Source organism: Pedobacter sp. Leaf170 (genome assembly GCF_920984665.1).
Classification (GTDB): Bacteria; Bacteroidota; Bacteroidia; order Sphingobacteriales; family Sphingobacteriaceae; genus Pedobacter.
The window spans coordinates 1-57,671 of record NZ_CAKLBP010000008.1 but is presented as its reverse complement, the minus strand read 5'-3'; the positions used below and the strand labels follow the sequence as shown (position 1 = coordinate 57,671).

Sequence of the window (57,671 nt, the reverse complement as noted above, 5' to 3'; positions counted from 1 at the left end):
AGGATGTTGTGATTTTAGATGTTCGCTCTAATTACGAGCATAATCTTGGCAAGTTTAAAAATGCTATAACGCTTGATATTGAAAATTTTCGCGATTTTCCGGAGCAGATTAATCAACTTGCAAAGTATAAGGACAAGAAAATTTTAACTTACTGCACCGGCGGCATAAAATGCGAAAAAGCATCTGCTTTACTTTTACATCATGGTTTTGAAGATGTTTATCAGCTTCATGGTGGCATTATAAAATATGGCAAAGAAGCTGGCGGTAAAGATTTTGAAGGTAAATGTTATGTTTTTGATAATCGCATTGCGGTTGATGTTAATAATGTAAACCCAACTGTGGTTTCTGTTTGCTATAATTGCGGTAAAACAACACCAAAAATGATTAACTGCGCAAACCCGGAATGTAATGAGCACATTACGCAGTGCGATGATTGTGGTAACGAACTGCAAGGCTGTTGCTCTAAGGCGTGTACCACTAATCCACGTAAACGTCCGTACGACGGTACCGGATACTATGTAAAAGTTCCTCAACCCGTTTATAAAAACGCTTAGTTAATTTGCCTACATCACGAAGTATAAGATTTTAATTTTTTGATTGCAATTTGATATAGATTTGATTACCAATCAATTTCTTATATATTTTTGTTTCTTTGTGTATTATGCTTTACCGTCTTTAAATGCAAAAATTCTTCCGTTGTTTACTAATCGTTCTCTTATCAGCTTTAAGCCTTAAAGCAGCTGACATAAAAAGCATTGGTGTGCCCTACATTCAGAATTTTTCGAAGGCAACATACGCATCAGGCAATCAGAATTGGAGCATATCAAAAGATAAAAACGGAGTAATGTATTTCGGTAATACCGAAGGCTTACTTAATTACGACGGAAAGTATTGGGAGCAATACAGAATGCCAAATGGGCAAATTGTAAGGTCGGTTGCAGCAGATGGCAATGGAAGAATTTACACAGGCTGTTTCGGTGATTTTGGTTATTGGTCGTACCAGAAAAATAAACTCATCTACACTTCCTTAACACATCTTATACCAAAGGCAGAAAAATTGAGTGATGAAATCTGGAAAATTCACATTTTTGGCAAAAAAGTAGTTTTTCAATCATTTAAAGCAATATATTCTTTAGAAAATGGCAAAATCAGTGTTCTAAAAAACAAGGGTAATTTTTTGTTTTCCTACAAAATTGGTGAACGCTTTTTTGTAGAGGATAAGGGTTTATATGAGCTGAAAAATGGGAAACTAGAGTTTATTGCGGGCAGTGATTTAATTTGCAAAACCGGTGTACTTTCTATTTTACCATTTAAAGGCAATTCACTGTTAATTGGCACAGGTAAAAATGGCCTGTTTATTTACGATGGAAAATCTTTTTCAGCCTTTAATACCCCTGCAAATTCATTTTTATCGGCCTTCCAATTAAATAATGGTGTTAAAATTTTAGGTAAATACTATGCTTACGGTACAATTTTAAACGGAATTATCATTATTGACGAAAATGGTAACATCATTCAAAGAATAAATAAATCAAGCGGCTTACAAAATAATACCGTTTTAAGTTTATATGTTGATAACGAACAGAACCTTTGGGCTGGTTTAGATAATGGAATAGACCGGATAGAATTAAATTCGCCTCTCTATTTCTACCTGGATAAAACTGGTATTTTTGGCACCGTTTACTCTAGCGTAATTTTTAATAATAAAATTTACTTAGGAACAAATCAAGGTTTGTTTTACAGTGATTGGCGTAATGGAGAGCAGTTTTCGAATTTAAATTTTAAATTAATACCGAACTCCCAAGGCCAGGTTTGGGAATTAACTGTTATAGACAACCAATTATTGTGCGGCCACAACAATGGAACATTTAACGTTGTTGGCGATAAAATAGAAACCTTAACAAATTACAGCGGTGGCTGGACAATAAAGAAGCTTAACAGCAATCCAAACTTATTAATTCAAGGTACATACACTGGGCTTTTGCTTTTCAATAAAAATACAGCCGGCAAATGGCAATTTTATAAGAAAATCGCAAATTTCAATATTCCTTCCAGATATGTAGAGCAAGACCATAAAGGCGAAATATGGGTTAGCCATGCTTATAAAGGCTTGTATAAATTAAAATTAAGTGCAGATTACAGCGCCGTAATATCTAATAAATATTATGATGAAAAAAGTGGATTGCCTACCAATTATAACCTGAATTTATTTAATCTAGAAAATCAGATTGTTTTTGCAAGTGATAAAGGATTCTATACTTACGATAATATTAGCGACAAATTTTCTAAGTATAATGTTTTGAATAAGGCACTTGGTTCATTTGCAGCATCAAACAAAATTATTAACGCAGGCGCCAAAAAATATTGGTTTATAAACCATGGTAAAACGGCTTTGGCTAATTTTAGCGAGGCTGGTAAAATCTCCATCGACTCGAATAGATTTAGTGTATTAGATGGCAGAATGGTGCAGTATTATGAAAATATTAGCAAAATAAGTGAGTCTATTTATTTAATAAGTGTTGATGATGGCTTCGTTTTTTACAATGCAAATCAAAAAATTGATTTGGCGAACGCCAAAATTCTGCAAAAGGTTTTGATTAGAAGAATTGAAGATATTACAGATAAATATGCCATTATAAGTGAAAATGGCAATGATGGAAATGCTATAGAAATCAAAAATAGCAGGAACAATGTTCGGATTTCGTTCTCGCTTCCATATTTCAGAGCCGCCAAAATTAAGTTTCAGTATTATCTAGAGGGATACTCTAAAGACTGGTCTGATTGGAGCAGCGCTACTCAAAAAGATTTCACCAATTTAAGTAGTGGCACATACACTTTCAAAGTAAGGGCTAAAATTGATGATTCTTTAGTTAGTGATACTACAACTTTCGAATTTACAGTGCTACGCCCCTGGTATTTGAGTAATTTAGCCATTTTCTTTTACTTCGTGATTTTTGTTTCGGCATTAATAATGGGAAAAAAGATTTACGAAACCAAGCTTAAAAAGGATAGTCAGAAAATTACGGATAAGCTACAAGCCGAGCAGGAAGAAGTTTTAAAACTTGAAGCTGAAGCCAATGAAAGGCAAATTCATAAACTTCAAACAGAGAAACTGCAAGCCGAACTTGCCTCTAAAAATCGTGAATTAGCCAATTCGGCAATGACATTGGTTTATAAAAATGAGCTTCTTCAAAAATTAAGCGATGAACTTCTAAAACTTAAAGACGAAAACGGGAAGAAACTTGGCGACGACCAACTACGCAAAATTCAGAAGGTAATAAACGATGGAATGACCGATGAGCGGGACTGGCATCTATTCGAAAATAGCTTTAACGAAGCACACGAAAGTTTCTTTAAAAAGTTAAAAGCACAACATCCTGATTTGGTACCAAACGATTTAAAATTGTGTGCTTATTTACGTATGAATATGAGCAGTAAAGAAATGTCTTCACTTTTGAATATTACACTAAGAGGTATAGAAATCAGAAGGTATAGATTACGTAAAAAATTGAACGTTCCACACGATAAAAATCTTACTGAATTTTTAATGGAGCTTTAGTAATGAAATTTTTGCGTGTAACATGCTCTTATTGCTTCATATTAAAGCATTAAAGATGTGACTAATTCACTACATCATTACCTCTCAAATCATCACAACAACAAATTATATATCAACTGTGTATAATTTACACTACGTTTTACATTAGCAATAATATTATTGGCATTCAAGATAGTTTTTTAGCATTTTATTATTTGCTAATAAATCTATAATTTAAGATGCATAGCTGCTGATGTACTAATGTTGTAGTAATATGTTTGGGCATGTAAAAGATCTAAGACATCTTTGTTCCAAATTTTTCAACCAAATTATAAAGCATGAAAAGAATCTTTACAAAATTTTCTGTTCTGTCTCTATTTTTTTTACTTACAACTAATCTAACATTTGCGCAAAACCTAACCGTTAAAGGGACGGTAATGGACGGCGGCGATAAGTCGACAATTCCAAGCGTTAGCATTTTAGTTAAGGGTACACAAATAGCTACACAAACAGACGCATCAGGGGCATATAGCATTAGTGCTCCGCCGAATTCTACTTTAATTTTTACATTTATTGGTTACGGTACACAAGAAATTCCAGTAAATGGACGTACAACTTTAAATGTTGTGTTATCATCAGCAAACCAAGAATTAGAACAGGTTGTTGTAGTTGGTTACGGTACACAAAAGCGTAAAGACTTAACCGGTTCAATTTCTAGTGTTAACGGAGATGAATTAGCCAAAATGCCGGCTGTAAATCCGTTGGCTTCACTACAAGGTAAGGTGGCAGGTTTAACAGTTGTAAATTCCGGAGGTCCTGGTGCTCAACCTGTAATCCGTATAAGAGGTATTAGCAGTACTAATAGTGCATCTCCTTTGTATGTTGTAGATGGCTTATTGCAAGATAATATTGATTACTTAAATCCAGCGGACATCGAATCAATTGATTTATTGAGAGACGCATCATCTGCGGCAATTTACGGTTTAAGAGGTGCAAATGGTGTAATTGCTGTAACAACAAAAAGAGCGGCACGTGGCCAAACCAGGATTAATTTTAATTCAAACATTGGCGTTCAAAAAGTTATCGATAAAATTGATGTAACTGATGCCGAGGGATTTAAAAAACTATACTCTACCCAATTGACTAACATTGGAGCGGCACCATTTGATTTTTCAAACTATACCGCAAATACCGATTGGCAGAATGAAATTCTTCGCACTGCGATGATAAATACAAATAGCTTGAGTTTTAGCAATAGCGGAGAGAAATCAACAACGTTAGTTAATTTAAGTTATAACAATCAGGAAGGTGTTGTTAAATACAGTAGTTATGAAAAATATGTTCTACGCTTAAGTGAGGAAATTAAGGTAACCAATAAATTTAAAATTGGTGGAGAGATTACTGGTTTCTTGGCTAAACCAAATGGCACCGGTGTAAGTTTAAATAATGCAATTTGGGCAGCGCCCATTGTGCCAATCCAACTAAATGAAAATACTTACTATTCTATGCCATCGTTTCAAAGAGCGCAAGTGGGAAATCCAATTTCGGCTATTATGCGATCAGATAGAACATCTATTAATAAGGTTTTCCGTTTTAATGGTAGCATATTTGCAGAATTAACATTTTTGAAAGACTTCAAAATTAAATCTACCTTTTATGGCGATTTTGGTTTTAATCATTCAAGAGGATACTCAAGACCTCCATTTTTCGTTGCAAACATCGGCGAAAATGGCGCACAAACTACAATTGTTAGAGACGATCAATTCCGCTCAACAGTTAGCCAAAATCAATCAGAAACACATAGATATCAACAAGATCATACCTTAACTTACGAGAAATCATTAGAGGGTGGGCATAGAATTACCGCATTAGCCGGTTTTACATCGTTGCGTTTTGCAGGCTCAAATGTAGGCGGTAGTAGAACAGACAGTACATTAGTTGTTCCGGGAGATCCGGATTTATGGTATTTAGGTATCGTAAACGCAAATAATATATTGGCAAATAGTGGCGGTGGTAGCGAAGAAACAAACGTTGGTGCATTTGCCAGAGTAAGCTATAGTTTCAAAGATAAATATTTATTCAACGGAACCATTAGAAGAGATGGAAGCTCACGTTTTTCACCACAAAACAGATGGGGAACTTTTGGAAGTGTAGGTTTAGGCTGGGTAGCCAGCGAAGAAGCATTTTTTAAATCTAACATAAAAGGAATTGATTATTTAAAATTGCGTGCTTCGTGGGGTCGTCTTGGCAATTCTAACGGTGTTTCGCCTAATCTTTATCAACAAGGTTTATCAAATGGTTCAACAGCTGTTTTCGGTGAAAATGTTTACACGGCAATACAAAATTCTTACATTCCTGATCCAAATTTAAGATTTGAAATTGTACAGGGTTTAGATTTAGGGCTTGATTTAAAAGCCTTTAATAATCGTTTTAACGCCGAAATTAATCTATATAACAAAACAACTGATGGTATTTTAACCAGTTTCCCTCTACTTGCAGGTCAGTTACCTTACTTTACCAACTTAGGTAAAATTAATAACCGTGGTATTGAGGTAAGCTTAGGATGGAGCGATAAAATCGGAGATTTCATCTACAACCTTTCCGGAAATTTCAGTTACAATAAAAATAAAGTAGAATCTTTAGGTAATACAACCGAATTTCAGATTACTGGAAACAGTGGTGTAAACTTAACCAATTCTGGGCAATCTATTGGTTATTTTTATGGATACAAGCAAATCGGAATTTATCAAACTGCCAAAGAAATGTTAAACCAGGCACAATTTTCTAATTCTCAGCTTGGAGATATTGCTTATCAGGATACAAACGGCGATGGTGTGATTACTGCTGCCGATAGAACCTATTTAGGAACTCCATTCCCTCCATACAGTTATGGAATGAGTTTATCTTTAGGCTATAAAGGCTTTGATGCACTTATCGAAGGACAAGGTGTGGCAGGAAATAAAATCTACACTGAACGTCGTACCGCAAATTTTGCTACTCTTAATTACGAAAGCAACAGGTTAAATGCGTGGACTGGTCCTGGAACTTCAAATGTTGAACCAATTTTGGATAATACAAGAGGTAATAACTTTTTATTCAGTTCTTACTTTTTAGAGCCTGGAGATTATTTCAGACTTCGTACTGTACAATTAGGTTATACATTTGCACCAACAATGCTGAGCAAAATAGGTGCTCAGAAACTTAGAATTTATTTAAGTGGCCAAAATATCCAAACGTGGACAAAAGCAACAGGATACACCCCAGAAGCCCAAATCGGAAGTATTTTAGGTGGCGGTGCAGATAACGGAGTTTATCCGGTTCCTGCTATTTATTCGTTCGGATTGAATGTTACTTTCTAACTAAATTAAAGGCTTAAAAGATGAAAATATTCAATAATTATAAAAGAAACATTGCACTTGGCATATTGGCCATTGTTGCAGCTTCGACAAATTCGGGTTGTCAAAAATTTTTAGATACCCAAAGGCAAGGTGAATATACTGCCGATGATTACCCTTATCCGCAGGGTGGAACGCCTTATGATACTTTTTTGTTCTCTGCATATAGTGCACTAAGAGCATACAATTACATATCGGATGGTTTCATGGTTGCAACTAGCATCAGAAGTGATGATGCTGATAAAGGCAGTACGCCTACAGATGGCGGTGCCGATGTAATCGCAATGGATAACTTCCCTGCTTTAACCAACGGAAGGGTTAACACGTTATGGACAGAATATTACACCATGATTAATAGATGTAATACCATTATCGACCAAATTTATAATAACCCGGATATTATAGCTAATGACCAGCAAAAAATTCAGGCTGAAGCAGAGGCTAGATTTCTACGTGGATATTCATATTTCTTCCTCGTTAGAGCCTATGGCAGAGTTCCAAAAATTGATAAAGTTTTGGATGTAACTTCAAACATAGCTCAGAGTAGCCCGGAAGTAATTTATGCTTTGGTAGAATCCGACATGCAATTTGCAGCGGCAAATTTACCCTTGAGCTGGCCAAGTAAATTCATCGGTCGCCCTACGAAAGGTTCGGCAAATGGCATTTTAGCCAAAGCTTATCTTTACCAAAAAAAATGGGGTATGGCGATGTCTGCAGCCAGTCAGGTTATGAATTCAGGGCAATACGATTTAAGCGTATCTTATAATGACATCTTCAGCGAAAAAGGTGAAAATAGTAGAGAATCCGTATTTGAAATTCAAGCAACTGCGAGTGCAACAGTCCAAACTGCCAATGGTGTACAATATGCAAGTATTCAGGGCACAAGAGGAAATACTACCGAATGGAACAGAGGTTGGGGCTGGAACTCACCAAGTGCCGCTCTGGAAGCAGCTTATGAGGCCAACGACCCTAGAAAAGCCAGAACAATCCTTTACAGCAGTATTGCAGGTAAAGATAACTTTACTTTATATGGTCAAAAAGCGCCGCTTTATCCAAGCGAAGTGCCAAATTTAAAATACAACCATAAAGTTTTAGTGAATCCAACTTACATTGCTGCATATAATAACCGTGGTGGTTGGTGGATGAATGTTAGAATTCTTCGCTATGCGGATATCGTTTTAATGTTTGCAGAAGCTGCAAACGAAGTTGGTGGAGCAGCAAATACAACTTTAGCCCTAGATGCATTGAATAGCATTAGAACAAGAGCAAGAATTGGCGCACCGGCAGGCACATTGCCAAACATAACTACAACTGATCAAAATGCATTGAGAAATGCAATCAGACAAGAAAGAAGGATTGAATTAGCTATGGAACATGAGCGCTTTTTTGATATTGTACGTTGGGGAATTGATGCTGAAGCGATGCAAGCCGCAGGCAAAACAAGTTATAATCCTAATAGAGATAGATTGTTACCCATACCGCAACAGCAAATTGATTTAAGTAAAGGTGTATTAACTCAAAATAACGGTTACTAATTTATATAAAAATGAAAAGATCAAAAATATATAAGTTGAGATATTTATTGGCTTTTATACCAGTTCTCTCCTTATTTTCATCTTGTGAGAAAGATGGAAATCCAAATAATTTACCTGAATTAGATCCCAATGATTATGCTGGCACGGTTGGAGGCTTCAAAACATCAGATGAAATACTTAAAGATAATTTAGTTGCATATTTTAGTTTTGATGATACCTACAATGAAAAACTAACAAATACAGCACCAACTTCTAAAACCGGAGATTCGTTTGTGGACGGTTTTAAAGGTAAAGCATTGAATTTAAATGCAGGTTACCTTTATTACGCCACTCAATTTGCTGCCTTTAAGCAAGAAGCTTTTAAAAGCTTTACCATTAGCCAATGGATACAAATATCAAACAATGGATCCAAAAGAACGATGTTAACACAGTTTGCTCGTCCCGGTATTTTTGATGGAAATTTAGACATTAGGTTAAACACAAACAGTTATCCGGCAAGCAACATTGATGTACTTAAAGTTGGCCCAAGATTCTCAACAATCGGTGGTGGTTCTCAAGATAATCTGAACGCAACTAAAACACCAAAAATTGGACCCGGAAATTGGGTTCATTTAGTTTTAAGTTATAATGGCTTAACAGGAAGATTCAATATTTTAACCAATGGTGAAAACATCGGCAGCTATTCTGATAGAGGAACTGGAAATAACTTATTTAAATCGAACGAGCCAAATGAATTAATTATTGGGGCAAATTATAACCTCATTCCTGGTAAATCTGTAAGCACAAATACAGAATATGGCTTAATGACTGGCAAGATAGATGAAGTAAAAATCTATAATGCTTTTATGCCTGACGCAGTTGTTAAAGCAATGTATGATTTAACCGTTGCCGGAAAATAATTTACAGATAATCTTTTTTAATGGGAATCTAAAAAAATAGATTCCCATTTTTTCTAAGATATGTAGATTTGTTAAGTATTTATTCCTGTATGCTATACAAGTTAAACATGGTTGCTAAACTTTGTTTACAACCGTACCGGGAACGATTGCATTTAACAACATTTTTATTACATAACCATTTCACATCACTACATCATTACCTCTCAAAAGCATTTTTCTACATCACAAAAACACTTCGTGTACTTTTTACACTTGTGTAGCTTTAATTTATCAGTTTCCATTTTAAAAACTGTGTTTTTAGCCTGTTTTCGTATTTGGTATTCATTTTTGAGATAGTATTCTTTTCATGTTGATGTACTAATGTTGAGGTAGAAACACTTGCACAAGCAAAAAAACAACCTCACATTTATCTTAACAATTAAACTAAATTTTAATAAAGCATGAAAAGAATCTTTACAAGAATTTCTGTTCTGGCCGTATTTTGTTTACTCGCAATTAACGTAGCATTTGCGCAAAACATTACTGTAAAAGGTATAGTGAGAGATGGAGGTGATAAAACCACCATCCCTAGCGTAAGCGTATTAGTTAAAGGGACAACAATTGGTACACAAACAGATGCATCGGGAGCGTATAGCATTAGCGCACCAGCAAACGCAACATTAGTATTCCAATACTTAGGTTACACCTCACAAGAAGTTGCTGTTGGTAACCGTACTACAGTAAATGTAGAATTACAATCATCATCACAGCAATTAGAGCAGGTAGTTGTTGTTGGTTATGGTACTCAAAGAAAAGTAGATGTTACCGGTTCAGTAGCGACCGTAAAAGGAGAGGAAATCTCTAAACAAGCATCAGTAAACCCAATTAGTGCATTACAAGGTAAAGTTGCCGGTGTAAACATCACCAATTCTGGTGCACCTGGTTCATCTCCAAAAATCACAATTCGTGGTACGGGTACTATTTATGGTAACACCGGTGTTTTATACGTAGTAGATGGAGTTTGGTATGATGATGTTACTTTCTTAAACCCTAGCGACATTGAAAGTACAAGTATTTTAAAAGATGCATCGTCACAATCGATTTATGGTATCAGAGCGGCGAATGGAGTTGTTTTAATCACTACAAACAGAGGTAAAAAAGGCGAAGCAACTATTAGCTATAATGGTTCTGTAGGTTTTAAAGCTGTAACTAACCAGGTCGAAATGGCAAATGCATCTGAGTATGCAACGCTTATCAACGAATTATCAGCAATTAATGGTGCTAACCCGTTATTTTCTAATCCGGCATCATTCGGTACTGGAACAAACTGGTATAATCAGGTTTTAAGAAACGCATTACAAACCAATCATCAGATTTCGGTTAATGGTGGCGCAGAAAAAACAACTTACAATTTCTCTTTAGGTTATACCAAAGAAGATGGTATTGTTAAAACAGAAGGATGGGAACGTTACACCGCTAAATTATCAAACGACTTCCAAATCTTAAAGCCATTAAAAGTTGGTTATACAGTATCTGGTACAGCAATAAGCTCAAGAGATAAAGATGATGGCATTTTTCGCCAGCTTTATGCAGCAGGCCCGGTAGTTCCGGTTTATTATGCTGATGGTAGTTATGGTGATGCGAATGATTTTAGCTTAGGTGGTGGTAACAACTTCAATCCACAAGTTACAATCGATTATTTTAATCAAATATCAAGAAACTATCGTATTACAGGTAATGTTTATGCAGAATTAAACTTCGCTAAAAACTTCACATTTAGAACAAGTGCAGGTGGTGATTTTGGTCAGAACGAGGTTAGAGGTTACACACCTTTATACGCTGCAACTCAGGGTCAACGTACTACACAAAGTACATTAAGAGTTAACAGAAACGAAACCAGAAACTGGATTTTAGAAAATACATTAACCTACAAAAACACTTTTGGCGAGCATAATTTAACGGTTTTAGCTGGACAAACCGCTCAAAGAAGAAAATCTTTCTTTACAAATGCAACTGCATTTGATGTGCCTTACACCAGTGATGGTGATTTATATCTATCATTAGGAACTGCAGCAACGCGTACTATTGTTGATGGTGGTAGCTTAGGTACTTCTGCATCATATTTCGGACGTGTTAATTATTCATTTAAAGATCGTTATTTATTAAACGCTACTTTACGTGCTGATGCTGCCTCGCAATTTTATGGCGGTGGAGACCTTTGGGGTTATTTCCCTTCAATTGGTGCGGGTTGGGTTCTAAGTAGTGAAGACTTCATGAAAGACCAAAAGGTTTTCAATTACTTAAAATTAAAAGGTTCTTGGGGTAAAGTTGGTAACGCAGGTGTACCAGTAAATCCAACTACTTTAACGGTTAGCCAAGGCGGAAGTTTAGTAGCCTTTTACAATGGTGTAGGTTACACAGGTGCAAGTATCGATATGATTGTTCCTACCTTCTTAAACTGGGAAAGAACTGTTGGTACTGATATTGGTTTAGAAGCTAGATTTTTGGATAACCGTTTAAGCATCGAAACTGGTGTTTACAACAAGAAAACGCAACAGGCAATCTTCGGTATTCCGGTATTTTCATCTCTTGGTACATCATCAGGAAGATTAATTGGAAACCAGGCAGATATCCAAAACCGTGGTTTCGAGTTTTTAGGAACTTGGTCTGATAAAACTGCTGGTGGTTTGAGGTATTCAGTTAGCGGTAACATTGGTATCAATAACAACAAAATTTTATCTGTTGTAACTGGTAAAAACCCAATTTATGATGGTGGAGCTGGTATCGCAAATGGTGCTCTAGCAACATACACTGTAGAAGGTGGACCAATTGGTGCATTTTACGGTTATGATGTAGCAGGAATTTTCCAGACTACTGCAGAAGCTTCTTCTTCAGCTCAACCACTTGCTAAACCAGGAGATTTTAAATATGTTGACCAAAATGGTGATGGTATTATCGATGGAAAAGACCGCGTTGTTTTAGGTAATCCAAACCCTAAATTTAATTACGGAATAAGTACAAGCTTTGATTATAAAAACTTCGATTTCTCATTCGATGTTCAAGGTGTAGCTGGTGTTGATGTTTACAACGCAAACTTAGCTTACCGTTTCGGTAACGAGAACTTTAGCAAAGATTTCTATGATAACAGATGGCGTGGTGCTGGTACATCTAATACCTACCCTTCTGTAAGTATTGGTTCTACAGCTAATGCAGCTCCAAACTCATTCTATGTTGAAGATGGTTCATACATCCGTTTAAGAAATGTACAATTAGGTTATTCATTACCTTCTTCATTAATGAATAAATGGAAAACACAAAGAGTTAGATTTTTCGTTGATGCTCAAAACGCAATTAACTTATTTGGCTACAGAGGATTTACACCAGAAATTGGTGGTAACCCAGGTAGTTCAGGTATAGATGCAAGTGTTTACCCACTATCTGCAACTTATAGATTAGGTCTTCAAGTTACTTTCTAATTAATAAAGCGATGAAATTAAATTATAAAAATACTTATATACAAAAAATTGGAGTGATTGCAATTTGCTCTAGTCTTTTTGCTTTGCCTGCATGTAAAAAAAGCTTTTTAGATGTAGAACCGCAGGCACAACAACCAGCAGTATCTTTCTGGAAAACTCAGGAAGATGCCACTAAAGGGGTTAATGCTATTTATGCTAACCTTAGAAGCTGGGAAAACACCGCTTTTCCGGCCTTGGCTGTAGAGAGCATTGGTGGCGATGACGCTGAAAAAGGTAGCTCTGCAAATGATGCCAGTTATTTAAACAGTTTTGATAATTATACGGTAACATCTACTGAAGGCCAATTATTAGGCTTTTGGACTGGTCAGTATAAAAACATCAACTATTGTAACCAGGTTTTAGATAACGTTCCAAACATTTCGATGGATGCGAACTTAAAATCACGTTATTTAGCTGAAGCAAAATTTGTTCGTGCTTATTCTTATTTCAGATTAGTAAGAGCATTTGGCGATGTGCCATTGCGTTTAAACGTTGCAAAAGATGTTAGTGAATATAACATTCCAAGAACACCTAAGGCACAAATTTATGCAGCTATCGAAAAAGATTTAGCTGATGCTGCTGCTGCATTACCTCAAGCGTATGCTTCTGCAGATATTGGTCGTGCTACAAAAGGTGCTGCAATGGCTTTAAATGCTAAAGTTGCAATGTATCAAGGCAAATGGGATCAGGTTTTAAGCCTAACAAATTCAGTAATGGGTATGGGTTACAATTTAGTTCCGAATTTTGAGCAAGGTTTCCGTTTAAACAACGAAAACAGCGTAGAGTCTGTATTTGAAATTCAATGCGAAATTATTCCTTCAATTGCAGGTTCTGCAACTTCACAGTATAGCCAAGTGCAAGGTGTTAGGGGTTCTGTTGGGGGTTGGGGTTTTAACGTTCCAACAGCTACTTTAGCAGCTGCCTTTGAAACTGGTGACCCAAGAAGAGATGCAACAATCATTTTTAGAGGCGAAACTACTCCACAAGGTGATGCGATTGCGGCAACTGGCGATAATCCAATGTACAACCAGAAATCTTATGTTCCGTTTAACTTAATCATTACCGGTTTTAACGAAGGTGCCCAGCAAAATGTTAGGGTAATCCGCTTTGCTGATGTATTATTAATGAATGCTGAAGCAGCTAATGAAACTAATAATGCAGCCTTAGCCAGAACATCTTTAAACCGTGTACGTGCAAGAGCAAGAAATGGCGCTGCAGGTATTCTTCCTGATGTAACTACTTCTGATAAGGAAACATTACGCCAGGCAATTTGGAAAGAAAGACAAGTAGAATTGGCAATGGAATCTGATCGTTATTTTGATGTAATCCGTCAGGGTCGTGGTACAGCTGTATTCGGACCAAAAGGTTGGAAAGCTGGCAAAAATGAAGTTTGGCCAATTCCATCAAACGAGATTGATATCAGCGTAGGTGTGTTAACACAAAATCCAGGTTATTAATTGTTTATTTCAATAAAAATGAAAACAAAATATTTCTTATTAATGGCAGCTGTAACCCTGGGGTTATCATCTTGCCAAAAAGAATTTGACCCATCTAGCTATGCTCCGGCATTAAACATTGGTGGTTTCACAAGTTCTAAACAGATTGGTGCTGCAAATTTAGTTGCATACTGGGCTTTCGATGGCAGTTTAATTGATAGCGTATCAAACACAGCAGGAACAAATACAGGTACAAGTTTTGGTGTGGGTGTTAAAGGTAAATCATTACAAGGTGCTACAGATAGCTATTTCTTGAGTGTGCCATCTACTAAAGTAACTGGTTTAAAAAGCTTTACCATTACAGAGTGGGTAAATACACCTGCTCCATCAAACGGTATCATTGGCCTTTTCAGCCTTTCTAATAAATCTCAGTTTTGGGGAAATTTAGAAGTGTTTATCGAAAATGGTAGTACAAATGATAATGCAACATTAAAATTTGTATTTACAAACAATGGCACTGGCGATAAAACTTATACAGTAAGTAACGTTGTAAACTTCTTTGGTAAATGGAATGCATTGGCATTTTCTTATGATGAAGCAACAGCTACTATTAAGGTTTTTGTGAATGGCTCTAGGGTTAGCGTTGGTAAAATTGATGGATTAAGTGGTCCGTTAAACTTTGTTAACTCCGGCAACCTGGTTTTCGGAACTACACAGTTCATGACTACGCCAAGCCAAACAACAAGCCACGGTAAAGAACCTTGGGCTAGCTATTTAACAGGTAAGTTAGATGAAGTTAAGATTTTCAATAAAGTATTAACTGAAGAAGAAGTTGGATACCTTGCTAAGTTAGAAGGTAGAGGTAAATAATCTTACCAACTCAAATATTAAGGCAATAAACAATTAAGGGTTGCCAATTGGCAACCCTTTTTAATTACATGTAATGATAAAAGTATATCCATTAATTCTAATTATCTCTCTTTTCTTCTTTGCATGCAAAAAAGGCAGCACACCTGCTCCTATTGATCCGGTAGTACCACCAACCTCTTTCTCTTTTTCAGATTTAAAAGTAAACGGAACATTTACAGGTTTTACTTATTATGGATTAAACAATATCCCGGTTGTAAAACTCACATTTTCATCCCCAATTAATCTCTCTTCCATCAACGGAAACATAACATTAACAGATGCAGCAGGAACAATTACTGCATTTACCTCAACTTTAGAAAACAATGATAATACTGTTGTAATTACACCTTCCGTAGGATTACAACCGATTACAAAATATACATTAACTGCAAGCACAAATTTACTATCAAAAGCAGGCACAAAATTACAAAGCAACGTTACCGTTAATTTAATTACCGCGGTTGACGATGCAGATAAATTTCCTCGCATAAGCGATGAAGAATTGTTAACACTGGTTCAAAAGCAAACCTTTAAATATTTCTGGGATTTTGGCCACCCAAATAGTGGTTTAGCAAGAGAACGAAATACAGCCGGAAACACCGTAACTTCTGGAGGTTCAGGATTTGGCATAATGGCCCTAGTTACGGGTGTAAACAGAAATTTTATCAGCAGAGCTGAAGGATTAGCAAGAATGCAGAAAATTGTTGCTTTCTTGAAAACCGCAGAACGTTTCCACGGGGCTTACCCACATTGGCTTGATGGAAATACTGGTAAAGTTATTCCATTTAGTACAAAAGATAATGGTGGCGACTTAGTCGAAACTTCATTTTTAATGGCTGGATTAATTACAGCCCGCCAATATTTTAATGGCGCCGATGCAAATGAAACTACCTTAAGAGCAGACATTAATGCAATCTACAATGGTGTAGAATGGAGTTGGTATCGTAGAGATAACAGCAATACACTTTATTGGCATTGGAGTCCAAACTACAACTGGGACATGAACCTTCCGATTAAAGGCTGGAATGAGTGCCTAATTACCTACGTTATGGCTTCTGCATCTACAACTTACAATGTTCCAAAAACGGTTTATGATAATGGTTGGGCGCAAAATGGTGCAATGAGAAATGGTAATACTTATTATGGCGTTCAGTTACCTTTAGGCCCACCAAGTGGTGGCCCACTTTTCTTCTCTCATTATTCTTTCCTTGGGATAAACCCCAAAGGCTTAACCGATGCTTATGCCAATTACGAAACACAAACCAAGGCACATGCTCAAATCAATTATAACTATTGCAAAGCAAATCCGATAGGATATTATGGCTACAGTGAAAATTGTTGGGGCTTAACAGCAAGTGATATTAGTGGAGGTTATACGGCCAGTTCACCTACTAACGACGTTGGTGTAATTGCGCCAACCGCAGCACTTTCATCATTTCCGTATACACCAAACGAATCAATGGCTGCTTTAAAATATTTCTATTATAAATTGGGTAATAAAACCTGGGGAGATTATGGTTTTTATGATGCTTTCTCTTTGAAAGACCAATGGTTCGCATCCTCAACCTTAGCCATTGATCAGGGCCCGATAATCGTAATGATTGAAAACTACCGTACAAATTTAATTTGGAATCTGTTTATGAGCGCACCCGAGGTTAAAGCGGGTATGCGAAATCTGGGTTTCTCTAGTCCAAATCTATAATACATCTCTACCTTGATGAAATTTACACTAAAAACATTTTTAATTATTCTAATCGGCGCAAGTAGCCAAATTACTGCTTGTGCCCAATCTTTCGAGAGCATAAAAGCAGCACCTGCAATTAAGAAAAATCTAACTGATGATCAATTGCTGGATGTTGTGCAAAAACAAACCTTCCAATATTTTTGGGATGGTGCAGAACCTAATTCGGGAGCTGGCAGAGAAAGATATCATGAAGACAACATCTACCCTGAGAATGATAAAAGTACCGTTGCAACTGGCGCTACAGGCTTTGGATTAATGGCAATCTTGAGCGGAATAGATAGAGGTTATGTGACCAAAAAAGATGGTTTGGCACGTTTAAATAAAATCTTAAATTTTCTGGAAAAGGCAGATCGCTTTCATGGCGCATGGCCACATTGGATTTATGGTGAAACCGGAAAGGTTCGTCCGTTTGGAAGAAAAGACAATGGCGGCGATTTAGTAGAAACTTCTTTTGTTGCACAGGCTTTAATCTGCATCAATCAATATTATAAAAAAGGAACAACTGCAGAGAAGGCTTTGGCTAAAAAAGCTGATGAACTTTGGCGTGGTATAGATTTTAATTGGTACCGTAACGGAGGACAAAATGTACTTTACTGGCATTGGTCGCCCGAATATAGGTGGGAAATGAATTTTCCTGTTAAAGGTTATAACGAGTGTTTGATTATGTATGTTCTAGCCGCTTCCTCTCCTACTCATACTGTTCCGGCTTCAGTTTATCACGAAGGTTGGGCTCGAAAAGGAGAAATTAAAGCAAATTTTGAATTATACGGCCATCCGTTTACAATGGATTATCAAGGTCAAAAAAATTCTGTAGGGCCACTGTTTTGGGCACATTATTCATATTTAGGTTTAAACCCGAAAGGCTTAAAAGATCGTTATGCAGATTATTGGCAAAATAACGTAAATCATACATTAGCCATTCACGATTATTGCGTAAAAAACCCAAAGGGCTTTAAAGGATACGGTGAAAACAATTGGGGATTAACAGCAAGTTATTCTGTTAAAGGTTATGCAGCTCATAATCCGCAGGAAGATTTTGGCGTAATTTCTCCAACGGCTGCAATTTCATCTATTCCTTACACACCTAAAGAGTCCATCAAAGTTATCAGACATCTTTATGAGAATTTAGGCGATAAAGTTTGGGGAAAATATGGTTTTTATGATGCTTTTTCAGAAACTGATAATTGGTACCCAAAACGCTATTTAGGCATAGACCAAGGACCAATGGTGGTTATGATTGAAAACTATCGCTCTGGTTTGTTATGGAAGTTATTTATGAGCAGCCCTGATGTTAAGAAAGGCCTGGTTAAATTGGATTTTAAAAGCCCTGGATTAAAATAGATCGTCATTGCGAGGCACGAAGCAATCTCTTTCTTCTGAGATTGCTTCGTGCCTCGCAATGACGTAATTACTTTAACTATGAAGAAAACCATACTAACATTTTTCCTTATCACCATTGTTTTTACGGCGTTTGCGCAGAAGCAAAAAACATACTGTAATCCAATCAACGTAGATTATGGCTACACGCCTTTCGAATCTTTTACAGAATGGGGCCGGCATCGGGCAACTGCAGACCCGGTTATAGTTAATTACAAAGGCGAATATTTGTTATTCAGCACAAACCAGTGGGGCTATTGGCACAGTTCAGACATGCTAAACTGGAAATTTATAGAACGTAAGTTTCTTCGCCCATGGAATAAAACCAAAGATGAACTTTGCGCTCCCGGCGTTGGCATAATAGGCGATACAGTTGTAGTTTTTGGAAGTACTTACACTAAAAATTTCACCTTGTGGGGAAGTACCGATCCATTAGGCAATAAATGGTTTCCTTTGGTCGATTCACTTGAAATTGGCGGATGGGACCCTGCGTTTTTTACTGATGACGATGGCAAATTTTACATGTACAATGGCAGCAGTAATAATTACCCAATGTATGGCGTAGAGTTAGATAGAAAAACATTTAAACCAATAGGTACACGCATGCCAATGTATTTACTGCAAAGCTGGAGATATGGATGGCAACGTTTCGGTGAATACATGGATGATACTTTTCTCGATCCTTTTGCAGAAGGCGCATGGATGACCAAGCACAACGGAAAATATTATTTTCAATATGGTGCACCCGGAACAGAATTTAGTGGGTATTCGGATGGTGTTGTTGTGGGTACAAAGCCCTTGTTTTACGATAGCCCATTTACACCACAATCCGACCCTTTGAGTTATAAAGGTGGTGGATTTTCTCGAGGCGCTGGTCATGGTGCAACCTTTCAAGATAACAACAAACAGTATTGGCACATTTCTACCAGCATAATTTGCGTTAAAAATACCTGGGAAAGAAGAATGGGTATTTGGCCTACAGGTTTCGATAAAGACGATGTGATGTGGACAAATACTGCCTTTGGCGATTATCCGCTATATCTGCCATCTGAAAGAAAAGAAGGCGGACCAGCCGGACCGGGGTGGATGCTGATTAATTATAAAAAACCAGTTACGGTTTCATCAACATTGGGTTCATTTAATGCAAATAACGCTGTCGATGAAAGTATAAAAACCTATTGGAGTGCAAAAACATCCAACAACGGAGAATGGATTCAAACCGATTTAGGAAGTTTAGCTACGGTAAATGCCATTCAGATAAATTATGCAGATCAGGATGCTGAATTTTTGGGCAAACAAATAGGCATCTTCCATCAATATAAAATTTTATCGTCTGTTGATGGAAAAAATTGGACAACCCTTGTAGATAAAAGCCAAAATAAAACTGATGTTCCGCATGATTACATCGAGCTAGAAAAACCTGTAAAAACAAGATTTATAAAAATGGTAAATATCCACATGCCTACCGGAAAATTTGCAATAAGTGGTTTAAGAGTATTTGGAAACGGTAACGGACAAAAACCTGATGCTGTTAAAAATTTAATTGTTTTAAGAACCGAAAAAGATAAGCGTAGTGCATACATCAAATGGCAGCCAGTTGATAATGCTTTTGCCTATAATTTGTATTATGGTACAGCGCCAGATAAGCTTTACAACTGCATTATGATACACGATTTTAATGAGCATTGGTTTAAAGCAATGGATAGTCAAAAAGCATATTATTTCTCAATTGAAGCGATAAATGAAAATGGTGTATCATCAAAAACTGATGTTAAAAAAGTAGAATAGTAAAAGAATAACACACAATATAATGAGAAAAGCGAACCTCCTGTTTAGTTTAATTTTTGCTTTGGCAATGAATAGTTTTGCCCAAACAAAAAAGCCAGTTCCTGCTGATGAAGCAAAAATGAATGCCTTTATCAACAATTTAATGGCGAAGATGACGATTGATGAAAAGATCGGCCAATTAAATTTACCTAGTTCGGGAGATATAACCACCGGGCAAGCCAATAGTAGCGATATCGGTAAAAAAATCAGAAATGGCGAAGTTGGTGGTTTATTCAACATTAAAGGGGTTGATAAAATCGCAGCTGTTCAAAAAGTTGCGGTTGAAGAGAGCAGACTAAAAATTCCATTACTTTTTGGAATGGATGTTATCCACGGTTACAATACAGTTTTTCCTATTCCTTTGGGTATGAGCGCAACCTGGGATATGTATGCGGTAGAAAAATCGGCAAGAATTGCAGCAGTTGAAGCAAGCGCAAGTGGCATCAACTGGACCTTCTCTCCTATGGTAGATATTTCCCGCGATCCACGTTGGGGCCGCATTTCAGAAGGTAACGGAGAGGATGCTTATTTAGGCTCGGCTATTGCAAAAGCAATGGTTAAAGGTTACCAGGGCGATTTAAAAGCTAACAATCAAATCTTAGCCTGCGTAAAACATTATGCGCTTTATGGTGCTGCAGAAGCGGGTAGAGATTACAACACTACCGATATGAGCAAAGTTAGAATGTATAACGAATATTTACCGCCATATAAGGCAGCTGTAGATGCAGGCGCAGCTAGTATCATGGCATCATTTAACGAAGTTGATGGCATACCGGCAACAGGTAGTAAATGGTTAATGACCGAGGTTTTACGCAACCAATGGGGCTTTAAAGGCTTCGTGGTTACAGATTATACCGGCATACCTGAAATGATTGCGCATGGTATGGGAGACTTGCAAACCGTTTCGGCTTTAGCGCTAAATGCAGGCGTTGACATGGATATGGTTGGCGAAGGGTTTTTAGGCACTTTGAAAAAATCATTAGCAGAGAAAAAAGTGAATATCGGGCAAATTAACAATGCTTGTCGCTTAATTCTTCAGGCAAAATATAAACTTGGTTTGTTCGAAAATCCATATAAATTTTGCGATGCTAAAAGAGCTGAAACAGAAGTTTTCACACCACAAAACCGTCAGGCGGCAAGAGAAATTGCTGCAGAAAGTTTTGTATTGTTAAAAAATCAAAATAATGTTTTGCCATTAAAAAAATCAGGAACCATAGGTTTAGTTGGTCCATTGGTTGATAATACAGCAAACATGTACGGAACATGGAGTGTTGCTGCACTTTTTGATAAATCGGTAACCGTTTTACAGGGAATGAAGAATGCATTAGGCGAAAATGCAAAGATTTTAACCGCACGTGGTTCTAATTTCCTGGCAGATTCTGTGGCAGAACATCGTTACGTAAACATTCATAATAAAACTTACACCCGCGATGCTAGAACTGAAGAAGAATTGATTAAAGAAGCAGTTAATGTTGCAAAAAAATCGGATGTAGTTGTAGCGGTTTTAGGAGAAGGTTCTGAATTTAGCGGCGAAAGCAGTAGCGTAACGGATATTCAAATTCCTGAAACGCAAAAAAACTTGCTTAAAGAACTAGCAAAAACAGGCAAACCGATTGTTTTGGTTTTATTTACCGGCCGCCCCTTAGCATTGAAGTGGGAAAACGAAAATATCCCTGCAATTTTAAATGTTTGGTTTCCGGGTAGCGAAGCTGGAAATGCAATTGCCGATGTTCTTTTTGGTGATGTTAATCCATCAGGTAAATTAAGTGCTACCTTTCCACAAAACGTTGGTCAGGTTCCAATTTTTTATGCACACAAAAATACTGGTCGCCCATTGGCAGAAGGTAAATGGTTCGAAAAATTTCGTTCAAATTATTTAGATGTAAGTAACGATCCGCTATATCCTTTCGGTTATGGTTTAAGCTATACAACCTTTACTTACGGCGATATTAAACTTAGCTCAAACACACTTACAAAAGGCAAAAGTATTACCGCTACAATCCCGGTAACCAATAATGGTGCTGTTGGTGGTAAAGAAGTTGTGCAACTTTACACTCAAGATTTAGTTGGAAGCATTACGCGTCCGGTTAAAGAATTAAAGGGTTTTCAAAAAATATATTTAAAAGCCGGCGAAACCAAAAATGTAACGTTTAGCATAAGCGAAAATGATTTGAAATTTTATAATTCTGATTTGAAATTCGTTGCAGAACCAGGAGATTTTAAATTATTTATTGGTACAAATTCCAAAGATGTTAAAGAAACTTCTTTCTCGTTAAAATAGATTAAAAAATGGTTAGTTAAACCCCGGGCTGTTGCGAAATAGCCGGGGTTTTTTAATTTTGTTATATGAAGAATATCATTTTGGCATTTTGCCTTTCATTTTTCGTATTCACAGTTAAGGCGCAAGATTTAATTAAATACGATAGCGGTAATTTTATAAAAGGAAAAGACTCCATTTCTTACAGAATCCTTTTCCCCGAAAATTTTAATGCCACGCAAAAATACCCTGTTCTTTTTGTTTTACACGGGCGTGGAGAAAGTGGAAACGATAACGAAAAACAATTAACCCATGGAGCTAAGCTATTTCTTAAAGATGAAGTAAGAAAAAATTTTCCGGCAATTATTGTATTTCCACAGTGTGCAGCAGATAGTTATTGGGCAAATGTTAATATCACTACTGATGATAAAGGCAAACGAAATTTCAGTTTTTTAGAAGGTGGCAAACCCACAAAAGCCATGCATGCATTGCAAAATATGGTTAAAAATTTTCTTAAAAAGCCTTTCGTAAATAAGCAACAGGTTTACGTTGGTGGTTTATCAATGGGTGGAATGGGAACGTTTGAGTTACTGAGAAGACAGCGCAAAATATTTGCAGCAGCTTTTGCAATTTGTGGAGGCGATAACACCAATAATATAAAAAACTATCAAAATATTCCGCTTTGGATATTCCACGGAGCGAAAGACGATGTTGTTCCCCCCGAATTTTCGATGGCAATTGCCGAACGCTTAAAATCCGTTGGAAAGGAAGTGAAATTTACATTATATCCAAATGCAAATCACAATAGTTGGAATAGCGCCTTTGCAGAGCCGCAGCTCTTGCCTTGGTTGTTTTCTCATAAAAAACAATAATCAAAGGCCATTTTAGTAAGTTAGAACCTTCCAAACTACCTTTAAATAAAATTTAGAAAAGCAATTTAAGTGCTTATCGGTATCGAAAGCCCTGCCATCCGCTTTACTGGCCTCATAAAAATTCGGCTGCGTGTTCGCTCCTGTCAGGTTTAAATTACTTAGGTAAACCTAAATAAATAGACCCGACATAAATGTAAAGCCCGGAGCCCGATTTTTCTTCGGGCGAGGACTTGCAATGTTGGCGGGACTACCGAAACCAATAAGCATTGAACCTGCTCTTCAAAAAAACAAAAAAGGCTTGAAGAAATAAATCTTCAAGCCTTTTTTTTGCGAATTGTATGTAGTGCTACTCTGCCATATTATGATATACCGCCTGCACATCATCATCCTCTTCCAACTTATCAATAAGTTTTAAAACATCTGCGGCTTGTTCTTCGGTAACTTCGTGGTGCGAAAGTGCAATACGCTCTAATTTTGAGCTTTTCAACTCAACACCTTTTTCTTCCAAAGCCTTCTGTAAAGTTCCAAAACTTTCAAAAGCACCCTGAGCCACAATAACATCGTTGCCTTCTTCATCGGCTTCAACATAAAGTTCTTCTAAGCCTGCATCAATTAGTTCAAATTCTAATTCTTCCAAATCAACCTGTTCTGCAGTTGTAAAACGAAAAATAGATTTGCGGTTAAAAACGAAATCCAGCGAACCGGTTTTGCCTAAAGAACCATCCGTTTTGTTAAAATAACTACGCACATTTGCTACGGTACGGTTTGTATTATCGGTTGCGGTTTCAATTAAAACGGCAACACCGTGTGGCGCATAACCTTCGTAAACAATTTCTTCGTAGTTGGCTAAAGATTTATCAGAAGCACGTTTAATTGCCGCTTCTACCCTATCTTTTGGCATATTTACAGCCTTCGCATTTTGCATGGCTGTACGTAAACGAGAATTGGTTTCAGGATTCGGACCCGATTCTTTAACAGCCATTACAATATCTTTACCAATACGGGTAAATTGTACAGCCATTTTAGACCAACGTTTAAATTTTCTCTCTTTTCTAAATTCGAATGCTCTTCCCATTTTTTAGTATCAAGTATTTAGTATCGAGTATCAAGACCGGGTAGACTTCCCTAAACCTTAAACCGTTTACCTTATTTTTTTTATTTTGCTTTAGTTTCTTAGCTTTTTGCTTTAAACTTTTAGCTTTTCTTTAAATTATTTAACATATCAATTGTGAGTTTCGATAAATCGTACTCAGGTTTCCAGTTCCAATCTTTATTAGCTACGCTATCATCAATAGAACGTGGCCAGCTATCAGCAATTTGCTGACGGGGATCTTTATCGCTGTAAGTTAATTTAAAATCCGGAATATGTTTCCTGATTTCTGACGCTAAAATTTCTGGTGTAAAACTTACGCCACCAAAATTATAACTGCTTCTTACAGAAATTTTATCTGCTGGTGCATCCATTAATTCAATTGTGCCACGAATGGCATCGTCCATATACATCATCGGTAATTCAGAACCTGCGTTTAAAAAGCTTTGGTAACTTCCTTTTTTCAAAGCCTCATGAAAAATGTGTATGGCATAATCGGTTGTTCCACCACCTGGAGCGGCTTTCCAGCTTATTAAGCCAGGGTAACGGATGCTTCGAACATCTAAACCATATTTCTGGTTGTAGTATTCGCACCAACGCTCTCCGGCAAGTTTACTGATACCATAAACCGTATTTGGGTCCATGGTGCAATACTGCGGTGTATTATCTTTCGGCGAATTTGGACCAAAAACAGCAATAGAGCTTGGCCAGTAAACCTTTGCAGTTTTATATTCAAGTGCTAAATCCAAAACATTTAGCAAGCCATTCATATTTAAATCCCAGGCAAGTTTAGGATTTTGCTCGCCTGTGGCTGATAATAAAGCTGCCAACAAATAAACCTGCGTTGGCTTATATTTTTGGAAAATGCCTTTTATCATTTCCTTATCGAGCACGTTTACAAATTCGAAAGGCGCTGAATTTTTTATATCGTAATCTGGTCGGCGAATATCACATGCTACAACATGGTCATCGCCGTATATTTTACGTAAAGTAGTTACCAACTCGGTACCAATTTGCCCATTTGAACCTAAAACAACTATATTTTCTTTCATATATTTTGGTGAGAATGAGCAAAGTTATAAAAATGAGATAAAAGGGCTGTAAAATATTTAAACTAAGTGATTAGCCTTGAAACTGAATATAAAATATGAGTTTGAAAAACCAGCTTACAGCAATTGTTTTTTTGCAATGCCGGGTAAATTAATTAATTACATTTACTATAATTGTAGTCGACCAAAATAAGTAATGACCCCTATTGAGCCCGAAAATTCTATTGATTTGCTTAGCCGCCTAAAACATGGTGATAAGTTGGCTTACGAAAAAATATATTTTGCTTTTAGTAAAGAACTTTTGGTTGCAGCCTTTAAAAAAACCGGCGATAAAGTTATTGCCGAAGAACTGGTTCAAAATATATTTATTTCCCTTTGGGAAAAAAGAGAAAGCTTAAATATAGAGAATCTGCAGGCTTATCTATTTGGCGCTTTAAAACTAAGCGTTATCAACCATATCAGAAGTTTGGTTACCGAAAATAAATATGTAGAATACCAGGCTTTAAATTATACAGAAAACAGTGATGATACCGCTCATAGCATTGCGTTAAATGATTTATCAGGCATTATAGAAGATAGCATAAATTCTTTACCATTAAAAACCCAGGAAGTTTTTAGATTAAGCCGCTATCAATTTCAATCTGTAAAAGATATCTCTACCGAATTAAATATATCTGAAAAGGCTGTAGAGTATCACATTACACGCTCTATCAAAAGAATTAAGGAATATATTAAAAATTTTTATATATTTTTCTAATTGATAATCAGTCGATTATAAAGTTTTCATAAAAATTTAAAATTTAGGTTTAGGGATTAAGGGGCTTCGTGTTACTTGTATGTATAAAGCCAAATATTTTTCCTTATGAATCAAAAATCATTCATCGATTTATTAAACCGTTATAATAATGGTTTATGTACAGAAGCTGAAAAGCTTTGGGTGGATAAATGGTATCATAATTTAAACAACAAAAACTTTCAGGATATTTCATCGGTAGAATTAGCAGAAATGCAAGACAGCATTTGGCTAAAGATTAATCCTGCAGAGGAGAAAAAATCTGCTTCTAAAAGCAGAAAACTTTGGCCAGGATTTGCAATTGCTGCATCTATTTTGATTGCATTTTTTATTGGAGGCTTGTACATGGCAAATAAAAATCATGCAGAGCAATCTTTTATGGATGCCAATGAAAATCTAAATCTGATTACTAAAACTAATGATGGTAATTCACCTATTTACATATTTTTCAGCGATAGCAGTAAGGTAAAATTGAAACCTAAGGCAACAATTATTTATCCCGAATCGTTTGCATCAACCAAAAGAACAGTTTATTTAAAAGGCGATGCTTTTTTTGAGGTGAGTAAAAATCGTAAAAAACCATTCTATGTTTACAATAACAATCTAATTGTTAAAGTTTTAGGCACAAGTTTTCATGTTAAATCGGCAAAAGATGGTATTCCTGCGCAAGTAGCCGTAAGAACAGGTAAAGTTCAGGTTAATGAAAACGAGGAAAGCACATTGTTTAGCATGAATGATAAAAAGGTTGCACAACCAATTTTGTTAAAACCTAACCAAAAAGGTGTTTTTGCCAATCACAACCTAAATAAAACTTTAGTTGATAAGCCAATTCCGCTGGCGGAGGCCTATAATGTGGCAACAAGCCTTAATTACAACTTTAAAGAAGAAAGTTTAAAGTCGATTTTCGAAACACTTACCGAAGCTTATGGTATTGATATCATTTCTGATAATGAAAAAATAGTAGGCTACACATTTACCGGAGATTTAAGCAAAAAAGGGCTGTATGAGCAACTTGACCTTGTTTGCGGATCTATTTCAAGCAAATATCAAATTAAAGGAACCAGCATTGTGGTTTCAAATAAAAACTAACCAATATAAACAAATTATGAAAAGAGCAGTACTAACCAACAGCCCTTAGCGGCGGTAACATTTTCCATAATATATTCTTAAACAACAAAGCCGACAATGTGGGGCATTGCCGGCGAGTTAAATACATCTGAATGTATTCATGGTATTTCTATGTCCAATAAATCCAATCATTTAATGAACAATAACCAAATTTATGAAAAAAAATCAACTTATTTCGCTGGCGATATATGCAATGAGAGTTTCGATTTACCAAATACTTGCAATAACAATATTTTCTTGTGCAGCATTCGCTAAAAACGCAGATGCTCAGGCATTTCTAAATAAAGAAATTTCTATAAGAGCCGATAAAACAGATATTAAAACAATTATTGAAAAAACAGAATTTTTAGCAAACGTAAAGTTTGTTTATAGTCCGCAACTTATAAATTCTGACAGAAAAATTTCTATCAACGTAGTAAAACAAAAACTTAAATACTTTCTTGAGAATTCGCTAAAACGTTATGATGTGGGATATAGAATAGTTAAAGATCAAATTTTGCTTTATTCTATTCCCGCAAATAACAACCTCGAACTGTTAAAAACTTTTGATGGAACCGTAACCGGAAAAGTTACCGATGGTAAAGGAAACCCGCTTCCAGGCGTATCGGTAAGCGTAAAGGGCAAAACAACAGGAACCACAACTGATGAGAATGGTAATTTCTCTTTAAAAGGTTTAACAGTTGACAGCCGTGTACTGGTGGTTAGATATGTAGGTTATATTTCTAAAGAAGTTACGCTATCTGCCGGAAATGCCGACGAAAACATTAGCATCAGCCTCTCTGAAGATAATTTACAGTTAGAAAGTGTTGTGGTAACAGGCGGTAATCCGAAGAAAAAATTAGAAAGCAGTGTTGCATTAACCTCCGTAAGCAATAAAGATATCACCAACAGAGCACCCTTGAACAGTACCGATTTATTAAAAGCTATACCCGGTTTAACAGTAGAAAGTACAGGTGGTGATGGTCCGGGTAACGTTTGGGTACGTGGATTTCCACAAGCCGGAGGTTATATTTTCTTAGGGATACAAGAAGATGGCTTACCTTTATTGCCAACAGGCTTTAACACTACACCATCAGTAGATCAGTATTATAAAACCGATTTAACAATTCAAAATATTGAAGCCGTAAGAGGTGGTAATGCATCAATTATTCAGGCAAATACACCAGGTGCAGTGGTGAATAACATCAGCTACGTGGGTGCCGATAAACAATACGGACAGGTTAAATTTACTACAGGTTTTTCTCAAGGTCTGTATCGCTTTGATGGTAATACCGGAGGAAAAATTAATGATAATATTAAGTATAACATTGGTGGGTTTTATCGTACAGATAACGGCGTGGTTGATCAAGGCTTTAATCCGGCAAACAGAGGTGGGCAAATTAAAGGTAACATGACCTTTAATTTCAAAAACAACAAAGGTTTTATTCGCGTGTATGGTAAATACTTAAATGATAAGGTTCAGTTCTTGCTAACCAGTTATTATCCTTATGATGGAACCGGTAAACCGACTACATACCGCGATTACAACATGGCTAAGCAATCAATTATTCCGGTACAAACAGATTGGAGTTATAACGATCCATTAAATGGCGTACACAATTTCAGTTTAACTGACGGAATGCATACGAAGTTAGGTTCAGCCGGCTTTCAATTTAATTATTTAACTGATGCTGGTTGGCAAATCACTAATAATTTCAGATATCAGAATACACATACCGATGTAACTTATACCGCACCTGGAGGCATTGCTGCAAGAACAGCAACAACACCATATTATTTACCAGGTGGTGCAATTTCCCCTTTTGTAGCTGGCGATCAGGTAATCACTTCAAATGCGCAAGGTCAATTTAATAGTGATGTTCAAATCGTTGATTATTTAGATTTGAAGAAAACCATTAAAAACCATAGCCTAAACATCGGCGCCGGCATACACCAATATAACCGAGATGACTTACGTTATAGCTTTAGGTCTTTCACCGAGTTTAAAGAACATCCAAGTATTCTTTTACAAACTCCAACTTCGTTAGAAAGAACAATAACAGCTAAAAATACGTTTATTGGCGATACAAGAACACTATCTCTTTACGCTGGTGATGAGATAAAATTATCAGATCAATGGAGATTAGATATTGGGGCGAGGATTGACAACCAAAATGTTAAAGGCGATAGACCATATTATGCATTAAACGCCGATGGTACGGTTAACATCAGAGCAGCATCGGCACCAACAATTTTAGGTTACACAAGTTATAACGAAACCTTAACAAATTGGGCAGCATCAGTAGGTGCAAATTATAAAATAAATGCTACAGCAAGTATATTTGCCCGTGCTACTAAAGCCTATAATGCACCAAACATTGGCGATTATAATGCATCAGCATATAACGCAGCTAATATTAAAAAACGTCCGGTTTATTTAGGCGAAATTGGTTTTAAATATGCCAAAAACAACTTAGCAATTTTTGCATCGGGTAGTTACTCAGCAATTAAAAACACATCTTTAAGTATTAACGTTCCTACAACTGCGGCCGGACAACAAGCTTTAGTTGCCTTTGGCTCTACCCGTACCTGGAGTGCAGAGTATGAAGTATCATACAAAGTTGCCAGACCATTAAGCATTAGATTTACAGGAACATTACAAGATTCTAAATACACAGATTACGAAGCAAACACAAGCGGAAATGCTGCTGTTGCTGCTGAATTTGGCTCACGTGTTTACAGTTTTACAGGCAACAGAACAGAGCGTGTACCCGTATTAAATACAGAATTAGGTCTAAATTATGACCATAAAAATTTCAACTTATATGTTGCGGCAAACTATGTTGGTAGTAGATATACCTCTCCTAGTGATAGCTATAAACTACCATCATACGTAGTAATGAAAGCTGGTGCAGGCTATAACTTTACTAAAAAAGTAGCGATAAGATTTTGGGCAGACAACTTGTTAGATGCAAAAGTGTTGACAGAGGGCGATGTACGTGGAGATCAATTCAGAGATTTCTCAAAAGTTACCCCTGGTCAATTAATGATTGGCAGAACATTACTTCAACGTACTTTCTGGGGATCGTTAGCTTATTCATTTTAACACTAAAGCCGGGGCATACGCTCCGGCTTTTTAATTAAATAAAAAATATCATGGAAAACAGAAGATCATTTTTACAAAAAGCAGGCTTAGCGGCAGCAGCGGCTTACCTTTCTCCATCATTCATTTCTTCAGCATTGGCAAATCCGGCAAAAATTTCAAAAATTGGCATCGGCCTTTTTACTTTAAGAGAGCAACTTGCTGCTGATGTAAATGCAACCATACAAAAAGTAGCAAGCATTGGGTATAATCAAGTTGAAACTTACTATGGCTATCCTGGCAAGTATGAGGTTAAAGGTTTCTGGGGCTTAGAGGCAAAAGATTTCCTCAGCTTACTAAAAAATAATAACCTAACAACACCAAGCGGCCATTACAACACAAATGATTATTTATCAGGAAAAGGTGATACTGTTTTAAAACAACACATAGATATTGCAGCAACAGTTGGTCAGAAATATTTTGTGATACCCGCTTTACCAACCAACGTAAGAACCGCCGGAAGTTTAGATGACTATAAAAAAATGGCTGGGCTGTTTAATCAAGCTGGCGAACTTTGTAAAAAATCTGGTTTAAAATTAGCGTATCACAACCATAATTTTGAATATAAAGACCAAGGAAACGGTAAAACCGGATTTGACATTTTACTCAACGAAACCGATGCTAAATTAGTAGGTTTTGAGCTGGATATTTTCTGGGCCGTAAACGCCGGCTTAAATCCGGTAGAAATGTTTAAGAAAAATCCGGGCAGGTATAAAATGTTTCATGTTAAGGATATGGACAAAGCTGATAAAAATGTATTTTCTGAAGTTGGCTCTGGCCAGATAGATTTTAAAAACATCTTTGCCGCCTCTAAAATAGCGGGCGTAGATTATATTTTTGCCGAGCAGGATTTGGTAAAAAAAGATGTATATTTAAGTATTAGTGAAAGCTATAATTACATTAAAAATAATCTTATTTAAAAGTTTTTTATTCAGATATAAACTAAGTGATTATTGGTAAAAAATTAAGGTTAAAGCAAGGATTTTGACGAGCATAATGGCAATTTACATGCCTAAACAAATTAAATTTAAGTATTCTATTTAGAACAATTCTGCGATGTAACAATAGTATTGCATAGTGTTAATTATACACACCAGATTTAATATTGCGAGCATAAATTTATAATATTACTTATTCAATATATTACAACCAAAATATATAAAACAACTAAACAATGCATAGAAGAGAAGCACTAAAAAACGTTGCTTTCTTGTTGGGAGGAGCCATCTCGGCAAGTACAATGGGCGTTTTATTCGAAGGTTTCACGCTCCCTGAAAACGAAAAGAATTTTGTATCATTCTCACCGCAGGATGAGAAAATCTTTGCCGAATTCGCTGACATTATTGTACCAACCACAAAATCATCTGCCGGAGCAAAAGCTGCCGGATTGGGTAAATTTATCCCGATGATGATGCAGGATTGCTACCCGAAAGAAATGCAAAATTCTTTCGCCAAGGGTTTTCGCGAACTGCAGGCTAAATCATTAAGCGATTTCAAAAAAAGTTATGTTACATTAACGGTTCCTGAAAGAACTAAATTAATGGTAGATTTAAGAGCGATGTCATTAGCTCAAAAAGAAACTAAATCTGAAGAAAATAAAGATTTGGTTTACTTTTTCATCACCGCCAGAGATTTGACTTTATTAGGTTATTATTCTTCAGAAATTGGCTGTACTAAAGCACGTTCGTATGTTCTTGTACCAGGAAGATACGATGGTAATGCGCCATTAAAACCAGGACAAAAATCCTGGGCAACCTAATTTCTAACTACAAGAACAAAACATCATGAATTTAAATACAAATTTAAAAGCAGAAAATACTTACGATGCTATTGTTATAGGATCGGGGATTAGTGGCGGCTGGGCTGCAAAAGAGCTTACAGAAAAAGGATTACGCGTTTTGATGCTCGAAAGAGGAATGAACATCGAGCACATTACCGGTTACGAAAATGCAATGAAAAACCCATGGGATTTTCAACATGCAGGAAAGTTAACAGAAGAACAAAAACGTACGCATCCGGTTCAGAAAAGAGATTATCCATACCAGGAAGCAAACGAAAAATGGTGGGTTAACGATTTAGAATGCCCTTATACTGAAGATAAACGTTTCGATTGGTATCGTGGCTTCCATGTGGGTGGTAAATCATTAATGTGGGGTCGTCAGAGTTACCGTTTAAGCGATCATAACTTTGAGGATAACAAAAAGGATGGTCACGGAAGTGACTGGCCTGTTCGTTATGCAGAACTTTCTCCATGGTATGATTATGCAGAAAGATTTGCGGGCATTAGTGGTTCCAATGAAAATTGGCCAACTTGTCCTGATGGCCAATTTTTACCTCCAATGGATTTAAACGTTGTAGAAAAATCGGTTAAAAAGAGAATCGAAGATCATTATAAAAGAGAGCGTATTATGATGATTGGCCGTGTTGCCAATTTAACTGTACCTCACAAAGGTCGTGGTAATTGCCAATACAGAAATTTATGTAGCCGTGGTTGTCCGTTTGGTGCATATTTTAGTACACAATCTTCTACCTTACCTGCAGCAATGGCAACTAAGCGCCTAACTGTTAGGCCATACTCTATCGTTAATCACATCATTTACGATAAGGATACTAAAAAGGCAAAAGGCGTGATGGTTATCGATGCTGAAACTAACAAAACAATGGAGTTTTACGCTAAAATCGTTTTCGTAAATGGTTCTACGCTAGGCTCTACCTTTATTTTGTTAAACTCAACTTCTGATGCTCATCCAAATGGCTTAGGAAACAGTAGCGGTCAGTTAGGCCACAACTTAATGGATCACCACTTCCGTTGTGGAGCATCTGGCGAAGCTGAAGGTTTTGATGATAAATATACTTATGGTCGTAGAGCAAATGGTATTTATATCCCAAGATATCAAAATATAGGTAACGATAAACGCGACTATCTGCGTGGTTTTGGTTATCAGGGTAGCGCAAACAGATCTAACTGGCAAAGTGATGTTGCCGAATTATCTTTTGGCTCTGGTTTAAAAGAAAAAATGACTAAACCGGGCAAATGGACAATGGGCTTGGGTGGTTTCGGAGAGATGCTGCCATACTACGAAAACAAGGTTTACATCAATCACGATAAAAAAGATAAATGGGGACAGCCAGTATTAGCAATTGATTGCGAATACAAGGAGAATGAGAAAAAAATGCGTGTGGATATGATGAATGATGCTGCTGAAATGTTAGAAAAAGCAGGCATGAAAAATATTCAAACCTATGATGCTGGTTGTTATCCTGGTATGGCCATCCACGAAATGGGTACAGCCAGAATGGGAAATGACCCTAAAACATCTGTTCTGAATAAATGGAACCAAATGCATGAAGTTAATAATGTATTTGTAACCGATGGAGCTTGTATGCCATCAATCGCATGTCAAAATCCATCTTTAACATTTATGGCTTTAACCGCCCGAGCTGCCGATTATGCAGTAAAAGAATTAAAGAAAAACAATATTTAAATAAAGGTAAAAGCTGAAAGGTTTAAGGCGTAGGAAATATTTCTACCGCCTTAAACCTTTTACCATATACCCTAAAATCGTTATGCAAAGAAAACTAAGAATGGGCATGATAGGTGGCGGCAAAGACGCATTTATCGGCGCTGTACATCGCCTTGCGGCAAACATGGATGGTTTAATAGAATTATCTGCGGGTGCTTTAAGTGTAAATCCAGAGGTTGGATACGAATCTGGTAAAATGTTATTCCTACCTGACAGCAGAATTTATAAAACTTATGAAGAAATGTTGCAGAAGGAAAGTGAATTACCAGCTGATGAGAGAATTGATTTTGTAACCATCGTTACGCCAAACTTTGCACACTTTGCTCCGGCAATGATGGCTTTAGAGCATGGTTTCAATGTTGTTATAGAAAAACCAATCACCTTAACCCTAGATGAAGCAAAACAGTTAAAAGCTAAGGTTGAAGAAACAGGATTAACCTTGTGCTTAACCCATACATATTCGGGCTATCCAATGGTTAAACAAGCCAAACAAATGGTTAAAGAAGGTGCTTTTGGCGCAATACGTAAAATTGTTGTAGAATACCCTCAAGGCTGGTTAAGCAAATTATCAGAGCGTGAAGGTAATGCACAGGCAGCGTGGCGCACAGACCCATCCAAAACTGGTAAAAGTGGTAGCATGGGCGATATTGGTACACATGCAGCACAACTTGCAGAGTATATTTCAGGCTTAAAAATCACGAAAATTTGTGCTGATTTGAATATTGTTGTACCTGGTAGAGCAATTGATGATGATGGCAATGTTTTACTAAAATTTGATAATGGCTCTAATGGTGTTCTGGTAGCATCGCAAGTTGCTGCCGGCGAAGAAAATGCTCTTAAAATTAAAGTTTATGGTGAGAAAGGTGGTTTAGAATGGCACCAAATGGAACCAAATACAATGATTGTTAAGTGGCTTGATGCGCCTGCACAAATCTATCGTACAGGTAATGGCTACATGGGTAGCTTCGCAAAACACAATACTCGTACACCAGGCGGTCATCCCGAAGGTTATTTAGAGGCATTTGCTAATATTTATAAAAACTTTGCTTTAACAGTTGATGCTAAGCTGAATAATCAAAAACCTACCGAAGAAATGCTTGATTTTCCGGGTACAGAAGATGGTATCCGTGGAATGGCATTTATAGAAAATGTAGTCAATTCAAGTAACTCTGACCAGAAATGGTGGGATTATAAAATTTAATCAATAATGACAACAATAAAAGGACCTGCTGTATTTTTAGCACAGTTTATTAGTGATGAGGCGCCATTTAATTCTTTAGATAGTATTTGCGAATGGGCCAAAGGATTAGGTTTTAAGGGCATTCAAATGCCAACGCTTGATAGCAGATTTATTGATTTACATAAAGCTGCAGAAAGCAAAACTTATGCGGATGAATTGAAAGGTAAAATTGCTTCTTATGGTTTAGAAATTACAGAACTTTCTACGCATTTGCAAGGTCAATTAGTTGCGGTTCATCCTGCCTACAACGATTTATTTGATGCTTTTGCACCGAAAGAAGTTCATAAAAATCCGAAAGCAAGAACAGAATGGGCTGTACAACAAATGAAATATGCAGCAAAAGCATCTCAAAACTTAGGTTTAAATGCGCATGCAACTTTTAGTGGTTCACTATTATGGCAATATTTTCATCCCTGGCCACAACGTCCGGCTGGATTGGTTGAAGAAGGTTTTGCAGAATTAGCTAAAAGGTGGACACCAATTTTAAATGAATTTGATAATTGCGGTGTCGATGTTTGCTATGAAATTCATCCCGGTGAGGATTTATTTGATGGTGAAACGTACGAAATGTTCTTAGCAGCAGTAAATAATCACCCTCGGGCATGCTTATTGTATGACCCATCACACTTTGTACTTCAACAGCTAGATTATATTCAGTATATAGATTTTTACCACGAGCGAATTAAAGCCTTCCACGTAAAAGATGCAGAATTTAATCCGACAGGAAAACAAGGTACTTTTGGTGGATATCAAAGTTGGGCAAACCGAGCAGGAAGATATCGTTCTCCGGGCGATGGCCAGGTTGATTTTAAAAAGATTTTTAGTAAATTAACTCAATATGATTTTAAAGGATGGGCTGTTATGGAATGGGAATGTTGCATTAAAAATCAGGAAGATGGTGCCAGAGAAGGCGCAGAATTTATTAAAAAACATATAATAAATGTAACCGATAAGGCTTTTGACGATTTTGCTGCATCTGGAAGTGATGCTGCATTTAACAAAAGTATTTTAGGTTTACAGTAAAATAGCAAAACACACAAATACAATAATATGAAAAAAACAATTTTAGGTTTGGGCGCTGTATTCATTTTTATGGCCTCATTTTCGAAAGCAGATTTAGAGAAAGAAAAAGCCGTTGCAACTACTGTAGCTGCTAATCATGCATTTTTTCAAGTATCAGCAGGAGAAAAACTGATTAATAAATCAGACTGTTTAGGTTGCCACAACAAAACGAACAAAATAATTGGTCCGGCTTACGTTGAGGTTGCAAAGAAATATGCAAATACCGAAAAAAATGTAAATTACTTAGCTGATAAAATTATTAAAGGCGGAACAGGAGTTTGGGGAACAATGCCAATGACAGCACATGCAACTTTAAAGAAAGAAGATGCTAAGTTGATGGCAAAATATATTTTATCGTTGAGAAAAAAATAATTGAACCAACAAACCCTATTGAAAAATGAAAACAGAGCAAGAAAATAAAAGCACGAGTAACCGCCGTGATTTTATTAAAACCAGCGCCGTTGCGGCAGCTGCATTTATGATAGTTCCTCGCCATGTTTTAGGTGGCAAAGGCTTTTTAGCACCAAGTGATAGATTGCTTGTTGCTGGAATTGGAGCGGGCGGTAAAGGCCAAAGCGATATTGCCATGTTTGCAAAAAGCGGCAAAGCCGATATTGCATTTTTGTGCGATGTTGATGACAGACGTGCCGCAGCAAGCGTTAAAGCATTTCCAAAGGCTAAATATTATAAGGATTATCGCGAAATGTTCGATAAAGAACATAAAAATTTCGATGCAGTTTCTGTTTCCACTCCAGACCATAGTCATGCCATACAAACACTTGCAGCAATGCAATTGGGCAAACATGTGTATGTTCAAAAACCACTAACCCACGATATTTATGAAGCCCGCATTTTAACTGCAGCGGCCAAAAAATATAAAGTGGTTACTCAAATGGGCAACCAGGGTGCATCAAACGACGGTCCTCGCCAAATGAAAGAATGGTACGAAGCAGGTTTAATCGGCGATGTACATACGGTTTACGCCTGGACAAATCGCCCGGTATGGCCTCAAGGTATTCCATGGCCAACTACAAAAGCAGAAATACCTAAAGAGTTAGATTGGAATTTATGGTTAGGTACCGCTCCGGATAAAGATTATGTAGATAAACTTGTGCCTTTTAACTGGCGTGGATGGTGGGATTACGGAACCGGAGCTTTAGGTGATATGGGTTGCCACTTAATTGAAGCTCCTTTTAGCGTTTTAAATTTAAAATATGCTAAGGAAGTTGAAGCGAGTGTGGGCTCTGTGTATGTTGATGAATTTAAACGCGGCTATTTCCCCGAAAGCTGCCCTCCATCTAGTCACGTTACTTTAAAATTCCCAAAAACCAATAAAACCAAAGGTGATGTTACTATGCACTGGATGGACGGAGGTATTCAACCTGAGCGTCCGGCAGAATTAGAAGCAAACGAAACTTTTGGCGATGGCGGTAATGGAACCTTATTTATCGGTACAAAAGGTAAAATGATGGCAGAAACCTATAGCGCTAATCCAAAATTATTACCGCTAAGCAGAAACAAAGACATCAAAGTACCAGAAAAATACGCCCGTGTAAAAGATGGTGCAAACGGCCACTATGCTCAATGGGTAGAGGCGGCAATTGCCGGTTATGGCAAGCAAGAAGTTAGTTCTCCTTTTGAAATTGCTGGTCCGCTTACCGAGGCACTCTTAATGGCGAATCTTGCAATCAGAAGTTTCGATATTCAAAAAACTGTAAATGGTAAGGTTACTTATCCTGGCAGATACATGAAAATGCTTTGGGATAATGATAACATGAAGATTACAAATTTTGATGAAGCTAATCAATTCGTTAAACGCGAATACCGTAAAGGCTGGGGTAACTTAACTCTTTAATTTTTTAAAACCGTTATTGCGGGGAACGAAGCTGTCTTTTAAAAGATAATTTGAATTTCGTAATGAAGAATAATTATAAAACATGAAAAAAATTTTCTTATCTGCTTTAATACTTTTAGCAGTTACTCAAATATCAAATGCTCAAAAAGGTTTTAAACCATTATTTGATGGTAAAACCACCAAAGGATGGCATACCTACAATAAAACTGTAGTTGGTAGCGCATGGCAGGTGCAAGATGGTGCTTTGCATTTAGACTTAGCAACAAAAGGTAAAGATGGTGGTGGCGATTTAGTTACCGATAAAGAATATGGTGATTTCCATTTAAAATATGAGTGGAAAGTTGCACCAAAAGCTAACAGTGGCTTAATTTTCTACATCAATGAGGCTCCAAAATATGGTGCAACCTATTCAACTGGATTAGAAATGCAAGTTCTTGATAACGATGGGCATCCAGATGGTAAAATCACCAAGCATCGTGCTGGTGATTTATATGATTTAGTAAAAAGCTCATCAGAGCCTGTAAAACCTGTTGGTGAGTGGAATAAAGCTGAAATCATCAGCAAAAAAGGTAAGCTCACCCTAATTTTAAACGGTGTAGAAGTTGTTAAAACAACTTTATGGGATGACAACTGGAAAACCCTTATTGCAGGTAGCAAATTTGCAACCTGGAAAGATTGGGGAACTTTCAAAACCGGAAAAATCGCATTGCAAGATCATGGCGATGAAGTATGGTATAAAAACATTATAATTAAAGAACTTTAAAATATGGATGATGTAAGAGGGAAAACGTATAATGTGAATTACAGTTCCCTCCTACATCATACCTCATCCATCTCACAATTAATCATTAACCAAATAAACTAATGAACAGCACTACACGCTTTAAACTCTCTTTCATGATGTTCCTCGAATTCTTCATTTGGGGTGCATGGTTTGTTACTTTAGGAACATTTCTAGGTAACAATTTAAAAGCTTCTGGTGCAGAAACCGGAGCAGTATTTTCAACTCAGTCTTGGGGCGCTATCATCGCTCCTTTTATCGTTGGTTTAATAGCAGATAGATATTTCAATGCAGAAAGGATTTTAGGCGTATTGCATATAATTGGTGCAATATTAATGTATCAAATGTACAATGCAACCGAAATAAGCGTATTTTATCCTTATGTTTTAGGTTACATGATTTTATTTATGCCAACATTAGCATTGGTAAATTCAGTATCATTTAACCAAATGAAAGATCCTGAAAAGGAATTTGCAAACATTCGTATCTGGGGTACCATTGGATGGATTGCAGCGGGTTTATTAATCAGCTATTTTTTCCATTGGGATTCAAAAGAAGGCACCGAATCTGGCTTGTTAAAAAATACCTTCTTAATGGCCGGAATAGTTTCATTAGTGTTGGGTATTTTCAGTTTTACATTACCTAAAACACCGCCAAAAGTATCAGGAGAAAAAATTACGATATCTGATGTATTAGGATTGGATGCCTTAAAGATGTTAAAGGATAGAAATTTCCTTATCTTCTTCATCTCTTCTATTTTAATATGTATTCCTTTAGCTTTTTATTATCAGAATGCAAATCCATTCTTATCAGATATTGGCGTTGATAATCCAACAGGAAAAATGACCATCGGACAAGCTTCTGAAGTAATTTTCTTGCTTTTTATCCCAATATTTTTCAAACGTTTCGGCTTTAAAATGACCATTTTAGTTGGTATGTTAGCCTGGGCAGTTCGTTATGCATTATTTGCTTATGGAAATGCTGGTGAATTAAGTTTTATGCTAATTTTAGGTATAGCCTTACACGGTGTTTGCTATGATTTCTTCTTCGTTTCGGGACAAATTTATACAAATTCAAAAGCCGGAGAGCGTTTTAAAAGCTCTGCTCAAGGTTTAATTACCCTGGCTACTTATGGTGTTGGTATGTTAATCGGCTTTGCAGTTGCTGGTAAAATTTCTGATGCCTATAAATCAGCTGAAGGCGTTATGGATTGGAAAATGATATGGATTATCCCAGCGGGTATTGCTGCAGTTGTATTTGTACTTTTTGCCTTAGTATTTAATGATAAATCAAAGGCTGTTGAAGCTGAAACAATATAAATGAAAGCAAATTTCACTCGGAGAAAAGCCTTAAAGAACATACTTGCTGGTACTGCCGCAATTGGCGTTAGTAGTAGTATTTCTGCTTTGGCTTTGGAGAAGTCTGATTTTATGAAGCAAGATTCAAAATTGAAAGGAAACATTAATCATGCGGTTTGCCGTTGGTGTTTCAGCAGCCTTGATGTTGAAACACTTTGTGTTGAAGCAAAAAAGTTAGGCATAACAGGTATTGATTTAGTTGGACCGGCAGATTGGCCAATTTTGAAAAAACACGGCTTAACTTCGAGTATGTGCAATGGAGCAGAAATTAACCTTGTTGATGGCTTTAACGATAAAAAGTTTCAAGATCAGTTAGTTAAAAATTATACGGAGATGATTCCTTTAGTTGCTGCTGCAGGTTACAAAAATTTGATTTGCTTTAGCGGAAACAGAAGAGGAAAAGATGATGAAACAGGCTGGAATAATTGCGTGGAAGGTTTGAAGAAGCTGATTCCACTCGCTGAAAAACATAGGGTAACACTCGTTATGGAACTTTTGAATAGCAAAGTAAACCATAAAGATTACCAGTGTGATACAACGGCTTGGGGTGTTGAATTATGTAAGCGTTTAAATTCTGAAAATTTTAAACTTTTATATGATATCTACCACATGCAAATTGATGAAGGCAATGTAATAAGCACAATAAAAAGCAATCATAATTACATCGCACATTATCACACGGCAGGCGTTCCGGGTAGAAATGAAATTGATGATACGCAGGAACTTTATTACCCTGCAATAATGAAAGCTATAGTTGAAACAGGTTTTAAAGGTTTCGTAGCGCAAGAGTTTATTCCAAAACATGCAGATAAATTGGCTTCCTTAAAACAGGCCATTTCAATTTGCGATATTTAAAAAATTATGATATCAAGAAGAAATTTCCTCCTAAACAGCAGTATGGCCGTTGCCGCCGCATTGTTGGTGCCATCATTTGCCTGCATGGCAGATAAAAAGAATGTTGGTTTACAATTATATACGCTTAGAGATGAACTTCCAAAAGACGTTAAAGGAACTTTAGAGAAAGTAGCTAAAGCTGGATTTACTGAAGTAGAAACCTATGGATTTTCTATAAAAGATCAGTTTTGGGGTTTAACACCAGCTGAGTTCAAAAAGATTTTAGATGATAATGGACTTAAAGCCGTTAGTGGTCACTTTGGTCTAGGTTCATATTTAAATGATGGAAATACTGAAGAATTAAAAGCTGCTATTGTTGCCGCAAAGGCTTTAGGAATGAGCTACTTAACTATTCCCTGGCTAGATCCATCTTTAAGAAAAAATGCTGATGATTATAAAAACCTGGCTCTAAAAATAAATGAAGCAGGTAAAATGTGTAAGGCAGAAGGCATTAAAGTTGCTTACCATAACCACGATTTTGAATTCCAAAAACAAGGTGAAACCACTGGTTATGAAATTTTATTAAGCAATACCGACAAAGAATTAGTTGATTTTGAATTGGATTTATATTGGGTTGTGCGCTCAGGTAACGATCCTAAAAAATTGTTCGCTGCCAATCCGGGGCGTTTCCCAATGTGGCATGTTAAAGACATGGATAAAACAAACCCGGCGCTAAATGCTGAGGTTGGTACAGGTTCTATCGATTTTAAAGCCATTTTTGCTGAAGCTAAATTATCTGGCATGAAGCACTTTTTTGTTGAGCATGAAACTAATTACAAACCAAATCCTATCGGTTCAATTACTGCAAGCTGTGCATACATTAAAAAAGAACTAATCTAAAACTTCAGCTATGAATTCGAGAAGAACATTTATCAAGCAAGCTGGTTTAGCAGCCGGTGCGGCCTTAATCCTTCCATCTTTTGCATTTGATAAGGCTACAAAGAACGTAGGTTTGCAGTTATATTCTTTAAGAAAAGAATTGCCGACTGATGTTAATGGTGTAATAGAAAAAGTTGCTCAAGCTGGCTTTAAGGAGGTTGAAACTTATGGTTTCTATAATGGAAAATTTTGGGGATTAACACCAAAAGAATTTTTATCCTTGTTAAAGGCTAATGGCTTAAAGGCACCTAGTGGTCATTATGGAATGGATGATTTCCTTAAAACAGGAAGCACGGATAAGTTGAAGGCCGACATTGATTCTGCAGCAGCTATTGGCGGAAAATATTTCACTATAGCGGGTGCGCATGTTGATGTAAACCAAGGTGCAGATGGCTTTAAGAAAGTTGCAAATGCCTTTAATAAAGTTGCAGAAATTGCTAAATCTTCTGGTTTAAAGTTCGCTTATCATAACCATGATTTTGAATTCAAAAAATTAGGTGACACAACAGGTTACGATATTTATCTTACAGAAACAGATAAAAATTTAGTAAATTTTGAATTGGATTTATATTGGGTTGTTCGTTCTGGAAATGATCCATTAGCTTTGTTTAAAAAATATCCTGGGCGTTTCCCAATGTGGCACGTTAAAGATATGGACAAGGCAAAACCAGAATGGAATACCGAAGTTGGAAAAGGTTCGATTGACTTTAAAAGCATTTTTGCAGAAGCTAAAACTTCAGGCATGAAACATTTTTTTGTTGAACATGAAACAAACTATAACCCAAACCCAATTGATTCTGTTAAAACAAGTTGCCAGTACATCAAAGCTAATTTGATATAATCTTTAGATTTTCGAAGTTTATTTGCCCCTGGTAATTAAACTTCGGAAATCTATTCCTAAAAATTAATTCAGCTTTGCAGCCAAAACGCAAGTGGTTTTAAATCTTTTGGTATTCCCTTTCGGATCAAATACATCAAAAACCAGAACGTAAATTCCTATGGCGGCATTTTCGCCGTTATCACTTAATCCATCCCAAGTTAAATTTCCGGCTGTTGCAATAGTTTGATTTTTTAAAAGTTTTTTAATTAGTCTACCTTTATCTGAGAACACATTCACAGTAGCCAAACTTGCATTATCTTCAAGCTGATATTCTAAATTCAAAATATCCTCAAATCCATCACCATCAGGTGAGAAAGTTTTCCCTTTCAATTTTACAAAACTTAGGTTTCCGGCATATTCCTGAGAATTTTTATAAGTAGGTGTTGCAAAACCAACTGTTGAAGCGGCCGACTTAAAATTTCCTGCTGCATTTGCATCAATATTAAAAGAAACCCTTTCAATTGATATTCCATCTTCATCATTTATTAATGGATGATGACTTTTAGCATCATAATCTAATCTATCAATAACCACATTATTGCTTAAAATAATAACGCTTCCCCTATCATTATTATAAGCAGGCATAGCAGGTAATTCTATAAAATTATCTGGATGCTGAACCAAATAATTCTGCTTAATATTTACGGGATTCGTACTAATAACCCAATAATTAGAGGACTTAATGAACAGGCTTTTGCTTGAAACAGATTTAACATTGGCAATCAAGCCTTTTGTGTCCAAATTTGCGATTTGTAAATCCTTTAAATCTAATATATGTTCGCTATGGTTGTAAATTTCTACAAAATCTGCCCCATTTGCTCTAGGATTAAACAGCACTTCCGATATCAAAATGTCATGCTTTTCTATCTTCTTTGCTAAAAATAATTTTGCAGTATTTGTGGTTGGGCTTATTAAACTTCCTGCACAATCTGTTACATTATTAATGATTATAGTATTTTCAATTCCTCTGGTAAAAGCAGTTAAAAATTGGATAGTGACTGTCTTAAAATCTGGCGATTCGATAATTACAGATTTTGGATTTCCAACTCCATTATTTATTACATAATTTGAAGCAATTGAAGCAGATAAGCTATCAATACTTTTGGAGAATTCGATTTGAACGGTTATGCTATCTAAAATATTTGCTGAGCTAAGTTTGAGTATATCATTTGTTTTTTGCGAACCATAAACAGCGTTCTGTTTGCCTGGTGTAGCGCCAAAATTATCGGCAGATGCAATCCAATTTTGACTTCCTTTACAAATATTCTTCGGGTCGATAAGCTCCAAACTGAAACCACCTTTTTTCTTTGTTTCGTCTTTATACCAGGTATCGCTGTATGCGACTTTGTCAATTATATTTCCGGTATTATCTGATAATGTTAAAATATCTTTATCGTTATTTAGACTTGGCCAGGGAGATAATCCGATAGTTTTGCCGAACGGCTTAAATAAGCTCTCATCCGCTTTTGCAGTAAGAATAACATGTTGATTTGGTTTTATCGTATCAATTAAGAAAGTATAAGTTGATGACTGGTCGGCATATTTCCAGCCTTGCATTAAAATATATTCATTGGTCGTATTCCAGACTTCTACAAATTCCCTTTGCGGAAGCGAGGGATTTCCAGTTGGATTTGCAAATATCTCGTTTATAACTACATCTCCATATTTAGCTGTATAAGGTTTGATATAAATAAAATTTAAACTCGAATTTGCTAAAAGTGAGTTTCCTCTTTTATCTACCACATTTTTAACTTGTAGATTGTAACTTCCTGATTCTAAAACTTTTTCAAAAATTAACCGATAAATATTTTGCGAAGCTGTAGCTTCAATTTTTATCGGTGTTGCATAACTGTTTGACAAGTAATAGTTATCCGGCATGGTTGCCGATTGAATATCCAAAGCCTCAGAAAACGCAACTTCTAAGGTTGTTGGATTGATAACCGAAACTGTCTTTAAACTTGGCGGTATTAAATCTGGCACTAAATCGTCAATTTTAAAATCATCAAAAATATATTGATTATACCTTGACGCAGTTGCATACTTGCAATAAAAACCAGCATATTCAGAAGTTTTATAAGTGTTATCCGTCGCCGAGCCCTCAAGGTTAAAATTGTTTCCTCCTGAAATATCCGTAAAAAGACTCCATTTTCCTGATGCATCCCGGGTTACTTTTACTTTGGCTAAAAACAAGTTGGCATTCGCCCTTACTTTTTGCGGCCCATTAATAATTTTTGTAGTTGATGTTCCGGTTTGTTTATATAGATGAAATCCATCATTCACACCAGTTTCGCCAATTTGCACAAAATATCCGTTTAAGCTTCCTTCTAAATTTTCCTTATCAGATGTTAAATAAATCCGTACAAAGTTGGTAGATGTTGGGTTAAAATTAAGCTGAATAAAAAATTCCCAGCTGCTATCTAAACTTAATTTATTAGCAGTTGATAAAGAAATTGTTTGCGATGCGATTTGTTGTCCTTTCGACTGGAGTTGGCTTTGACTATTAATCTGAAAATAAGCAATACCGCCATTCCAAGGTGGATTTTGAAAGAAATCACCGTCAGTAAAAGAATCAGTAACCTGAGAAAATGTAATTTTAGAGAATAACAATAGGGATATAAGCAGAATTTTCTTCATATTTGGGCTTATATCAAATGTTTAATAAATATAAAAATTAAAAACTAAAATGAAAGTAGCAGTGGTAGGTGCAACCGGTTTGGTTGGAACCGTAATGTTAAAAGTATTGGAGGAAAGAAATTTCCCTTTAACAGAGTTAATTCCCGTAGCATCTGAGAAGAGTGTTGGTAAGGAAATTACTTTTAAGGGTAAGAAGTTCCCAATCGTTAGCATGGATACTGCAATTGGCATGAAACCAGAGATCGCATTGTTTTCTGCAGGTGGCAACACTTCGTTAGAGCATGCTCCACGTTTTAAAGAAGCAGGCACAACTGTTATCGATAACTCATCGGCGTGGAGAATGGATCCGGCGATAAAATTAATCGTTCCGGAAGTTAATGCACACGAACTTTCTATTGATAATAAAATCATTGCAAACCCGAACTGTTCTACCATCCAAATGGTTGTTGTTTTGAAACCTTTGCACGATAAATATAAAATTAAACGTGTAGTGGTTTCTACATATCAATCCGTTACCGGAACTGGCGTTAAAGCTGTTGAGCAATTAATGAACGAGCGTAAGGGGATTGATGGACCAAAAGCTTATGCTTATGAAATTGACTTAAATGTTCTTCCTCATATTGATGTTTTCATGGATAATGGATATACCAAAGAGGAGATGAAAATGGTTAAGGAAACGAACAAAATTATGAGCGATGACAGCATTAAAGTTACCGCAACAACGGTTCGTATTCCGGTAATGGGCGGTCACTCTGAATCGGTAAATATTGAGTTTGAAAACGATTTTGATTTAGCTGAAGTGCGTAGTATTTTAGAAAAATCGCCTGGTATTATCGTTGTAGATGATGTAGCGAACTTAAAATACCCAATGCCAAAAGACGCACATGAAAAAGACGAGGTTTTTGTTGGCCGTATTCGTAGAGATGAATCGGCTCCCAAAGCTTTAAACCTTTGGATTGTTGCAGATAACCTACGCAAAGGTGCTGCAACCAATGCAGTTCAAATCGCTGAATATCTTTTGCAAAAAGAATTGGTATAAATTTTTTAAACCTACAAGGTTTTAAAACCTTATAGGCTTAACCTTAAAAGTGATGTGTTTGTTACACATCACTTTTTTTATTTCCATTAATTTTATAAAATGAAGTTTTTAAAGTTTGCCACATTTTTAATTTTCCTATCAATAAATTGTATTGCTCAAAACCGAATCCAAAACCTGGAGAAAGCTTTTAATAACTTACTGGCTGATGAACAAGCAAAACATGCCATTACTTCGCTATGCGTATTAGATGCTAATACCGGAAAAGTTCTTTTTGCAAAAAACGAGCAGATTGGCTTGGCGACTGCATCAACTTTAAAAACCATTACTGCGGCAACAGCTTTTAGCATTTTAGGTAAAGATTTTCAGTATCAAACCACCCTTGGTTATTCAGGAAATATTTCGCCCGATGGAACATTACAAGGAAATTTAATTATTACTGGTAGTGGCGACCCTACTTTAGGCTCGTGGAGATATCAAAACAGAGAAAATGCAGTTTTAAATCAATGGGTTGCGGCAATAAAAGCGGCAGGCATTAAAAAAATTGAAGGTTCCATTATTGGAGATGATAGAATTTTTGGAACCCAAACTACACCTGAAGGCTGGGTTTGGCAAGATATCGGCAATTATTATGGTGCAGGAACATCAGGCTTAGCTTGGAGAGAAAATCAATTTGATATCCACTTAAAACCAGGTTCAAGCACAGCTGAGGGTGTTAAAATAATAAAGTCGGTTCCCGAAACACCATATATTCAAATTGTAAATGAACTAAAAACAGGTGCATCTGGTAGTGAAGATAGAACTTATGCTTTTTTGCCACCCTATAGCAATGTTGCCTATTTACGAGGCAGTTGGGGCATGGGTATTGGTAAACCGGGCATTTCTGTTGCCCTACCCGACCCGGCATTTGATTGTGCTTACCGTTTACAAGATACATTAAAACGATTAGGCATTTCTACAACATTACAAGCTACAACTGCAAGATTGATGGAGTTGAATAAACAAACTGTTCCAATAGTAACGCAAAAAATAAATACCATAAGTTCTCCAACATTGAGTGAAATAAGTTACTGGTTTTTGAAAAAGAGCGTTAATCTTTACGGAGAAACCTTATTGAAAACGATTGCGTTAAAAGGTGGTAAGGCAGCGACAACCGCTAAAGGTGCTGAAACAGAAATTAATTTCTGGGCAAATAAAGGCGTTGATAAATCTGCTTTGAATATTATTGATGGGAGCGGACTTTCGCCGGGCGATAGGGTTACAACTGCTGCAATGGCTAGTATTTTATTCCAAATCCAAAAAGAAAATTGGTTCACCGATTTTTATAAGGGCTTGCCAGAGTATAATGGTATGAAAATCAAAAGCGGAACCATTAATGATGTTTCTGCCTTTGCAGGTTATCATACTGACGCTTCGGGCAATAAATATGTTGTTGTAATTAACATAAATAATTATAACGGTAGCGGAATTAATAAAAAATTGTTTAGGGTTTTGGATGCGTTGAAATAGGGGTATTTCACTCAATCGTCATGCTGAGTTTTATTTCAGCATCTCTAGTTTTTTGTCTTAGCTGATGAGCTTTCAAATTTTAGCGTTTGAAAATTCGTTTTAGTTAAATTGCATTTTATGCGACTTGCAATTCCCCTCCTTCGGAAGGGTGCCCAAAGGGCGGGGTGGTTTTTTTAGCAGAAATGTAAGTTATCCAAACCCGATTGAAGTGGAAATACTTTTTTGTCGTAATTCAGAAAAAGATTATCACATTGTACATCCTCGCCTGCCTGCCGCAGGTAGGCAATGACGGAAATGGCGAAAGTTGACAGAAAATAAAAAAATTGGACGCCCGCCTGCCGGAGGACAGGAAAAGCGGGACTGATTTAACCTAAGTATCACTGATATTGCTTTACAAAAACAAGGTGCTGATATAAATTCAGCGTGACGGAAATTGCAGAATTACTATCGTAACATTAACGCCCTAAACGCTTTATTTATTTAAAAAATATACTAACTTTGATTTTAAACTTAGTAATTGTACTTTGTACACTAAGCAGGTTAAAAAATCAATAAAAATCAAATAAAATGAGCATAATTGTTAATGTCCATGCGAGACAAATCCTTGATTCAAGGGGTAATCCAACAATAGAAGTAGAAGTTGTAACTGAAGCAGGCGCTTTTGGTCGTGCAGCTGTACCAAGTGGTGCATCTACAGGCCAGTACGAAGCGGTTGAGTTACGTGACGGCGATAAAGCAACTTATTTAGGCAAGGGTGTTTTAAAGGCGGTTGAAAACGTAAATACTAAAATAGCCGAGGCTTTAAGAGGTATTGATGTTTTTGAGCAAAACGCTATTGATAAATTAATGTTGGAACTTGATGGTACAGAAAACAAAGGTAACTTAGGTGCTAATGCTATTTTAGGGGTTTCTTTAGCAGTTGCTAAAGCTGCTGCTGATGAAATTGGCCAGCCTCTATACCGTTACATTGGCGGTGTCAATGCAAATACTTTACCAATTCCGATGATGAACATCATTAATGGTGGTTCTCACTCTGATGCGCCTATCGCGTTCCAAGAGTTTATGATTATGCCGGTTGGTGCACCATCTTTTTCTGAGGCTTTACGTTGGGGAACTGAAGTTTTCCACAGTTTAAAGAAAATTCTTCATGATAGAGGTTTATCTACAGCTGTTGGAGATGAAGGTGGCTTCGCTCCTACTTTCGATGGTACTGAAGATGCAATTGAAACGGTATTAAAAGCAATTGAAACAGCAGGTTACAAACCAGGTTCTCAAATTTGCCTTGCTTTGGATTGTGCTTCGTCTGAATTTTACAAAGATGGCAAATACGATTACACTAAATTTGAAGGTGCTACCGGCGTAATTCGTTCTAGCGAAGAGCAAGCACAATATTTAGCTGACCTTTCTGCAAAATATCCAATCATTTCTATTGAGGATGGTATGGACGAAAACGACTGGACTGGCTGGAAAAGCTTAACTGATAAAGTTGGCGACCGTGTGCAACTGGTTGGTGATGATTTATTTGTAACTAACGTAACGCGTTTACAACGTGGTATTGATGAAGAAACTGCAAATTCTATCTTGGTAAAAGTTAACCAAATTGGTTCTTTAACTGAAACGATTAATGCAGTTACTTTAGCGCAAAATAGTGGTTATACATCGGTAATGAGTCACCGTTCTGGCGAAACTGAAGATGTTACGATTGCTGATTTAGCTGTTGCTTTAAACTGCGGACAGATTAAAACAGGTTCAGCTTCTCGTTCTGACAGGATTGCAAAATACAATCAATTACTACGTATTGAGGAGGAATTAGGCGAGAATGCTCGTTTTATTGGTTCGAAATTCAAATACGCAAAAAAATAAACAGTATGTCATTCTGAGCTTGTCGAAGAATTTTCTATAAGATGTTTCGACAGGCTCAACATGACAGATAGCTTTAATGTTAAGAAGTTGAAAAACTTATTTGGAGAACATCCGGAGATTTTAAATCTTCGGATGTTTTTTTATACATTTACGTCATTGCAAGGTACGAAGCAATCTCGTAATAGAATGCTTTGTACCTCGCAATGACGATTTTTTAAAACCTATGAAGCGTTTAATAGAACTTTTCCGTAATAAATATTTCCTCGCAACTGCTGCTTTTGCCATTTGGATGTTGTTTTTTGATAAAAACGATATGATGTCGCAGTATGAATACCGCAGCCAGGCTAATAAATTGCAGGAGGAAAAGGAATATTTCGAAAATGAAACCGCTCAGATTAAAAAAGATTTAAACGAATTGAGTACAAATCTTAATACTGCTGAAAAATTTGCACGCGAAAAATATTTCATGAAAAAAGATAACGAAGATGTTTTTGTTATTATTCGTGAAGAAAAAAAAGATTAGAGCAGGATTTTTAGGATTTAAGGATTTTAAAATTTAGGCGACTTAATACTTCTATCTTTTAGATTAGCGAGCCGAATTAATCTCATCTTTATCAATATTCAAATTTAGGTAACGACAGCTTAAATTTTACCGCTATAATTCTGAATACAAAAATAAATGCGACTACAGTAAGTTTAGCAACTATACTTTCTACATTGATTTGAATCAATAAGTAATAAAGCATGCCACCTAAAATACTTGCCGAAGCATAAATTTCTCTTCTAAACACTAAAGGAATTGTGTTGAGCAAAGTATCTCTGATAATTCCTCCGAAACAACCGGTTATTGTACCTAAGGTAATGCAGATTCCGGGATTTAAATCGTAGTCAATACCTTTTAATAAACCTACCATTGTAAACAAGCCAAGGCCTAAGCTATCAAACAGAAAAAGTGTAATTTTCATTTTCTGCACATGTGTTTTAAAAAACATGGTTAATAGTGCTGTAAATAAAATTATCAGGCAGGTTTGCATGTCACGCATCCAGGCAACCGGTGTATCGCCAATTAATAAATCGCGAACGGTACCGCCTCCAATTGCAGTTACGAAGGCAATAATTAAAACACCAAATGGATCTAATTTGCGCTGCATAGCAGTAAAAGTACCAGATATGGCAAAAGCGATGGTTCCTAAAACCTCAATAACTTCAGACGTAGAAATGTTATAGCTCTCCATTGCGTTTACGTAAAAACCATTCGGTACTAAGCAGTATTAAAATCAGTGCGAATAACCATTTCAAATTGATAAGTTCATCATATTTACGGTCTTCATAACTTATGGTTTTGATGTTATCGTTAGTTAAAATGACATCAGCAATTTTCATTAAATCATTAGGCATAAAAAGCTGCCCGTTACTTTGCTTAGAAATTGTATTCAGCAATTGATGGTTAGCGGTAGTTTGCTGATATTCTGCAATTAAAGCATTCACGTAAAAACTTCCGGTAGCTGTTAATTTTTTTCCACCTAAAGATGTACCAGCCACGTAAGCATAATTTCCTGAGGGCATGTTTCCGGCATCTAGCTGATAACCATTTTCAGTTTTTGAGAAAACATAGTTGAATAACTTTCCTGCATCGTTTTTAATCTGCAATTGCACTTCTGGTTCATTTACGGGCAGATAACTTTCGTTGTAAAGCGTTCCATTAAACTGAATAGACTCGTTTTCATCGTAAGCAGATTTAGAGGTAAAAACCTTAAATCTCCTTTTATCATCTTTTACAGAAAGGTACTGTACAGTTTTAGAAATTAAATCATTTAAACCCGATTGGCTGATATCATTCTCCGCTTCTGATAATTTCCATCGCCATAATCCCTCTCCCATTAAATAACCAGTCTTTAAACCATTTTCATTTGTAAAGAAAAGCAAAGGTTGCGCTGTACTTACTTTCCCAATACGTTGATTAAATATTGGCGTAGCACTTGCATTAACAGTTAACCTTCCAAAAGGCATCAGCAATGGGTCGAAGCCAGCAAATTGTTTTTTATTTTCTTCTGATAGATTAAAACTGGTAAAGGCGCTATTTAAATCAGCATAAACTTCTTGTACGGAGCCATTAGCGGAAGCCAAATTCACTTGATTTTGAATTTGATTAAAGGCATTCACGTTACTTTGAGCACCTAAAATATACCAGATTGGCTTTTTGAAGCTGGAAATATTCTTTAAAAATGAGGCGGAAATATTCTGACCATCTGGTAATTGATACAATATAATTAAATCAAACTTTGAAAGGCTTATTGCGCTTAAATCATCAGCTAAAGCAAGCTTAACATCATAGTGTTTATTAAGTGATATGGCTTCTTTTATAACACTTAAATCGGGATGCGGAGCTGCAGCAGCCAACAACACTTTTTGCCTGCCATCAATTACTTCAATGTAAAATGTTTGCGTGTTGTTTCGGGTTGTGATTTCATTTTGCAGGGTAGCCAATTGAATGGTGTATTTTTGAATGCCAATTTTCCCTGCATGCAACTTAATCGGCATGGTTTTTACAAAAGAATTCCCGATGATTGATACATTCTGCTGGTTAACTTTCGCACCATTCAGATTTACGGATAAAGATGTATTTTCTCCATCGCTTTGATATGCCTGAAGCTGAACTTCAACGGTAAAATCATCATCCAAATAAACAATGTTATTATAATTTACATTTGCAATTAACACATCCCTTTTCGGAATACTATCGCCCAACGCTACCGTGTAAACTGGCGCATTTATTTGATTGATGTTGTATAAAGGATTTCCTCCATGATTGAAAATACCATCGGTTGCCAGAACAATTGCACCAACATTTCGATTGGCATATTCATCTTTAACTTTTTGGAAAAATGCTGATGCATCAGAAAGTTTACCCTGATTCTTAAAGTCGAATCCATCGTTAATTTTATCCGAGAAGTTATAAGCCCTTACTTCATACTTATCTGATAATTTATCCTGAAGAGATTTAAGATTTTGCTCGTATAATTTCTGGTCGAAGCCCGCAGGTTTAACTTGCCCCACCGACAGTGAATTATCTTGCCCAATGATGATTACAGGCTTATCTAAATTATAATTTAAGGTTTTAATTAATGGAGCAAATAAAAGCCAGGCGATTGCGGTTACAACAACAATTCTGATTGCTGTTAATCCATATTGAAGTTTTTTTTCGAGGTTTTTATTATTGCGATAAAGCAACCACCCATATAAAATACCCAAAGCAAGGCAACCCAGAAAATACAAAATAGAAGTACCTGCAAAAATGCTATTCATATTTTATAAAGATGCTAATTTTGTGTTTAACCGCAAAGAAAGGCAAGAATTATACGAACTATCTTTTCGCCACGGAAGCACTGAATCAACGGAAAAAATATTTTTTAGTTCCATGTAAATCTGTGTTTATGTATCAAAATTTTAAATAAATATTTAGCTTTAACTCAAACCAACATTATGAAATTCATCTGTCTAATCTTTTTTCTATCCTTAAGTATAATGGCAAGCGCTCAAAGTAATTTCAAAGCCACCCAAATCAAATTCGAAAGAGTAGAAAAAGCTTACGAGGAAAAGTGGGAAACACTTAAAAAATTTTTGAAAGCAGATGGTTTTGGACATAATTTTTCGATGCTGATAAACGCATACAAAGCTGAAAGCAAATTGGAGATTTGGTTAAAAAAAGACGCTGAAAAGAAATACAGGTTATTTCGAACTTATGATTTCTGTGCTCATTCTGGTACGCTGGGGCCAAAGGTTATTGAAGGCGATAAGCAAACGCCAGAAGGCTTCTACCACATCAATGTTTTTAATCCCATGAGCAGTTTTCATTTATCACTGGGCATTAATTATCCAAATAATGTAGATTTAACCAGAACGGGAAAAAATCGCAAAACCGGCGGCGAAATTTATATTCATGGCAATTGTGTAACAGTTGGATGCATACCCTTAACCGACGAGAAAATTAAAGAAGTTTACGTTTTGGCAGTTGAAGCGAAGAATAATGGCCAGGACAAGATTCCGGTAAATATTTTTCCCTTCAAAATGACTGACGGAAATATGAAGAAGTATGTAGCACAGTTTCCAACTCAAGCAGCTTTTTGGATAAACTTACAACCTGGATATTTGGCTTTTGAGAAGAATAGAAATTTAGCAGATATCAAAGAAGTTGGAGGAAAGTATTTAATCAGGTAAAAACTAAAAGGCGTAAGGTTTAGGGTTAAAGCCCATCTCACGCCTTTATATTTTTAAATGGATGGAAAGAAAACCTTCCACCTTAAACCCTTTACCTGTTTTACAGCATTCCGCCGCAAACAGATAGTGTTTGCCCGGTTACATAAGCGCTCATATCTGATGCTAAGAACACACAAACATTAGCAATATCTTCGGTTTCGCCAGCACGTTTTAGTGGAATATCTTTCTCCCAACCTGCAACAACTGCAGGGTCTAAAACCTCTGTCATTTCTGTGCGGATGAAACCCGGAGCAACAACGTTAGCACGGATATTTCTAGAACCTAATTCCTTGGCTACTGATTTTGTAAAACCAATAATTCCGGCTTTTGATGCAGCGTAATTCGCCTGTCCGGCATTTCCCTGTACACCAACAACAGAGCTCATATTGATAAATACACCTTTACGAGCCTTCATCATTACTTTAGAAGCCGCTTTTGTAACGTTGAAGATAGATTTTAAGTTAATGTTAATTACATCATCCCAATTTTCTTCACTCATACGCATTAATAAACCATCTTTGGTAATACCGGCATTATTTACAACAATATCAATCGTTCCAAACTCAGCTACAATATCATTAATTAATTGTTCTGCCTGGTCGAATTTGGAAGCATCAGAACGATAACCTTTAACCTTAGTTCCAAAACTTTGCAATTCTAGCTCTAAAGCCTCTCCCTTTTCTACTGATGATAAATATGTAAATGCTACGTTAGCACCTTGCTCTGCAAATTTTTCAGCTATTTTACGACCAATACCTTTCGATGCGCCAGTAATTAATGCTGTTTTTCCTTCTAGTAATTTCATAACCCCTAAATCCCCTAAAGGGGACTCTTATATAATGTGTAAAAATTTAAACTGTTGTAAAGTTAGTATTAATTGTGAATTGTTAACAATTGATATCTTCCCCCTTTAGGGGGTTAGGGGGTTGGCTCCTGCTGACTCAAACAATGGAAACTTCCCAATCCCCAAATAATATCTACAGAGTTAATGCCAACTACTTTTCTATCCGGGAAACAACCCTGAATAATATCTAATGCTTTTTGGTCATTTACATCATCAAAAACCGGAACAATAACCGCCGAATTTGCAATGTAAAAATTAGCATAAGATGCAGGCAAACGGGTATCATCAAAAATTACTGGCGATGGCATTGGCAACTCCACAATATTAAGCGAGCGGCCATCTTTCAATTTCATGGCTTTCAAAGCCTCTAAATTTTCTTGTAACAAAATATAGTTTTCATCCAGCGGATTACTTTCTACAACCGTTAAGACAGTGTCTTCATTAACAAAACGCGTTATGTCGTCTATGTGCCCGTCTGTATCATCGCCAACTATTCCATCACCCAACCATAAAACCTGGTCTTGCCCATAATATTCCAGCAAATATTTTTCAATCTGCTCTTTAGTTAAATGTGGATTACGATTTTCGTTCAGCAAGCAAGCAGTCGTTGTTAAAACAGTTCCTGTTCCATTAAATTCTACCGAACCACCTTCCATTACAATACCTGGTGTAAATAAGGGTAAATCGAAATGTTTTGCAATTTTAGTCGGTACAACATCATCCAAATCAAATGGAGGATATTTGCCACCCCAAGCATTGTAACCCCAATCGATAACTGCTTTTTCATTACCTTTAAGCACAAACGCCGGACCATGGTCTCGGCACCAGGCATCATTAGTTTCATTAAAATAAAACTCAATTTGTGATAAATCTGCCTCAACTTTATTTAATTCAGAAATTGCAAAAGCTTTCATTTCTTCATCCCTTACATTAATACGGACTTTTTCTCCTTCTGCCACAATTTTAATAAACTCACAATATGGCTTGTAAATTGTTTCGATTTTACCCGGCCAGCTCGCTTCTTTGTGTGGCCAGCTTAACCAGGTTGCTTCATGCTTTGCCCATTCGGCAGGAAAAGTATATCCCTGTTGTTTTGGAGAGTAATCGAATTGATTAATATTTAAAAGTTCTTTTGGAGGGAAATTTGACATTTGTTTTGTGTTAGTACTAACGTTTTTACTTAGTCATTGCGAGGCACGAAGCAATCTCCTTATATTAATTGAATGAGATTACTTCGTGCCTCGCAATAACGAATGTCACCGCTCAAGATGACAATATTTTATCTTTTTTCGCTTTAAGCTTTGGTCTTTAACCTTTCTGCTTAATCCTCATCAATAAACCTTTTCGTAATTGGTTGATAAGAATCTATCCTTCTATCTCTTAAAAAAGGCCAATGCTTGCGCATAAAGTCGCTTTGGTCTAAATCCAATGCTACCACTTCAGTTTCCTCTTTATCATGCGAAGCTAAATAAAGCAATTTACCTTGTGCGTTAGTTGCAAAACTTCCACCCCAGAATTTCATGGCGCCATCTTGTTCAAAACCAACACGGTTTACACTCACAACCGGAACACCATTCGCCACCGAGTGCGAGCGCTGTATGGTTTGCCAAGCATTATATTGGTCTTTATTAGTTTCCTCATCTTGCGTTGTATCCCAACCAATTGCCGTAGGGTAAAACATAATTTCTGCACCCATCAGAGCCGTAATTCTCGAAGCTTCAGGATACCATTGGTCCCAACAAATTAAGATACCGATTTTAGCAAACTTGGTATCAAAAACTTTGTAGCCTAAATCGCCTGGTGTAAAGTAAAATTTCTCGTAAAAAGCAGGGTCGTCAGGAATATGCATTTTGCGATATTTACCTAAATAAGAACCATCAGCATCTAAAACCGCGGTTGTGTTGTGGTAAATCCCTGCCGTACGTTTCTCAAATAAAGAAGCAATAATCACAACACCCAATTCTTTAGCAACAGCCTGCAAAGCATTTGTAGATGGACCAGGAATAGCCTCGGCTAAATCAAAATTTGCATAATCTTCAACATCGCAGAAATATAACGATGTAAAAAGTTCTTGCAAACATACAATTTGAGCACCTTTCGCCGCTGCATCACGCACTTTTGCAATCGCCTTATCTAAATTTTCCTGCTTATTATTAGTACAAGTCATTTGTACCAAGCCAACGTTTACTTTCTTCATATCTTCAAATAATTGAATTAATGAATTAGAGAATGATTGAATGTTTATTACGCTTTACGAATTCATTCATTCAAAATTCACTCATTCAAAATTAATGCGCAAAGTTACTATTTTGTTAAAAGTAGAACGGTATAATTTTGTAATTGTTTTTTTTTGAAAAGCAAAGGCAGTAGTTCAGATTATTGTTAGTCGGGCTATCCGCTAAATCTTTTTTGTTAATGTCACTGTGAAAGCATTAGTAATGCAACAAAAAAGTATATCGCTCCTATCCTACCGTGTACCCACATCTTTATTTTTATTTTTGTTTCATGTTTGGAACAGATTACAGTAAACTTTTTAACGACCTTAGGTTATCTAGACGAGGAGAAAGCCTATTAAATAAATTACGTCAGGA

Annotated in this window: 41 protein-coding genes (1 of these 41 running past the window's edge); 33 read left to right on the top strand and 8 right to left on the bottom strand. The window is 36.5% G+C overall.

Annotated elements, in window-relative coordinates; all coding sequences use genetic code 11:
- The 13 genes from LUA90_RS17400 to LUA90_RS17340 all read left to right on the top strand — a co-directional run.
- Positions 1–554: the 3' portion of a rhodanese-related sulfurtransferase gene (locus LUA90_RS17400; protein ID WP_231463301.1), read on the top strand. Its footprint begins 382 nt before the window's first position; 554 of the gene's 936 nt are visible here — the last part of the coding sequence; its start codon lies off the left edge, out of view; it ends in the stop codon at positions 552–554.
- A gap of 125 nt (positions 555–679) precedes the next feature.
- Positions 680–3,559, top strand: coding sequence for a triple tyrosine motif-containing protein (locus LUA90_RS17395; RefSeq protein ID WP_231491896.1), 2,880 nt, complete (start codon positions 680–682; stop codon positions 3,557–3,559).
- Positions 3,560–3,876: 317 nt separating this feature from the next.
- Complete coding sequence (locus LUA90_RS17390) at positions 3,877–6,897, top strand: TonB-dependent receptor (protein ID WP_231463305.1); 3,021 nt, start codon at positions 3,877–3,879, stop codon at positions 6,895–6,897.
- 20 nt (positions 6,898–6,917) lie between these two features.
- Complete coding sequence (locus tag LUA90_RS17385) at positions 6,918–8,468, top strand: RagB/SusD family nutrient uptake outer membrane protein (RefSeq protein ID WP_231463307.1); 1,551 nt, start codon at positions 6,918–6,920, stop codon at positions 8,466–8,468.
- Positions 8,469–8,479: 11 nt separating this feature from the next.
- Positions 8,480–9,367 carry a LamG domain-containing protein gene (locus LUA90_RS17380; RefSeq protein ID WP_231463309.1) on the top strand — a complete coding sequence of 296 codons (888 nt, stop codon included), beginning with the start codon at positions 8,480–8,482 and terminating at the stop codon, positions 9,365–9,367.
- A 440-nt stretch (positions 9,368–9,807) separates the two neighbouring features.
- Positions 9,808–12,822, top strand: coding sequence for a TonB-dependent receptor (locus LUA90_RS17375; RefSeq protein ID WP_231463311.1), 3,015 nt, complete (start codon positions 9,808–9,810; stop codon positions 12,820–12,822).
- Positions 12,823–12,833: 11 nt separating this feature from the next.
- Positions 12,834–14,318, top strand: coding sequence for a RagB/SusD family nutrient uptake outer membrane protein (locus tag LUA90_RS17370; RefSeq protein ID WP_231463313.1), 1,485 nt, complete (start codon positions 12,834–12,836; stop codon positions 14,316–14,318).
- 18 nt (positions 14,319–14,336) lie between these two features.
- Positions 14,337–15,167, top strand: a complete 831-nt coding sequence (locus LUA90_RS17365) for a LamG domain-containing protein (RefSeq protein WP_231463315.1) — start codon at positions 14,337–14,339, stop codon at positions 15,165–15,167.
- A 73-nt stretch (positions 15,168–15,240) separates the two neighbouring features.
- Positions 15,241–16,908 carry a glucoamylase family protein gene (locus tag LUA90_RS17360; protein WP_231491895.1) on the top strand — a complete coding sequence of 556 codons (1,668 nt, stop codon included), beginning with the start codon at positions 15,241–15,243 and terminating at the stop codon, positions 16,906–16,908.
- Between the two features lie 15 nt (positions 16,909–16,923).
- Complete coding sequence (locus tag LUA90_RS17355) at positions 16,924–18,291, top strand: glucoamylase family protein (protein WP_231463318.1); 1,368 nt, start codon at positions 16,924–16,926, stop codon at positions 18,289–18,291.
- 78 nt (positions 18,292–18,369) lie between these two features.
- On the top strand, positions 18,370–20,115 hold the full coding sequence (locus LUA90_RS17350) for a discoidin domain-containing protein (protein WP_231463320.1): 1,746 nt from the start codon (positions 18,370–18,372) through the stop codon (positions 20,113–20,115).
- Positions 20,116–20,137: 22 nt separating this feature from the next.
- On the top strand, positions 20,138–22,435 hold the full coding sequence (bglX, locus tag LUA90_RS17345) for a beta-glucosidase BglX (RefSeq protein WP_255713462.1): 2,298 nt from the start codon (positions 20,138–20,140) through the stop codon (positions 22,433–22,435).
- A 65-nt stretch (positions 22,436–22,500) separates the two neighbouring features.
- Positions 22,501–23,283, top strand: a complete 783-nt coding sequence (locus LUA90_RS17340) for a prolyl oligopeptidase family serine peptidase (RefSeq protein WP_231463322.1) — start codon at positions 22,501–22,503, stop codon at positions 23,281–23,283.
- A gap of 346 nt (positions 23,284–23,629) precedes the next feature.
- On the opposite strand, the gene LUA90_RS17335 is transcribed toward LUA90_RS17340, so the two are convergent.
- Positions 23,630–24,358 carry a YebC/PmpR family DNA-binding transcriptional regulator gene (locus LUA90_RS17335; RefSeq protein ID WP_231463324.1) on the bottom strand — a complete coding sequence of 243 codons (729 nt, stop codon included), beginning with the start codon at positions 24,356–24,358 and terminating at the stop codon, positions 23,630–23,632.
- Between the two features lie 119 nt (positions 24,359–24,477).
- The gene (locus LUA90_RS17330) at positions 24,478–25,425 is read right to left on the bottom strand and encodes an NAD-dependent epimerase/dehydratase family protein (RefSeq protein WP_231491893.1); all 948 of its coding nucleotides are present in this window, start codon (positions 25,423–25,425) and stop codon (positions 24,478–24,480) included.
- Positions 25,426–25,618: 193 nt separating this feature from the next.
- Here LUA90_RS17330 and LUA90_RS17325 point away from each other — a divergent pair, with 193 nt between their 5' ends.
- The 15 genes from LUA90_RS17325 to LUA90_RS17255 all read left to right on the top strand — a co-directional run bounded on the left by LUA90_RS17325 (position 25,619) and on the right by LUA90_RS17255 (position 42,898).
- A complete protein-coding gene (locus LUA90_RS17325) occupies positions 25,619–26,179 on the top strand; it encodes an RNA polymerase sigma factor (RefSeq protein ID WP_231463329.1) in 561 nt (186 codons plus the stop codon).
- 105 nt (positions 26,180–26,284) lie between these two features.
- Positions 26,285–27,304: a FecR family protein gene (locus LUA90_RS17320; RefSeq protein WP_231491891.1), complete on the top strand. Its 1,020-nt coding sequence runs from the start codon at positions 26,285–26,287 to the stop codon at positions 27,302–27,304.
- 193 nt (positions 27,305–27,497) lie between these two features.
- Entirely contained in the window at positions 27,498–30,428 is a 2,931-nt protein-coding gene (locus LUA90_RS17315; protein ID WP_231491890.1) for a TonB-dependent receptor, read from the top strand.
- Positions 30,429–30,478: 50 nt separating this feature from the next.
- Positions 30,479–31,384 (top strand): sugar phosphate isomerase/epimerase, encoded by a 906-nt coding sequence (locus LUA90_RS17310; protein WP_231463335.1) that lies wholly within the window; start codon positions 30,479–30,481, stop codon positions 31,382–31,384.
- Between the two features lie 254 nt (positions 31,385–31,638).
- Complete coding sequence (locus LUA90_RS17305) at positions 31,639–32,223, top strand: gluconate 2-dehydrogenase subunit 3 family protein (protein WP_231463337.1); 585 nt, start codon at positions 31,639–31,641, stop codon at positions 32,221–32,223.
- 25 nt (positions 32,224–32,248) lie between these two features.
- Positions 32,249–33,949: a GMC oxidoreductase gene (locus LUA90_RS17300; RefSeq protein WP_231463339.1), complete on the top strand. Its 1,701-nt coding sequence runs from the start codon at positions 32,249–32,251 to the stop codon at positions 33,947–33,949.
- 82 nt (positions 33,950–34,031) lie between these two features.
- Positions 34,032–35,189 carry a Gfo/Idh/MocA family protein gene (locus tag LUA90_RS17295; RefSeq protein WP_231463341.1) on the top strand — a complete coding sequence of 386 codons (1,158 nt, stop codon included), beginning with the start codon at positions 34,032–34,034 and terminating at the stop codon, positions 35,187–35,189.
- A 6-nt stretch (positions 35,190–35,195) separates the two neighbouring features.
- Positions 35,196–36,251, top strand: coding sequence for a sugar phosphate isomerase/epimerase (locus tag LUA90_RS17290; RefSeq protein ID WP_231491889.1), 1,056 nt, complete (start codon positions 35,196–35,198; stop codon positions 36,249–36,251).
- Positions 36,252–36,278: 27 nt separating this feature from the next.
- Positions 36,279–36,662, top strand: a complete 384-nt coding sequence (locus LUA90_RS17285) for a c-type cytochrome (protein WP_231463345.1) — start codon at positions 36,279–36,281, stop codon at positions 36,660–36,662.
- Between the two features lie 25 nt (positions 36,663–36,687).
- Positions 36,688–38,145, top strand: coding sequence for a Gfo/Idh/MocA family oxidoreductase (locus LUA90_RS17280; protein ID WP_231463347.1), 1,458 nt, complete (start codon positions 36,688–36,690; stop codon positions 38,143–38,145).
- A gap of 82 nt (positions 38,146–38,227) precedes the next feature.
- Positions 38,228–38,908, top strand: a complete 681-nt coding sequence (locus LUA90_RS17275; RefSeq protein ID WP_231463349.1) for a DUF1080 domain-containing protein — start codon at positions 38,228–38,230, stop codon at positions 38,906–38,908.
- Positions 38,909–39,009: 101 nt separating this feature from the next.
- On the top strand, positions 39,010–40,245 hold the full coding sequence (locus LUA90_RS17270; protein WP_231463351.1) for a nucleoside permease: 1,236 nt from the start codon (positions 39,010–39,012) through the stop codon (positions 40,243–40,245).
- Positions 40,246–41,139, top strand: coding sequence for a hydroxypyruvate isomerase family protein (locus LUA90_RS17265; RefSeq protein WP_231491888.1), 894 nt, complete (start codon positions 40,246–40,248; stop codon positions 41,137–41,139). It begins immediately after the preceding gene.
- A gap of 6 nt (positions 41,140–41,145) precedes the next feature.
- Positions 41,146–42,018 (top strand): sugar phosphate isomerase/epimerase, encoded by an 873-nt coding sequence (locus LUA90_RS17260; protein WP_231463354.1) that lies wholly within the window; start codon positions 41,146–41,148, stop codon positions 42,016–42,018.
- A 10-nt stretch (positions 42,019–42,028) separates the two neighbouring features.
- The gene (locus LUA90_RS17255; RefSeq protein ID WP_231491887.1) at positions 42,029–42,898 is read left to right on the top strand and encodes a sugar phosphate isomerase/epimerase; all 870 of its coding nucleotides are present in this window, start codon (positions 42,029–42,031) and stop codon (positions 42,896–42,898) included.
- 63 nt (positions 42,899–42,961) lie between these two features.
- Here the strand turns inward: LUA90_RS17255 and LUA90_RS17250 are convergent, their stop codons facing one another.
- Complete coding sequence (locus LUA90_RS17250) at positions 42,962–45,571, bottom strand: lamin tail domain-containing protein (RefSeq protein ID WP_231491886.1); 2,610 nt, start codon at positions 45,569–45,571, stop codon at positions 42,962–42,964.
- 49 nt (positions 45,572–45,620) lie between these two features.
- On the opposite strand from LUA90_RS17250, the gene LUA90_RS17245 reads away from it, so the two are divergent.
- The 4 genes from LUA90_RS17245 (at position 45,621) to LUA90_RS17230 (ending at position 50,502) form a co-directional block, all read left to right on the top strand.
- Complete coding sequence (locus LUA90_RS17245; RefSeq protein WP_231491885.1) at positions 45,621–46,610, top strand: aspartate-semialdehyde dehydrogenase; 990 nt, start codon at positions 45,621–45,623, stop codon at positions 46,608–46,610.
- A 99-nt stretch (positions 46,611–46,709) separates the two neighbouring features.
- Positions 46,710–48,116, top strand: coding sequence for a D-alanyl-D-alanine carboxypeptidase/D-alanyl-D-alanine-endopeptidase (gene dacB / locus LUA90_RS17240; protein ID WP_231463362.1), 1,407 nt, complete (start codon positions 46,710–46,712; stop codon positions 48,114–48,116).
- 567 nt (positions 48,117–48,683) lie between these two features.
- Positions 48,684–49,979: a phosphopyruvate hydratase gene (gene eno, locus LUA90_RS17235; RefSeq protein ID WP_231463364.1), complete on the top strand. Its 1,296-nt coding sequence runs from the start codon at positions 48,684–48,686 to the stop codon at positions 49,977–49,979.
- Between the two features lie 223 nt (positions 49,980–50,202).
- Positions 50,203–50,502 carry a septum formation initiator family protein gene (locus tag LUA90_RS17230; RefSeq protein ID WP_231463365.1) on the top strand — a complete coding sequence of 100 codons (300 nt, stop codon included), beginning with the start codon at positions 50,203–50,205 and terminating at the stop codon, positions 50,500–50,502.
- A 91-nt stretch (positions 50,503–50,593) separates the two neighbouring features.
- On the opposite strand, the gene LUA90_RS17225 is transcribed toward LUA90_RS17230, so the two are convergent.
- Both LUA90_RS17225 and LUA90_RS17220 read right to left on the bottom strand, forming a co-directional pair.
- A complete protein-coding gene (locus tag LUA90_RS17225; protein WP_231463367.1) occupies positions 50,594–51,214 on the bottom strand; it encodes a trimeric intracellular cation channel family protein in 621 nt (206 codons plus the stop codon).
- A complete protein-coding gene (locus tag LUA90_RS17220) occupies positions 51,201–53,285 on the bottom strand; it encodes a hypothetical protein (protein ID WP_231463369.1) in 2,085 nt (694 codons plus the stop codon). Before LUA90_RS17220 ends, LUA90_RS17225 begins: the two co-directional genes overlap by 14 nt.
- Positions 53,286–53,462: 177 nt before the next feature.
- Here LUA90_RS17220 and LUA90_RS17215 point away from each other — a divergent pair, with 177 nt between their 5' ends.
- Positions 53,463–54,197 carry a murein L,D-transpeptidase family protein gene (locus tag LUA90_RS17215; protein WP_231491883.1) on the top strand — a complete coding sequence of 245 codons (735 nt, stop codon included), beginning with the start codon at positions 53,463–53,465 and terminating at the stop codon, positions 54,195–54,197.
- A 100-nt stretch (positions 54,198–54,297) separates the two neighbouring features.
- Here the strand turns inward: LUA90_RS17215 and fabG are convergent, their stop codons facing one another.
- The 3 genes from fabG to LUA90_RS17200 all read right to left on the bottom strand — a co-directional run bounded on the left by fabG (position 54,298) and on the right by LUA90_RS17200 (position 57,277).
- Positions 54,298–55,041: a 3-oxoacyl-[acyl-carrier-protein] reductase gene (gene fabG, locus LUA90_RS17210; RefSeq protein ID WP_231463372.1), complete on the bottom strand. Its 744-nt coding sequence runs from the start codon at positions 55,039–55,041 to the stop codon at positions 54,298–54,300.
- 113 nt (positions 55,042–55,154) lie between these two features.
- Positions 55,155–56,231 carry an agmatine/peptidylarginine deiminase gene (locus LUA90_RS17205; protein WP_231463374.1) on the bottom strand — a complete coding sequence of 359 codons (1,077 nt, stop codon included), beginning with the start codon at positions 56,229–56,231 and terminating at the stop codon, positions 55,155–55,157.
- A 170-nt stretch (positions 56,232–56,401) separates the two neighbouring features.
- A complete protein-coding gene (locus tag LUA90_RS17200) occupies positions 56,402–57,277 on the bottom strand; it encodes a carbon-nitrogen hydrolase (protein ID WP_231463376.1) in 876 nt (291 codons plus the stop codon).
- Between the last annotated feature and the right edge of the window lie 394 nt (positions 57,278–57,671).

Excerpts from the sequence above, each read along its gene's own strand:
- LUA90_RS17290 (WP_231491889.1), top strand. The coding sequence starts at position 35,196 with ATGACAACAATAAAAGGACCTGCTGTATTTTTAGCACAGTTTATTAGT.
- bglX (WP_255713462.1), top strand. The coding sequence starts at position 20,138 with ATGAGAAAAGCGAACCTCCTGTTTAGTTTAATTTTTGCTTTGGCAATG.
- LUA90_RS17245 (WP_231491885.1), top strand. The coding sequence starts at position 45,621 with ATGAAAGTAGCAGTGGTAGGTGCAACCGGTTTGGTTGGAACCGTAATG.
- LUA90_RS17260 (WP_231463354.1), top strand. The coding sequence starts at position 41,146 with ATGATATCAAGAAGAAATTTCCTCCTAAACAGCAGTATGGCCGTTGCC.
- LUA90_RS17205 (WP_231463374.1), bottom strand. The coding sequence starts at position 56,231 with ATGTCAAATTTCCCTCCAAAAGAACTTTTAAATATTAATCAATTCGAT.
- dacB (WP_231463362.1), top strand. The coding sequence starts at position 46,710 with ATGAAGTTTTTAAAGTTTGCCACATTTTTAATTTTCCTATCAATAAAT.
- LUA90_RS17300 (WP_231463339.1), top strand. The coding sequence starts at position 32,249 with ATGAATTTAAATACAAATTTAAAAGCAGAAAATACTTACGATGCTATT.
- LUA90_RS17325 (WP_231463329.1), top strand. The coding sequence starts at position 25,619 with ATGACCCCTATTGAGCCCGAAAATTCTATTGATTTGCTTAGCCGCCTA.
- LUA90_RS17365 (WP_231463315.1), top strand. The coding sequence starts at position 14,337 with ATGAAAACAAAATATTTCTTATTAATGGCAGCTGTAACCCTGGGGTTA.
- LUA90_RS17305 (WP_231463337.1), top strand. The coding sequence starts at position 31,639 with ATGCATAGAAGAGAAGCACTAAAAAACGTTGCTTTCTTGTTGGGAGGA.
- LUA90_RS17350 (WP_231463320.1), top strand. The coding sequence starts at position 18,370 with ATGAAGAAAACCATACTAACATTTTTCCTTATCACCATTGTTTTTACG.
- LUA90_RS17250 (WP_231491886.1), bottom strand. The coding sequence starts at position 45,571 with ATGAAGAAAATTCTGCTTATATCCCTATTGTTATTCTCTAAAATTACA.
- LUA90_RS17275 (WP_231463349.1), top strand. The coding sequence starts at position 38,228 with ATGAAAAAAATTTTCTTATCTGCTTTAATACTTTTAGCAGTTACTCAA.
- LUA90_RS17385 (WP_231463307.1), top strand. The coding sequence starts at position 6,918 with ATGAAAATATTCAATAATTATAAAAGAAACATTGCACTTGGCATATTG.
- LUA90_RS17285 (WP_231463345.1), top strand. The coding sequence starts at position 36,279 with ATGAAAAAAACAATTTTAGGTTTGGGCGCTGTATTCATTTTTATGGCC.
- eno (WP_231463364.1), top strand. The coding sequence starts at position 48,684 with ATGAGCATAATTGTTAATGTCCATGCGAGACAAATCCTTGATTCAAGG.
- LUA90_RS17295 (WP_231463341.1), top strand. The coding sequence starts at position 34,032 with ATGCAAAGAAAACTAAGAATGGGCATGATAGGTGGCGGCAAAGACGCA.
- LUA90_RS17330 (WP_231491893.1), bottom strand. The coding sequence starts at position 25,425 with ATGAAAGAAAATATAGTTGTTTTAGGTTCAAATGGGCAAATTGGTACC.
- LUA90_RS17230 (WP_231463365.1), top strand. The coding sequence starts at position 50,203 with ATGAAGCGTTTAATAGAACTTTTCCGTAATAAATATTTCCTCGCAACT.
- LUA90_RS17360 (WP_231491895.1), top strand. The coding sequence starts at position 15,241 with ATGATAAAAGTATATCCATTAATTCTAATTATCTCTCTTTTCTTCTTT.
- LUA90_RS17320 (WP_231491891.1), top strand. The coding sequence starts at position 26,285 with ATGAATCAAAAATCATTCATCGATTTATTAAACCGTTATAATAATGGT.
- LUA90_RS17315 (WP_231491890.1), top strand. The coding sequence starts at position 27,498 with ATGAAAAAAAATCAACTTATTTCGCTGGCGATATATGCAATGAGAGTT.
- LUA90_RS17395 (WP_231491896.1), top strand. The coding sequence starts at position 680 with ATGCAAAAATTCTTCCGTTGTTTACTAATCGTTCTCTTATCAGCTTTA.
- LUA90_RS17270 (WP_231463351.1), top strand. The coding sequence starts at position 39,010 with ATGAACAGCACTACACGCTTTAAACTCTCTTTCATGATGTTCCTCGAA.
- LUA90_RS17370 (WP_231463313.1), top strand. The coding sequence starts at position 12,834 with ATGAAATTAAATTATAAAAATACTTATATACAAAAAATTGGAGTGATT.
- LUA90_RS17255 (WP_231491887.1), top strand. The coding sequence starts at position 42,029 with ATGAATTCGAGAAGAACATTTATCAAGCAAGCTGGTTTAGCAGCCGGT.
- LUA90_RS17355 (WP_231463318.1), top strand. The coding sequence starts at position 16,924 with ATGAAATTTACACTAAAAACATTTTTAATTATTCTAATCGGCGCAAGT.
- LUA90_RS17200 (WP_231463376.1), bottom strand. The coding sequence starts at position 57,277 with ATGAAGAAAGTAAACGTTGGCTTGGTACAAATGACTTGTACTAATAAT.
- LUA90_RS17220 (WP_231463369.1), bottom strand. The coding sequence starts at position 53,285 with ATGAATAGCATTTTTGCAGGTACTTCTATTTTGTATTTTCTGGGTTGC.
- fabG (WP_231463372.1), bottom strand. The coding sequence starts at position 55,041 with ATGAAATTACTAGAAGGAAAAACAGCATTAATTACTGGCGCATCGAAA.
- LUA90_RS17265 (WP_231491888.1), top strand. The coding sequence starts at position 40,246 with ATGAAAGCAAATTTCACTCGGAGAAAAGCCTTAAAGAACATACTTGCT.
- LUA90_RS17380 (WP_231463309.1), top strand. The coding sequence starts at position 8,480 with ATGAAAAGATCAAAAATATATAAGTTGAGATATTTATTGGCTTTTATA.
- LUA90_RS17310 (WP_231463335.1), top strand. The coding sequence starts at position 30,479 with ATGGAAAACAGAAGATCATTTTTACAAAAAGCAGGCTTAGCGGCAGCA.
- LUA90_RS17225 (WP_231463367.1), bottom strand. The coding sequence starts at position 51,214 with ATGGAGAGCTATAACATTTCTACGTCTGAAGTTATTGAGGTTTTAGGA.
- LUA90_RS17280 (WP_231463347.1), top strand. The coding sequence starts at position 36,688 with ATGAAAACAGAGCAAGAAAATAAAAGCACGAGTAACCGCCGTGATTTT.
- LUA90_RS17375 (WP_231463311.1), top strand. The coding sequence starts at position 9,808 with ATGAAAAGAATCTTTACAAGAATTTCTGTTCTGGCCGTATTTTGTTTA.
- LUA90_RS17215 (WP_231491883.1), top strand. The coding sequence starts at position 53,463 with ATGAAATTCATCTGTCTAATCTTTTTTCTATCCTTAAGTATAATGGCA.
- LUA90_RS17390 (WP_231463305.1), top strand. The coding sequence starts at position 3,877 with ATGAAAAGAATCTTTACAAAATTTTCTGTTCTGTCTCTATTTTTTTTA.
- LUA90_RS17335 (WP_231463324.1), bottom strand. The coding sequence starts at position 24,358 with ATGGGAAGAGCATTCGAATTTAGAAAAGAGAGAAAATTTAAACGTTGG.
- LUA90_RS17340 (WP_231463322.1), top strand. The coding sequence starts at position 22,501 with ATGAAGAATATCATTTTGGCATTTTGCCTTTCATTTTTCGTATTCACA.